General features: G+C 49.8%; 62 protein-coding genes (2 of these 62 running past the window's edge). 58 read left to right on the top strand and 4 right to left on the bottom strand.

The features are described 5' to 3' along the window. From I8U21_RS03290 to I8U21_RS03225, 14 genes are all read left to right on the top strand, one after another. A protein-coding gene (locus tag I8U21_RS03290) for a (Fe-S)-binding protein (RefSeq protein ID WP_181731271.1) crosses the window boundary here: on the top strand, positions 1–1500 show its 3' portion. 567 nt of this gene lie to the left of the window's left edge; only the last 1500 of its 2067 coding nucleotides appear in the window; the start codon falls outside the window, past its left edge; the stop codon is at positions 1498–1500. 91 nt (positions 1501–1591) lie between these two features. After that, positions 1592–2293 carry a response regulator transcription factor gene (locus tag I8U21_RS03285; RefSeq protein WP_181731272.1) on the top strand — a complete coding sequence of 234 codons (702 nt, stop codon included), beginning with the start codon at positions 1592–1594 and terminating at the stop codon, positions 2291–2293. Positions 2294–2368: 75 nt separating this feature from the next. Next, positions 2369–4342 (top strand): sensor histidine kinase, encoded by a 1974-nt coding sequence (locus I8U21_RS03280; protein ID WP_198053269.1) that lies wholly within the window; start codon positions 2369–2371, stop codon positions 4340–4342. 199 nt (positions 4343–4541) lie between these two features. Further along, the gene (locus I8U21_RS03275; protein ID WP_198053268.1) at positions 4542–5723 is read left to right on the top strand and encodes an acetyl-CoA C-acetyltransferase; all 1182 of its coding nucleotides are present in this window, start codon (positions 4542–4544) and stop codon (positions 5721–5723) included. Positions 5724–5738: 15 nt separating this feature from the next. After that, positions 5739–6602, top strand: coding sequence for a 3-hydroxybutyryl-CoA dehydrogenase (locus I8U21_RS03270; RefSeq protein WP_181731275.1), 864 nt, complete (start codon positions 5739–5741; stop codon positions 6600–6602). Positions 6603–6649: 47 nt separating this feature from the next. Next, positions 6650–7792 (top strand): acyl-CoA dehydrogenase, encoded by a 1143-nt coding sequence (locus tag I8U21_RS03265; protein WP_198053267.1) that lies wholly within the window; start codon positions 6650–6652, stop codon positions 7790–7792. Positions 7793–7821: 29 nt separating this feature from the next. Next, positions 7822–8964, top strand: a complete 1143-nt coding sequence (locus I8U21_RS03260; RefSeq protein WP_181731277.1) for an acyl-CoA dehydrogenase — start codon at positions 7822–7824, stop codon at positions 8962–8964. Positions 8965–8986: 22 nt separating this feature from the next. Beyond that, positions 8987–9970 carry a methylmalonyl Co-A mutase-associated GTPase MeaB gene (meaB, locus tag I8U21_RS03255; RefSeq protein WP_181731278.1) on the top strand — a complete coding sequence of 328 codons (984 nt, stop codon included), beginning with the start codon at positions 8987–8989 and terminating at the stop codon, positions 9968–9970. Then, positions 9933–10583, top strand: a complete 651-nt coding sequence (locus I8U21_RS03250) for a TetR/AcrR family transcriptional regulator (protein ID WP_309544765.1) — start codon at positions 9933–9935, stop codon at positions 10581–10583. Before meaB ends, I8U21_RS03250 begins: the two co-directional genes overlap by 38 nt. Beyond that, entirely contained in the window at positions 10570–13800 is a 3231-nt protein-coding gene (icmF, locus tag I8U21_RS03245; RefSeq protein ID WP_198053266.1) for a fused isobutyryl-CoA mutase/GTPase IcmF, read from the top strand. Before I8U21_RS03250 ends, icmF begins: the two co-directional genes overlap by 14 nt. A 162-nt stretch (positions 13801–13962) precedes the next feature. After that, positions 13963–14391: a DNA-directed RNA polymerase subunit delta gene (gene rpoE / locus I8U21_RS03240; RefSeq protein WP_370527017.1), complete on the top strand. Its 429-nt coding sequence runs from the start codon at positions 13963–13965 to the stop codon at positions 14389–14391. Positions 14392–14534: 143 nt separating this feature from the next. Beyond that, positions 14535–16154, top strand: coding sequence for a CTP synthase (locus I8U21_RS03235; RefSeq protein ID WP_181731281.1), 1620 nt, complete (start codon positions 14535–14537; stop codon positions 16152–16154). 117 nt (positions 16155–16271) lie between these two features. After that, complete coding sequence (locus I8U21_RS03230) at positions 16272–16577, top strand: cytochrome C oxidase subunit IV family protein (protein WP_181731282.1); 306 nt, start codon at positions 16272–16274, stop codon at positions 16575–16577. A gap of 182 nt (positions 16578–16759) precedes the next feature. Further along, positions 16760–17263, top strand: coding sequence for a GNAT family N-acetyltransferase (locus tag I8U21_RS03225; RefSeq protein WP_198053264.1), 504 nt, complete (start codon positions 16760–16762; stop codon positions 17261–17263). 38 nt (positions 17264–17301) lie between these two features. Here I8U21_RS03225 and I8U21_RS03220 read toward each other — a convergent pair whose 3' ends face one another. Both I8U21_RS03220 and I8U21_RS03215 read right to left on the bottom strand, forming a co-directional pair. Then, on the bottom strand, positions 17302–18228 hold the full coding sequence (locus I8U21_RS03220; RefSeq protein WP_198053263.1) for a ketopantoate reductase family protein: 927 nt from the start codon (positions 18226–18228) through the stop codon (positions 17302–17304). 88 nt (positions 18229–18316) lie between these two features. Beyond that, positions 18317–19222, bottom strand: coding sequence for a PIG-L deacetylase family protein (locus I8U21_RS03215; RefSeq protein WP_198053262.1), 906 nt, complete (start codon positions 19220–19222; stop codon positions 18317–18319). A gap of 257 nt (positions 19223–19479) precedes the next feature. Here I8U21_RS03215 and I8U21_RS03210 point away from each other — a divergent pair, with 257 nt between their 5' ends. The 10 genes from I8U21_RS03210 to I8U21_RS03165 all read left to right on the top strand — a co-directional run bounded on the left by I8U21_RS03210 (position 19480) and on the right by I8U21_RS03165 (position 27612). After that, a complete protein-coding gene (locus tag I8U21_RS03210; RefSeq protein WP_037995764.1) occupies positions 19480–19842 on the top strand; it encodes a response regulator in 363 nt (120 codons plus the stop codon). A 23-nt stretch (positions 19843–19865) separates the two neighbouring features. After that, complete coding sequence (gene kal, locus I8U21_RS03205; RefSeq protein ID WP_198053261.1) at positions 19866–20258, top strand: 3-aminobutyryl-CoA ammonia lyase; 393 nt, start codon at positions 19866–19868, stop codon at positions 20256–20258. Between the two features lie 14 nt (positions 20259–20272). After that, a complete protein-coding gene (gene kce / locus I8U21_RS03200) occupies positions 20273–21097 on the top strand; it encodes a 3-keto-5-aminohexanoate cleavage enzyme (protein WP_198053260.1) in 825 nt (274 codons plus the stop codon). A gap of 87 nt (positions 21098–21184) precedes the next feature. Beyond that, positions 21185–22039: a class II fructose-1,6-bisphosphate aldolase gene (locus I8U21_RS03195; RefSeq protein WP_198053259.1), complete on the top strand. Its 855-nt coding sequence runs from the start codon at positions 21185–21187 to the stop codon at positions 22037–22039. 34 nt (positions 22040–22073) lie between these two features. After that, entirely contained in the window at positions 22074–22721 is a 648-nt protein-coding gene (fsa, locus tag I8U21_RS03190; protein ID WP_181731289.1) for a fructose-6-phosphate aldolase, read from the top strand. Positions 22722–23043: 322 nt separating this feature from the next. Next, positions 23044–24006, top strand: coding sequence for a class II fructose-bisphosphatase (glpX, locus tag I8U21_RS03185; protein WP_198053258.1), 963 nt, complete (start codon positions 23044–23046; stop codon positions 24004–24006). A gap of 72 nt (positions 24007–24078) precedes the next feature. Continuing rightward, positions 24079–25350: a transcription termination factor Rho gene (gene rho, locus I8U21_RS03180; protein WP_198053257.1), complete on the top strand. Its 1272-nt coding sequence runs from the start codon at positions 24079–24081 to the stop codon at positions 25348–25350. Positions 25351–25442: 92 nt separating this feature from the next. Further along, complete coding sequence (locus tag I8U21_RS03175) at positions 25443–26429, top strand: M23 family metallopeptidase (RefSeq protein ID WP_181731292.1); 987 nt, start codon at positions 25443–25445, stop codon at positions 26427–26429. A gap of 187 nt (positions 26430–26616) precedes the next feature. Further along, the gene (gene rpmE / locus I8U21_RS03170) at positions 26617–26817 is read left to right on the top strand and encodes a 50S ribosomal protein L31 (protein ID WP_037995751.1); all 201 of its coding nucleotides are present in this window, start codon (positions 26617–26619) and stop codon (positions 26815–26817) included. Between the two features lie 180 nt (positions 26818–26997). After that, entirely contained in the window at positions 26998–27612 is a 615-nt protein-coding gene (locus I8U21_RS03165; RefSeq protein ID WP_181731293.1) for a thymidine kinase, read from the top strand. A 26-nt stretch (positions 27613–27638) separates the two neighbouring features. On the opposite strand, the gene I8U21_RS03160 is transcribed toward I8U21_RS03165, so the two are convergent. Beyond that, on the bottom strand, positions 27639–28664 hold the full coding sequence (locus I8U21_RS03160; RefSeq protein WP_198053256.1) for a CPBP family intramembrane glutamic endopeptidase: 1026 nt from the start codon (positions 28662–28664) through the stop codon (positions 27639–27641). Between the two features lie 196 nt (positions 28665–28860). On the opposite strand from I8U21_RS03160, the gene prfA reads away from it, so the two are divergent. From prfA to I8U21_RS03135, 5 genes are all read left to right on the top strand, one after another. Beyond that, complete coding sequence (gene prfA / locus I8U21_RS03155; RefSeq protein WP_181731295.1) at positions 28861–29940, top strand: peptide chain release factor 1; 1080 nt, start codon at positions 28861–28863, stop codon at positions 29938–29940. A 17-nt stretch (positions 29941–29957) separates the two neighbouring features. Next, complete coding sequence (prmC, locus tag I8U21_RS03150) at positions 29958–30845, top strand: peptide chain release factor N(5)-glutamine methyltransferase (RefSeq protein ID WP_181731296.1); 888 nt, start codon at positions 29958–29960, stop codon at positions 30843–30845. 68 nt (positions 30846–30913) lie between these two features. Further along, a complete protein-coding gene (gene spoIIR, locus I8U21_RS03145; RefSeq protein WP_198053255.1) occupies positions 30914–31582 on the top strand; it encodes a stage II sporulation protein R in 669 nt (222 codons plus the stop codon). Positions 31583–31655: 73 nt separating this feature from the next. Next, positions 31656–32129 carry a GNAT family N-acetyltransferase gene (locus I8U21_RS03140; protein WP_198053254.1) on the top strand — a complete coding sequence of 158 codons (474 nt, stop codon included), beginning with the start codon at positions 31656–31658 and terminating at the stop codon, positions 32127–32129. 48 nt (positions 32130–32177) lie between these two features. Then, positions 32178–33245, top strand: a complete 1068-nt coding sequence (locus tag I8U21_RS03135; RefSeq protein WP_181731299.1) for an L-threonylcarbamoyladenylate synthase — start codon at positions 32178–32180, stop codon at positions 33243–33245. A gap of 48 nt (positions 33246–33293) precedes the next feature. Here the strand turns inward: I8U21_RS03135 and I8U21_RS03130 are convergent, their stop codons facing one another. Next, entirely contained in the window at positions 33294–34442 is a 1149-nt protein-coding gene (locus I8U21_RS03130; RefSeq protein ID WP_181731300.1) for a metallophosphoesterase, read from the bottom strand. Positions 34443–34581: 139 nt separating this feature from the next. Here I8U21_RS03130 and I8U21_RS03125 point away from each other — a divergent pair, with 139 nt between their 5' ends. The 29 genes from I8U21_RS03125 to I8U21_RS02985 all read left to right on the top strand — a co-directional run. After that, positions 34582–35142, top strand: a complete 561-nt coding sequence (locus I8U21_RS03125) for a manganese efflux pump MntP (RefSeq protein WP_181731301.1) — start codon at positions 34582–34584, stop codon at positions 35140–35142. Between the two features lie 136 nt (positions 35143–35278). Then, a complete protein-coding gene (locus tag I8U21_RS03120; protein ID WP_232337503.1) occupies positions 35279–35923 on the top strand; it encodes a low molecular weight protein arginine phosphatase in 645 nt (214 codons plus the stop codon). A 62-nt stretch (positions 35924–35985) separates the two neighbouring features. Next, positions 35986–36429 carry a ribose 5-phosphate isomerase B gene (gene rpiB / locus I8U21_RS03115; RefSeq protein ID WP_198053252.1) on the top strand — a complete coding sequence of 148 codons (444 nt, stop codon included), beginning with the start codon at positions 35986–35988 and terminating at the stop codon, positions 36427–36429. After that, complete coding sequence (locus I8U21_RS03110; protein WP_198053251.1) at positions 36426–36968, top strand: TIGR01440 family protein; 543 nt, start codon at positions 36426–36428, stop codon at positions 36966–36968. Before rpiB ends, I8U21_RS03110 begins: the two co-directional genes overlap by 4 nt. 70 nt (positions 36969–37038) lie before the next feature. Further along, positions 37039–38280, top strand: coding sequence for a serine hydroxymethyltransferase (locus I8U21_RS03105; protein WP_198053250.1), 1242 nt, complete (start codon positions 37039–37041; stop codon positions 38278–38280). A 133-nt stretch (positions 38281–38413) separates the two neighbouring features. Next, a complete protein-coding gene (gene upp, locus I8U21_RS03100; protein WP_181731306.1) occupies positions 38414–39043 on the top strand; it encodes a uracil phosphoribosyltransferase in 630 nt (209 codons plus the stop codon). Positions 39044–39258: 215 nt separating this feature from the next. Beyond that, on the top strand, positions 39259–39468 hold the full coding sequence (locus I8U21_RS03095; RefSeq protein WP_198053249.1) for an AtpZ/AtpI family protein: 210 nt from the start codon (positions 39259–39261) through the stop codon (positions 39466–39468). A gap of 6 nt (positions 39469–39474) precedes the next feature. Continuing rightward, positions 39475–39855 (top strand): ATP synthase subunit I, encoded by a 381-nt coding sequence (locus I8U21_RS03090; protein ID WP_181731308.1) that lies wholly within the window; start codon positions 39475–39477, stop codon positions 39853–39855. 18 nt (positions 39856–39873) lie between these two features. Continuing rightward, positions 39874–40632: a F0F1 ATP synthase subunit A gene (gene atpB, locus I8U21_RS03085; protein WP_181731309.1), complete on the top strand. Its 759-nt coding sequence runs from the start codon at positions 39874–39876 to the stop codon at positions 40630–40632. 94 nt (positions 40633–40726) lie between these two features. Further along, the gene (gene atpE, locus I8U21_RS03080) at positions 40727–40951 is read left to right on the top strand and encodes a F0F1 ATP synthase subunit C (RefSeq protein ID WP_181731310.1); all 225 of its coding nucleotides are present in this window, start codon (positions 40727–40729) and stop codon (positions 40949–40951) included. A 98-nt stretch (positions 40952–41049) separates the two neighbouring features. Next, positions 41050–41538 (top strand): F0F1 ATP synthase subunit B, encoded by a 489-nt coding sequence (gene atpF / locus I8U21_RS03075; protein ID WP_370527016.1) that lies wholly within the window; start codon positions 41050–41052, stop codon positions 41536–41538. Continuing rightward, a complete protein-coding gene (locus tag I8U21_RS03070; RefSeq protein ID WP_198053248.1) occupies positions 41535–42077 on the top strand; it encodes a F0F1 ATP synthase subunit delta in 543 nt (180 codons plus the stop codon). Before atpF ends, I8U21_RS03070 begins: the two co-directional genes overlap by 4 nt. A 30-nt stretch (positions 42078–42107) precedes the next feature. Further along, entirely contained in the window at positions 42108–43625 is a 1518-nt protein-coding gene (atpA, locus tag I8U21_RS03065) for a F0F1 ATP synthase subunit alpha (RefSeq protein WP_198053247.1), read from the top strand. Positions 43626–43707: 82 nt separating this feature from the next. Then, positions 43708–44583, top strand: coding sequence for an ATP synthase F1 subunit gamma (gene atpG / locus I8U21_RS03060; protein ID WP_181731313.1), 876 nt, complete (start codon positions 43708–43710; stop codon positions 44581–44583). Positions 44584–44640: 57 nt separating this feature from the next. Further along, positions 44641–46047: a F0F1 ATP synthase subunit beta gene (gene atpD, locus I8U21_RS03055; RefSeq protein WP_181731314.1), complete on the top strand. Its 1407-nt coding sequence runs from the start codon at positions 44641–44643 to the stop codon at positions 46045–46047. Between the two features lie 132 nt (positions 46048–46179). Further along, entirely contained in the window at positions 46180–46437 is a 258-nt protein-coding gene (gene atpC, locus I8U21_RS03050; protein WP_198053246.1) for an ATP synthase F1 subunit epsilon, read from the top strand. A 288-nt stretch (positions 46438–46725) separates the two neighbouring features. Further along, a complete protein-coding gene (locus I8U21_RS03045) occupies positions 46726–47097 on the top strand; it encodes an NADH-quinone oxidoreductase subunit A (RefSeq protein ID WP_181731316.1) in 372 nt (123 codons plus the stop codon). After that, positions 47088–47606 carry a NuoB/complex I 20 kDa subunit family protein gene (locus I8U21_RS03040; protein ID WP_181731317.1) on the top strand — a complete coding sequence of 173 codons (519 nt, stop codon included), beginning with the start codon at positions 47088–47090 and terminating at the stop codon, positions 47604–47606. Before I8U21_RS03045 ends, I8U21_RS03040 begins: the two co-directional genes overlap by 10 nt. Beyond that, positions 47603–48295, top strand: coding sequence for an NADH-quinone oxidoreductase subunit C (locus I8U21_RS03035; protein WP_309544763.1), 693 nt, complete (start codon positions 47603–47605; stop codon positions 48293–48295). The genes I8U21_RS03040 and I8U21_RS03035 overlap by 4 nt, the downstream gene beginning before the upstream one ends. Positions 48296–48300: 5 nt before the next feature. Then, positions 48301–49401 carry an NADH-quinone oxidoreductase subunit D gene (locus I8U21_RS03030; protein WP_181731318.1) on the top strand — a complete coding sequence of 367 codons (1101 nt, stop codon included), beginning with the start codon at positions 48301–48303 and terminating at the stop codon, positions 49399–49401. Beyond that, positions 49401–50375 (top strand): NADH-quinone oxidoreductase subunit NuoH, encoded by a 975-nt coding sequence (gene nuoH, locus I8U21_RS03025; RefSeq protein WP_181731319.1) that lies wholly within the window; start codon positions 49401–49403, stop codon positions 50373–50375. The genes I8U21_RS03030 and nuoH overlap by 1 nt, the downstream gene beginning before the upstream one ends. A 25-nt stretch (positions 50376–50400) precedes the next feature. Further along, positions 50401–50844 (top strand): NADH-quinone oxidoreductase subunit NuoI, encoded by a 444-nt coding sequence (gene nuoI / locus I8U21_RS03020; protein WP_037996710.1) that lies wholly within the window; start codon positions 50401–50403, stop codon positions 50842–50844. After that, entirely contained in the window at positions 50844–51347 is a 504-nt protein-coding gene (locus I8U21_RS03015) for an NADH-quinone oxidoreductase subunit J (protein ID WP_198053245.1), read from the top strand. The genes nuoI and I8U21_RS03015 overlap by 1 nt, the downstream gene beginning before the upstream one ends. A gap of 1 nt (position 51348) precedes the next feature. Continuing rightward, positions 51349–51654 carry an NADH-quinone oxidoreductase subunit NuoK gene (gene nuoK / locus I8U21_RS03010; RefSeq protein WP_181731321.1) on the top strand — a complete coding sequence of 102 codons (306 nt, stop codon included), beginning with the start codon at positions 51349–51351 and terminating at the stop codon, positions 51652–51654. Between the two features lie 40 nt (positions 51655–51694). Next, the gene (gene nuoL, locus I8U21_RS03005) at positions 51695–53551 is read left to right on the top strand and encodes an NADH-quinone oxidoreductase subunit L (protein WP_181731322.1); all 1857 of its coding nucleotides are present in this window, start codon (positions 51695–51697) and stop codon (positions 53549–53551) included. Further along, positions 53548–55068, top strand: coding sequence for a complex I subunit 4 family protein (locus I8U21_RS03000; protein ID WP_198053244.1), 1521 nt, complete (start codon positions 53548–53550; stop codon positions 55066–55068). The genes nuoL and I8U21_RS03000 overlap by 4 nt, the downstream gene beginning before the upstream one ends. A gap of 4 nt (positions 55069–55072) precedes the next feature. Then, entirely contained in the window at positions 55073–56581 is a 1509-nt protein-coding gene (locus tag I8U21_RS02995) for an NADH-quinone oxidoreductase subunit N (protein WP_198053243.1), read from the top strand. Between the two features lie 147 nt (positions 56582–56728). Then, positions 56729–56971, top strand: a complete 243-nt coding sequence (locus I8U21_RS02990) for a DUF1146 family protein (protein WP_037996714.1) — start codon at positions 56729–56731, stop codon at positions 56969–56971. Between the two features lie 73 nt (positions 56972–57044). Next, a protein-coding gene (locus I8U21_RS02985) for a YwmB family TATA-box binding protein (protein ID WP_181731325.1) crosses the window boundary here: on the top strand, positions 57045–57671 show its 5' portion. Its footprint extends 102 nt past the window's final position; the window shows 627 of its 729 coding nt (coding positions 1–627); the start codon lies at positions 57045–57047; the stop codon falls past the right edge of the window.

Genomic DNA, 57671 nt, shown 5'->3' with positions numbered 1-57671 from the left:
GATTGGATGAGCGCGGAGGCCGCCAAGGTGCTGTTTTATGTGTTCTGGTGGATGCATGCCTTGGTCTTGCTGACTTTTTTGGTCTACGTCCCGCAATCAAAACATTTCCATTTGTTGGTGGCACCGGTGAATGTTTTCTTGAAACAAAAACAGAAACAGGCACCATCCAAGCTGTCATTAATCGACTTTGAAGATGAATCCGTCGAAGAATACGGAAAAGGAAAAATTGAAGACTTTACCCAAAACCAATTGATCGATTTGTATGCCTGTGTCGAGTGTGGGCGGTGCACCAACATGTGTCCGGCTGCCGGAACGGGAAAAATGTTGTCCCCCATGGATTTGATTGTCAAAATGAGGGACCATTTGACCGCCAAAGGGGCAGCCATTACATCCAAAAGCCCCTGGGTTCCGGAATTTGCTTTTGCCGGCGCGAATCAACAGGCTTTAAACACCGGGGAAGTCAATCTGATCGGGGATGTGATCACCGAGCAGGAACTGTGGGCTTGCACCACTTGCCGCAACTGTGAAGACCAATGCCCGGTGATGAATGAACATGTGGACAAAATCATTGACATGCGGCGTTACCTGGTGATGACGGAAGGGAAAATGAGCCCCGAAGTATCCCGGACTTTCTCAAACATTGAACGTCAGGGGAACCCCTGGGGAATCAGCCGGAAAGACCGGGCCAAATGGATTGAAAATTCGGATGTCCCCGTTCCGACCGTCAAAGAAGAAAAAGAATTCGAGTACCTCTTCTTTGTGGGGTCCATGGGGTCTTATGACAACCGCAGTCAGAAAATCAGCCGGGCTTTGGTGAAATTATTGACTCATGCTGGTGTGAAATTTGCCATTCTCGGGAATAAAGAGAAAAACTCAGGAGACACCCCCCGCCGGTTGGGAAATGAATTTTTGTTCCAACAATTGGCGATGGACAACATTGCTTTGTTCCAGAAACATAAGGTGAAAAAAATCATCACCATCGATCCTCATGCCTATAACGTCTTTAAAAAAGAATACCCCGATCTCGGGCTGGAAGCGGAAGTGTATCACCACACGGAAGTGTTGGCCGAACTCTTGAAACAAGGAAGGATCAAGCCGACCAAAGAAGTTAATGAACGTGTGACATACCATGATTCCTGCTATCTGGGAAGATATAACGGGGTGTTTGATCCCCCACGTTATATCCTGCAGCAAATCCCGGGCATTGAACTGGTGGAAATGAAACGAAACAGAGAAAACGGCATGTGCTGCGGAGCCGGCGGAGGATTGATGTGGCTGGAGGAAACCGAAGGGGTGCGCGTGAATGTCGCCCGCACCGAGCAGGCGCTTGAAGTGAACCCGACCGTGATCGGAAGCGCTTGCCCTTATTGCTTGACCATGTTGTCCGACGGAACCAAAGCCAAAGAAGTGGAAGACAAAGTGCAAACCATGGATGTTGCTGAAATTTTGGCTCTCTCCATTGAGGATGAGCCGGAAGAAGTGGCAGAAGGCGTCCATTGATCAACGAGGGGAAAGCGAATATGGGAAGAAAACTTCCTGTATTCGCTGTCTTCTTCTTTTGAGGAAAAAAAGACAGGAAAGTGAAGCACAAATGCCAAAGATTTTGATCGTGGAGGACGAAGTGGAATTGGCCGGTCTGGTTGCCGGGGAATTGCGCCGCGACAGTTATGACACGTTGGTGGCCCATACGGCCGGCGAAGGATTGGAGCTTTGGAAACAGGAGCAACCGGATCTGGTGATTTTGGATTGGGTGTTGCCGGATATGGAGGGAATCGAGGTCTGCAGAAAAATCCGGCAAAAATCGGTGGTGCCGATTTTGATGTTGACGGCCCGCGGCAGTGAGATGGAGAGGATTTGGGGACTGGATGTCGGTGCGGATGATTATATGACCAAACCTTTCAGCACCGGTGAATTGAGGGCCAGGGTTCGTGCCATGCTCCGCCGAATGGTTTTGATGGAACAGGAGAAGGGAAAACGTGAACAGACCTGTATCGATTACGGGTTTATCCGCATGAATGTGGAGACCCGTGAGGTTTTTTTGGAGGATTCGCTGCTGGAACTCACACCCAAGGAATATGAGTTGTTGCATTTGTTTTTGGCCCACCCGGGCCGGGTGTTCAGCCGGAAATTTTTATTGGAACAAATCTGGGATTTGACTTATGATGGATTTGACCGGACGGTGGATACGCATGTATCGCGTTTGCGAAGAAAATTGGCGCCTTATTCAAAACATATTCTGACGGTATGGGGAATGGGTTATAAGTTTGTGTTAAAGACAGAAAACGGCAAATAACGATTCATCACTGGAGTGAAAAGGTCTCTGCACAGCAGATGACCTTTTTTTAAAAGGGATTCGGGGGTCTCATCTATGCAGTTGAAAAGTTTTCAAAATGCAGGAATCAAGCGGGTGTTGATTGAAACCTTTGCCCCGTTTTTGCTTTTATATGTGCTGATGCTCCTCTGGCAGGTCCGTACTTTTTATGAGTTGGTCTGGATGTATATCTTGACGTTTGTTCCCGAGTTTTGGATGAGTGTCTGGCCGGCCTATCGTTTCAAAAAGGGAGAGAATGCCAAAGAAAGTCTGGCTTTGTGGGCAAAGTTTTTGATCCCTTACCTGACGGGGGTTTTTTGTTTTGAGTGGATCATGGAATGGCTGTTGAAACGGTTGCCCGTTTTCAAAGAATATCCTGTTCTTCTGCCGGACAATCAGGAAGTCTATACGGATTATGTCTGGATTTTGGCCATTGCACTTTTCATCTTGGTTGCCTTCCGCCTGATCTTTTTCCTCCTGGGCGCTATTTGGGAATGGGCATCCGGCCGGCTGGTGCGCCAAATCACCTTATCTCATGTCAATCTGTTTCTTTTTCTGGTGTTTTCCCTGGTTTCTTCTCTCGTTTTTTATACCGTCACCACCTATATCCCGAAAGTGGTCCGGGGCGAAAATGAAACGGTTCAAGTGGCCCGGTGGGCTTCCTACATGATGGAAAACCCCCGGCTTCAGTCGTCGTTGCCCGAGTGGATCCGGCAGGTGGAATCCACAGCATGGAATGAATGGATTTTCCGGTGGTCCCCCTATCAGGTTGAACGGTATTGGACCATTTACAACAGGAAAGGAGAGTTGGTGGCCGACAGCACTTATCCGTTTTTGAAAGAAGCCCTGATCTCTCAAGCGGCCCATCACGAAGAAAAAGCGTTTATCCGGGAGGTGCTGAAGACGCAAAAATTGATCAGCATCCCGTTAAAAAGCGGGAGCCGGTACATGACGGCCGCTCCGGTTTACGGACACGACGGGCGGATTTTGGGCGTGGTCAATCAGATGATCCGCTTTGACGATTTCTTTTACGTGGATGCAGTGGTGCTGACCATGTTCTTTTCATTTTTGTTATCCATTCCGCTGATCCTGTTGACGGTATTGCTCGCATTTGTCATTGCTCTTCCCTTTTCCTATCTTCATGCCCGCTTTGTCACCCGGCGGATCGTCCAGGTGGGGGAAGCGGCCAAAGCCTGGTCCCGGGGAGAGCTTGCCTTCCGGATTCGCGACGAACAAATCGATGAGTTGGGAATCTTGAACCGCCAGTTGAATCAGCTGGCCGGATCTTTGGAAGAAACGACGCATAAATTGCACAATGAAAAGAGACAAGTGGAGAGTTTATTAAAAAGCAAACAGGAGTTTGTCGCCAACGTTTCCCACGAGTTGAGGAATCCCCTTGCCATTATCCAGGGTTATGTGGAGCAACTGCACATGCAAGACCCGTGGAAGAAGACGAAAGAGGTGCGAATCCTGAAACGGGAAGTCACCCGGTTGCAAAAGATGATTGATGACCTTTTTGTCATTGCCACCGAAGATGAAAAAAAATCGCTTGCTTCTTTTTTGCAGCCGGAAAAAACGCAGGTGGACGGACTCATCAAACAAAGTCATGAAACGTTTTCCCGGATCGCATGGCAAAGCAAAAAAGTAAGTATTTTGTTGGAGATCGAGCCCGAATTGCCCCTGGTCCGGGTCGACCGGAAGAGGTTGTCGCAAATGCTGGACAATCTGATCCGCAATGCATTGCGCTTCACCCCGAGCGGGTCGATGATCAAATTATCGGCAAGGTCGGCGGGAAACCACTGTGTCATCGAAGTGCAGGATACGGGAATGGGGATTTCTGAGGATGAACTTCCGTATATTTTCGAGAGGTATTACCAGGGGAAAACCGGAGGACGGGAACACGGGGCTGGTCTGGGGCTTGCGCTGGTCAAAGAATGGGTGGAGGCCATGGGCGGAAAAATTGAAGTGGAAAGCAAGGCCAATCATGGCACGTTGTTTCGCCTCTGTTTTCCTGCGATCGATTCCGAATAACCGCACACAACGTGCGGATTTTTTTATAGAAAATTTTATTTATGCAGAATAAAGCATTTTATGGTAATAAATAAATTCGATTAACTATTGTTAAAAATAATAATTTCCGGTAAGCTAATGAATGAAGGCGTTTTCAACCATATGCCAGCTTATCGAACGAACGCTCGATAGAATATCTGTTTACCGGAGGTGAAGCGCTTTGTCCGAAACGGTGATTCTGGGTGGTGCACGAACTCCGATCGGGAAACTCGGAGGAGGATTAAAGGATAAAAAAGCGGTGGAATTGGGTGGCACGGCCATCCGGGCCGCTCTGGACAAAAGTGGTGTGCCGGATCAATCGGTGGACGAAGTGATCATGGGGATGGTTTTGCAGGGAGGAGCCGGACAAATTCCCTCCCGCCAGGCCGCATGGCTTGCAGGGTTGAGCTGGGAAGTGGGAACGGAGACGATTAACAAAGTCTGCGCATCCGGTCTTCGCAGTGTGACCCTGGCGGATCAGATTTTGCGGGCCGGTGATGCCGGATTGATGGTGGCCGGCGGCATGGAGAGCATGAGCAATGCGCCTTATGCTTTGCCCGGAGCGCGTTTCGGCCATCGGATGGGCGACGGGAAATTGGTGGATTTGATGGTACATGACGGTTTGTGGTGCGCGTTTCACGATGTTCACATGATCATCCATGGAAGCAATACGGCCAAAGAACAAGATATTTCGCGGGAAGAGCAGGATGAATGGGCTTTGAGAAGCCATGAACGGGCATTAAAAGCCATTCAATCGGGCCTCTTTGCGGAAGAGATCGTTCCGGTCACCGTCAAAACCAGAAAAAGTGAACAGGTCGTGGATCAGGATGAATCGGTCCGGCCGGACACCACATTGGAAAAATTGGCTGCTTTAAAACCCGCTTACCAACAAGACGGCACCATTACCGCCGGAAATGCCCCCGGAGTGAACGACGGTGCTTGTGCATTGGTGGTTTCCACCGCCAAAAAAGCGGAGGAGCTGGGTGTGAAACCATGGGCACGCATCTTGGGGCATGCGTCCGTGGCGATGGAAGCCAAAGACTTTCCCATCACACCGGCATATGCCGTAAGGAAACTGTTAAACAAGCACCAATTGTCGCCTCAGGACATCGATTTGTATGAAATCAACGAAGCATTTGCCGCAGTGGCCCTGGCCAATCAAAAGCTTTTGGGAATCGATGCGGAAAAACTGAATGTCAACGGTGGTGCCGTGGCATTGGGGCATCCCATCGGAGCCAGCGGTGCACGCATTCTTCTCACGCTGATCATGGAATTAAGACGTCGCGGCGGAGGATTGGGGGTTGCCGCCATTTGCAGCGGAGCAGCCCAAGGAGACGCCGTCTTGGTCCGGGTGGATGGATAGAAAGGGAGTGAAATGATGGAAATCAAACGGATAGCAGTGATCGGTGCCGGGCAGATGGGAAGCGGAATTGCCCAAGTGGCTGCCCAATCCGGTTTTTCCGTTTCTTTGCATGACGTGGCTGAAGAGCAGGTGAAAAAAGGACTGGCGCGGATTGAAGGCCTCTTGGAAAAAGGAGTGGCGAAAGGGAAGTGGACCAAGGAAGAAAAAGAGGCAGTGTTGTCACGGATCCAAACCACTGCCGACTTGCAGGAAGCGGTCAAGGATGCGGATCTGGTGATTGAAGCCGTGGTGGAAAACATGGAAGTCAAAACCGATTTGTTCCGCCAGTTGGACCAATACAGTCCGAAGCATGCGATTTTGGCCAGCAATACTTCTTCCCTGCCCATCACAGAAATTGCCGCAGCGACTTCCCGCCCCGAATCGGTCATTGGCATGCATTTTATGAACCCGGTTCCGGTGATGAAATTGGTGGAAGTGATCCGGGGATTGGCCACAGCGGATGAAGTGAATGAAACCGTGAGGAATTTGGCGGAAACGATGGGGAAAGTTCCGGTGGAAGTCAACGATTTTCCGGGCTTTGTGTCCAACCGCATCCTGATGCCGATGATTAATGAAGCCATTTATGCCGTGTATGAAGGCGTGGCTTCGCCCGAGGATGTGGACACCGTCATGAAACTGGGGATGAACCATCCGATGGGGCCGCTGACTTTGGCGGATTTTATCGGATTGGACACCTGCCTTTATATCATGGAAACCTTGTATGAAGGGTTTGGCGACAGCAAATACCGCCCGTGCCCTCTGTTGAGAAAATATGTGAAAGCCGGCTGGCTCGGAAAGAAAAGCGGCCGCGGTTTTTATCAATATGACAATGAAAAATAGAGAAAAAGCATCCTGAATTTTCATTTTCATGGAGTGGAGTGATCCTCATGCGGCTTTCTTTTACAGCTGAGCAAGAAATGATGCGCAAGATGGTGCGGGACTTTGCAGAAACGGAAATCACTCCGTTGGTCAACCGGATGGATGAAGAAGACCGGTTTCCGAGAGAAATTGTTAATAAAATGGCACAACTCGGTTTGATGGGAATTCCGATTCCCGAGGAGTGGGGAGGAGCAGGAGCGGATTTTATTTCTTACATCCTTGCACTGGAAGAGATCTCGAAAGTCAGTGCCACGGTGGGTGTGATTTTGTCGGTTCATACTTCCGTCGGCACGATGCCGATTTTGACATACGGAAATGAGGAACAGAAAAAGAAATATGTTCCCCGGCTGGCTTCCGGCGAGTATCTCGGGGCTTTTGCCCTGACCGAACCCCAGGCCGGCTCGGAGGCTTCCAATCTTCGGACCAGTGCCCGGAAAGCAGGAGACAAATATATTTTGAACGGAAACAAGATCTTCATCACCAACAGTGGGGAAGCGGATGTTTATGTCACGTTCGCCGTGACCGACCCCGGCAAGGGTTCCAAAGGGATTTCCGCCTTTATTGTGGAGAAAGACACCCCCGGCTTCCGTGTCGGGAAAAAGGAGAAAAAGATGGGCTTAAACGGCTCCAATACATGCGAGCTGATTTTTGAAGACGCGGAAGTACCGGCAGAAAACCTGCTGGGACGCGAAGGTCAGGGGTATGAAGTGGCGTTGTCCAACCTGGCGGGAGGACGGATCGGCATTGCCGCCCAGGCAATCGGAATTGCCCAAAGAGCGATGCAGGAAGCCCTTTCTTATGCCAAAGAGCGGAATCAATTCGGGAAACCGATTGCGAAAAAGCAAGCCATTCAATTTAAGCTGGCTGACATGGCCACGCAAATTGAGGCGGCCCGTCTCTTGATTTACCGGGCAGCGGAGAAAAGGCAAAAAGGAAAACCGTGCAAGAAAGAGGCATCCATGGCCAAGATGTTTGCATCGGATACGGCCATGAAGGTGACCACCGAAGCGGTCCAAATCTTCGGGGGATATGGTTATACGCGCGAGTATCCGGTCGAAAGATTATTTCGTGATGCGAAAATTACGCAAATTTATGAAGGCACCAATGAAATTCAACGGATTGTGGTCGCCGGCGAACTGTTAAACGGTTAGAAAACGATGATGGATGGGAGTGAAACCCGATGGAGTTTCAGTTGAGTGAAGAGCATGAAATGATGCGCAAGATGGTGCGTGATTTTGCATTAAAAGAAGTGGCCCCGTCTGCAGCCGAACGGGATGAACAAGAGCGTTTCGACCGTACCATTTTCGAAAAAATGGCAACGCTCGGCCTGACGGGCATTCCCTTCCCCGAAGAATACGGCGGGGGCGGAGCGGACTTTTTGAGTTATGTGATTGCCGTGGAAGAGTTATCCCGGGTTTGCGCGTCCACCGGAGTGACCTTGTCGGCGCACATCTCCTTGGCCAGCTGGCCGATCTTTAAGTTCGGTACCCCGGAACAAAAAGAACGGTTTTTGCGTCCGTTGGCCGAAGGAAAGAAGTTGGGGGCTTTCGGTTTGACCGAACCGGGTTCCGGTTCCGATGCGGCGGCCATGAAAACCACTGCCGTCCGCGATGGGGATGAGTATGTTTTAAATGGCAGCAAAATTTTTATCACCAACGGGGGAGAAGCTGAGATCTATGTCGTTTTTGCCTTGACGGATCCGTCGCTGAAACATAAGGGGACCACGGCATTCATTGTGGAAAAAGGGACTCCCGGCTTCTCCATCGGCAAAAAAGAAAAGAAATTGGGGATCCGGTCATCCCCAACCACGGAAATTTTGTTTGAAGACTGCCGGATTCCGGTGAGCCAGCGTTTGGGGGAAGAAGGGGAAGGATTTAAAATCGCCATGATGACGCTCGATGGCGGACGGAACGGGATCGCCGCCCAAGCGGTGGGAATTGCGCAGGGTGCTTTGGACGAGGCGCTTTTTTATGCCAAAGAGCGGCATCAATTCGGGAAACCGATCGCGAAAAAGCAAGCCATTCAATTTAAACTGGCCGATATGGCCACCCAGATCGAAGCGGCCCGCCTTTTGACCTACCAAGCCGCTTGGAGAGAATCCGAAGGTATTCCTTACGGAAAGGCATCGGCCATGGCCAAATTGTTTGCCGGGGATGTTGCCATGCAAGTCACGACGGAAGCCGTTCAAATCTTCGGTGGCTATGGGTACACCCGTGAATATCCGGTGGAGCGCATGATGCGCGACGCAAAAATCACACAAATTTATGAAGGGACGAATGAAATCCAACGTGTCGTGATCTCAAACCACTTGTTAAAAGAATAAACCGTCTCCGGGAGGGGGAGTGATGGAGAGCTGGATCCAAGCCATCAGGCAAAAAAACAAGCGGCAGATTGCCCGCCTGATCACACGGATTGAAAATCAAGATCCGGATGCGGACAAATGGATGGAAGCGATTTATCCCAACACCGGAAATGCATACATTGTCGGAATCACCGGTTCACCGGGGGCCGGCAAAAGCACATTGTTGGACGAAGCCATCTCTTTTTTGCGACGCCAAAACTTGACGGTCGGGGTCATCTCCATTGACCCCTCCAGCCCCTATACGGGCGGGGCCATTCTGGGGGACCGGGTGAGAATGACCCGCCATTCCCTGGATGAGGGGGTTTTTATCCGGAGCATGGGAAGCCGCGGGTCTTTGGGCGGCATTTCCAAATCCGCCGGAGACGCCGTCAAAATTTTGGATGCCGCCGGCTATGACCTGATTTTATTGGAGACGGTGGGAGTGGGGCAGGCCGAACTGGATGTGATGCATGTGACCGATACCGTGTGCCTGGTTCTCAATCCGACCGCCGGGGATGTCATTCAGGTGTTTAAAGCCGGAATCATGGAAATTGCCGATTTGTTTGTCATCAATAAAGCCGATTTGCCGGGAGCCGGACGCCTGGAATCCGAGATCAACGATTTGCTCGATTTGTCGAAGCAAAAGGCCGGTTGCTGGTACCCCCCCATTGTCCGGACGATTGCGACGCGGGGGGAAGGAATTGAGAAGTGGTGGGAAGCGATCGGACGGCATCGCCGCCATCTGGAAGAAAACGGGGAATTGAAAAGGAAGCGGAAGAAACAGTTGGAGCTGGAAACCCGCCAAATCATTGAAGAATGGGTCCGGCGCCGCTTGGAGAGGGCATGGAGGAGTCCGGATTGGAAAAAAGATTTGCAAAAGCTGGAATCCCGCGAGATCAGTCCGCGGAAGCTGGCTGAAAAATGGATCGGGACATTGGGGAGGGGAGCCTGTGAAGAAACATTCCAAACTGATTCCTTCGATGATTAAAAATGAGCGCTTGATCGAACAAAGGCGGGAGCAGATCATCGAAGGGGCGGTTCGGTTATTCGTGGAAAAAGGCTTTCACAAAACCACCACTCGCGAGATTGCCAGAGAATGCGGACTGTCGATCGGGACCATGTATGAATACATTCAAAGCAAAGAAGACGTTCTTTATCTGGTCTGTGAGCATATCCATTCCAAATTGGAGAGCCGGTTGCTGAAAGTCATGAACGAAGAAGATACCGGAATGGAATCTTTGCAAAAAAGCTTGAAACAATTGTTCCGCGTCATGGATGAGATGCGCTCCTTGGTTCTTTTGATTTATCAAGAAACCAAATCCTTGCCCAAAGACAAGATGAAATATGTATTGAAAAAAGAAGAAGACATCACCAATTTATTTTCCCGAATTTTAGAAAAAGGAATGGACGACGGAACCATCCGAATCGATCCTTCCTCCATCAAGTTGATGGCCCACAACATCATGGTGATCGGCCAAATGTGGACCTTTCGCCACTGGGCGTTGGGGCGCGAATATGATGTGGAAGAATACACAAAGCGGCAAATGGCTTTGTTGTTGGGAGAATTTACAGCAGGAGGCGATCGGGATGCAGGGGATTAAAACCAAGTATGCCATTCGGTTTGTGACCGCTGCGAGCTTGTTTGACGGACACGATGCTTCGATCAATTTATTCCGCCGCTTGTTGCAACAGGCCGGAGTGGAAGTGATTCATCTCGGTCACAATCGGTCCGTGGATGAGATTGTGGAGGCCGCCATTCAGGAAGATGTGCAGGGGATCGCGGTTTCTTCGTATCAAGGCGGGCACATGGAATTTTTTAAATATATGATCGATTTGCTCAGAAAACGCGGCGCCGGCCATATTCAAGTGTTCGGCGGCGGGGGAGGCGTGATCGTTCCGCGGGAAATCAAGGAACTGGAAGAGTATGGCGTCCGGAAAATCTTTTCCCCGCAAGACGGGAGAAAGATGGGATTGGAAGGCATGATCCAAACCATGGTGGAGGCGACGGATTTCCCCACGGTTCGCGACATTTCCCGGGAAATGAGTCATGCCAAGAAAGGGGATAAACAAGCGATTTCCCGCTTGATCACCTGGGTGGAGGATGATCCTGACCAGCGGGCAAGGCTGGGGGAACAGTTATCCAAAGAATTGCAGGGATTTGTTCCGGTCATCGGGATCACCGGGACGGGGGGAGCCGGGAAAAGTTCATTGACCGATGAATTGGTCCGGCGTTTTATCCATGACTTTGAAGACAAAAAAATTGCGATTTTGTCCGTCGACCCCTCCAAGCAAAAAACGGGAGGCGCGTTGTTGGGGGACCGGATCCGCATGAATTCCGTCCATCATCCCAGGGTTTACCTGCGAAGCTTGGCCACCCGGAAAACCCGGTCGGAATTAAGCGGCGGAATCAAAGAAGCGATTCAAATCTTGAAAGTGGCCGGATATGATCTGGTGATTGTCGAAACCAGCGGAATCGGGCAGGGAAATGCCGATGTGGTCGAAGTGAGCGACTTTTCCGTTTATGTGATGACATCGGAATTCGGTGCACCTTCCCAGCTGGAAAAAATTGAAATGCTGGATTATGCCGACATGGTGGCCATCAACAAATTTGACCGGAAAGGATCGCAAGATGCCCTCAGAGACGTGAAAAAACAATACCGCCGCAATCATCAGTTGTTTGATGCCGATGATGAGGAAATTCCGGTTTATGGCACGATGGCTTCCCGGTTTAATGACCCCGGAACCAACCGGTTTTACCAGGAAATGATCCGGAAATTGAATGAAAAGTTTGATCTCGGTTGGGAATCCAAAATAAAAGCACCGGTTTCGGAAATGGATATCCATCACATCATCCCTCCGGAAAGAAGCCATTATTTACGGGAAATTGCGGCAACCGTCCGGAAATACCACCAAGAGACGGAAGCGCAGGCCAAACTGGCCACAAAACTTTATCAATTAAATGGAAGTCTTCAGTGTATGAAGGAAGAAGCCGCCGCGGAAGACAGCCTGACTGAACGCTTTAAAGAAACCATTCAAAAAATTGAGGAACGCCTCACCCCGGAGAACCGGAAGTTGCTGGATGAATGGGAAGCGTTGGCCGATGCCTACCGGCAGGATCGATTCACCATCAAGGTGCGCAACAAGACAAAGGAGATTCCTCTTTATTCCAAAACGTTGGCCGGAAGCAAAATCCCCAAAGTGGCCTTGCCCCGGTTTGAGGATTGGGGAGAGCGTTTACGCTTTTTGCGCAAGGAAAACGTTCCGGGGAGATTCCCGTTTACGGCCGGTGTGTTCCCGTTTAAAAGAACGGATGAAGACCCGAAACGGCAGTTTGCGGGAGAAGGGACGCCTGAACGCACCAACCGGCGTTTTCACTACTTGTCAAAAAACGATCAGGCCAAGCGGTTGTCCACTGCTTTTGACAGTGTGACCCTTTACGGGGAAGATCCGGACGAACGCCCGGACATTTACGGAAAAGTGGGGGAATCCGGCGTCAGTGTCTGTACCTTGGAAGATATGAAAAGATTGTTTGAAGGCTTTGACCTTTGTGCTCCGAACACCAGTGTGTCCATGACGATCAACGGACCGGCCCCCATTCTTTTGGCCATGTATTTCAATACCGCGATTGAGCAACAGATGGAACAATTCCGCAAACGGGAAGGACGGGAGCCCACGGCTGAAGAGGCGGAGGAAATCAAGAATGAGACACTGAAAAAGGTGCGTGGAACCGTTCAAGCGGATATCCTGAAAGAAGACCAGGGACAAAACACCTGCATTTTCTCCACCGATTTTGCATTGAAAATGATGGGGGACATCCAGGAGTACTTTATTGAAAAAGGCATCCGAAATTATTATTCGGTCAGCATCAGCGGTTATCACATTGCCGAAGCCGGCGCCAATCCCATTACCCAGCTGGCTTTCACGCTCGCCAATGCCTTTACCTATGTGGAGTATTATTTGAGCCGCGGAATGAAAATTGATGAATTTGCCCCGAATCTTTCCTTCTTCTTCAGTAACGGATTGGATGCGGAGTATGCCGTGATCGGCCGGGTGGCGCGCCGGATTTGGGCCATTGTGATGAAGCATTTGTACGGAGCCAATGAGCGGAGCCAGAAATTAAAGTATCATATTCAAACCTCGGGCCGTTCCCTGCATGCGCAAGAAATGGACTTTAATGACATCCGGACGACGTTGCAGGCATTGATGGCCATTTATGACCAATGCAATTCGTTGCACACCAATGCTTATGATGAAGCGATCACCACACCGACCGAAGAATCGGTCCGCCGGGCCATGGCCATTCAGTTGATCATCATGAAGGAACTGGGGCTTGCCAAAAATGAAAATCCTTTGCAAGGCTCCTTCATCATTGATGAACTGACTGATTTGGTGGAAGAGGCCGTCCTCTGCGAATTTGAGCGGATCAGTGACCGCGGGGGCGTGCTGGGAACCATGGAAACCCAGTATCAACGGGGGAAAATTCAAGAGGAATCCTTGCTGTATGAAACGAAAAAACATTCCGGCGAGTTGCCGATCATCGGCGTGAATACCTTTGAAAACCCCAATCCCCCGGAAGATGTGGAAGTTCTGCTCAGCAGGGCCACCAAAGAGGAAAAGGACCTGCAAATCCGCCGACTTCGTGAGTTTCAGGAAAACCACCGGGAAGAGGCAAAAGTTGCGCTGGAGCGTTTGAAAAAAACGGCCCGCGAAAACGGAAACATTTTTGCTGAGCTGATGGAAACCGTAAAAGTGGCAAGCTTGGGCCAAATCACCCGTGCTTTGTATGAGGTGGGCGGCCAGTACCGCCGGAATATGTAAAGGTTTTCACGACTGGGATGGAGACGTTTGCCGCTCCATCCCTTTTTTGCGCCGGCAGGATTTGGATGTTTATGGTTGACTTCACCTGTTTTTTGGATAAAATAGTTGTACTAGAAACAGGATATACGGTCTTCACCTCTGGATGGAAGGATGTGTCCGAATTTGAGTGACAATCTCGCTGTGGAAAGAGTGCGAGAGACTGCCATGGTTGACTTGGCTTACGACCTTTTGAAAAAAAAGGGAGAAGCAATGCTGTACCGGGATATCATGGACGAAGTTTCGAGCATGAAAGGGTTTACAAAGGAAGAAACCGAGCATTACATCGCCCAGCTTTACACCGAAATCAACATTGACGGAAGGTTTGTCTGTGTCGGCCGCAATTTGTGGGGATTGAGGGAATGGTACCCGACGGACCAGGCGACGGATTCCGCGGTTGCAGCCAACGTCAAAGAAGACGACGAATATCATGACCTTGATGAAGACCTGTTTGATGAGGAAGAAGAAGAGTTGGGCGAGATCGAAGATACGGAAGATGAATTTGCAATGGATGAGGAAGATAATGGATTTGACGACGGGGATGAAGTGATTTAGTTGCTTGACAATCGTCATTTCCTGCGATAAATTATTTTTTGGGCTCGTTATGAACGGAAATAAAAGAGCGCCCCTTGATTGGGGGCGCTCTTTTCTATTTTGCGAAAAGAAAGGGCATCCTTGTTTATAGGAGGAAGATAAAAATGGCGAAATATATCTTTGTTACTGGTGGTGTGGTTTCTTCTCTGGGGAAAGGGATTACCGCATCTTCCCTGGGAAGATTGTTAAAAAACAGAGGACTGAAAATTACCATTCAAAAATTCGATCCTTATATCAACGTGGACCCGGGAACCATGAGTCCTTACCAGCACGGCGAGGTGTTCGTCACGGACGACGGGGCGGAAACGGACTTGGATTTGGGCCACTATGAGCGATTTATCGATATTAATTTGACGAAAAACAGCAATGTGACGACGGGGAAAATTTATTCATCCGTCATTAACAAAGAACGCCGCGGGGATTACTTGGGGGGAACGGTTCAGGTTATCCCTCACATTACCAATGAAATCAAAGACCGGGTCTTCCGTGCGGCCCGCGAGACGGGCGCCGACGTGGTAATCACGGAGATCGGCGGTACTGTCGGCGACATCGAAAGCTTGCCTTTTTTGGAAGCCATCCGTCAAATCAAAAGCGATGTCGGCCGGGAACATGTCATGTATATTCACTGCACCCTGGTGCCGATGATGCGGGCCAGCGGCGAATTGAAAACGAAACCGACCCAGCACAGTGTGAAGGAACTGCGCAGTCTCGGCATTCAACCTGATGTGATCGTTTGCCGGACCGAATATCCTCTCTCGGAAGAACTGAAAAATAAAATCGCCTTGTTCTGTGACATCGATCGTGAAGCGGTGATTGAAGTACGCGATGCCGAAACCCTTTATGAGGTCCCGCTGATGATCCAGGAGCAAGGACTGGATGAAATTGTGGTCAAGCGGTTGGGCTTGAAATGCGGACCGGCGGAAATGTCCGAATGGTTGGAGCTGGTCAACAAAGTGAAAAACCTGACCCATCAGACACGCATTGCCATCGTCGGAAAATACGTGGCTTTGCATGATGCTTACATGAGCGTGGTTGAAGCATTGCGTCATGCCGGCTTTGACCGGGATACGGAGATTGACATCAAATGGGTCAATTCGGAAGACGTGTCCGATTCCAATGTCCATGTTCTTCTCGGGGATGTGGACGGCATTCTGGTTCCGGGCGGATTTGGCGACCGCGGAATTGAAGGAAAAATCTCGGCCATCCGGTACGCAAGGGAACAGCGGATTCCTTTCCTCGGCATTTGTTTGGGCATGCAGATGGTTTGCGTGGAAGGCGCCCGGAACATCCTGAAACTGGAAGGGGCCCACAGCGCGGAATTTGATGCATCGACGCCGCATCCGATTATTGATTTATTGCCGGAACAAAAGACAATCGAAGAAAAAGGCGGCACCATGCGCCGTGGCTTGTATCCGTGCAAGTTGGTTCCCGACAGCCTCGCGCATCAGGCATACGGATCGGATTTGGTGTATGAACGCCATCGCCATCGTTATGAATTCAACAATGAATACCGGAAAGCGTTGGAGGAAGTGGGATACGTGTTCTCGGGAACTTCCCCGGACGGCAGACTGGTCGAGATTGTGGAGTACAAAGATCATCCGTGGTTTGTGGCTGCTCAGTTCCATCCGGAATTTGTATCACGTCCGACGCGGCCGCAACCGTTGTTCCGTGAATTTGTAAAAGCGGCGCTTCAAATGCATTTAAAACCGCAAGTGGAAGTTTGAGGCGAAAAACCCGGCTCTGAAACCAGCCGGGTTTTTTCTTGCACAGGGATTCGCAAACATTGATTATTTTCTGTATAATGAAAATAATCAGATCAAAAGTGCGGGGGTGCTTCCGGATTGAAGACACAACTGCAAAACGAAGTGAAGCCGGTCAGGCAGAAAAGTGATACCGCTTTCAAACATGTGGTTTCTTTTTTATTCATGATTGCCTTGACGGCCGTTTCGTTTCTGGCCGTGATCAATCAATGGTTCAGTTTGCAGGGAACGCTCTTTGTGATCGTTTTTTTGGCGGCCGTTCAAGTGATTTTGCAGCTTTATATTTTCATGCATCTCGATCAAAAAGGGTACGGGATGATGAGGATTTTCATCTTTTTTGGCCTGTTGTGCGGAACGGTTTGTGCCGTGGGGATTCTTCTCATGTAACGGGGAAGGCGTGTTCATCAAATGGTTAAAAAAGGATTGGATTCAGCGTTGTATTCGCTTTGCAGGCTGGTATAATTTTGTGATGTTTGGAGCTGTCATGTGATATGACAGCTCTTTTTATTTTCGGGGACTTTTATTATCGGTTTTTTTTGCGCAAATTAGAGACAACGGGAGGGACAGGAATGGAATTTGCAAAAGCCGCACCATCACAAACAGATAAAGTTTTCCAAGTGTACAAAGAAGCCACCAAAATCATGAATGCCAACAATATCTATCAGTGGTCTGAAAATTATCCGGGCCGGGAGGACATTGAAAAGGATATCCAAAGCGGAAATTTATATGTGCTCACAAGCGAAGGGGATATCGTTGCTTGCGTTGTGTTGGATCAACATCAGGAGCCGGAATATGAGCAAATTCCGTGGGAAGATTCATCCGGCCGGTTTTTGGTTGTTCACCGGCTTTGTGTGAACCCGAAGTACCAAGGAAAAGGAATTTCACGCACTTTGCTGGCCGAAATCGAACGATTTGCCAAAAAAGAAGGGTATGCCAGCATCCGGCTGGATACCCAGATGATCAATGAAAAAGCCATGTATTTGTATGAATCTTGCGGCTATGAAAAAAGAGGCAAATTTTATTTTCCCCGTCATGATGAGCCGTACATGGCTTTTGAAAAACGGGTGACTTAGGAACAAGCAGCAGGTTTCACGAGGTGGAACCTGCTTTTTTATTGACGGGATTTTTCAAGTTCTTGCTGATAAATCGACAACTTGCTGTAAACCGCTTTGATGAGCGGCAAACGGGCATCTTCGGGTGCCATTTTGAGCAAGACCCCGTGGAAATGGTCGGATTCCACCGGTTTTCCTTTTTCCATGTCCCTCAACATGGAAGATTTCATGCTTGGGGAAAGGGATTCCATGTTGTGAAGGATTTTTCCGGCCAGAGAGGTCGGGATTTCCGGTTCTTGATGACGGGCAACCGAGACAATCTCCTCCAGCAGCTGATGGTACATTTCTTTCCCGTAAGGTGCGGAAAGGATCGGACCGATGCTGCTGTTCATCAGGCAGGTCATTCCGCTCATGGCGCTGATGAAAATATATTTTTGCCACATTTCAATCCGGATTTTTTGGCTGTACCTCGCGTCAAAACCGGCACCGTCAAACAATGCCTGGATGTCAAGGATCCGTTGGGTCACATCTCCGTTTAATTCGCCGTAAACGATTTCATGTTGCGGGCTGTATTGTTCAATCTCCCCTTGGGCATTCAAAGTGGATTCAATAAAGCATAATCCGCCCAAAATTTTTTCCGCCCCGAATTCATTTTGTAACTGCTGAATGTGAACGATTCCGTTTAACAGGGGAAGAATGGTGGAGTTTTCCCCGACATACGGCTTTATATCATTGATCGTCTCCGTTAGGTGATAAGCTTTGACCGAGAGGATGATCAGATCAAAAGCGGGGGCCGGTTGCCCGGCGGTCAGGGTTTTTACTTTTAATTTGGCATTGCCGTTGACGCTTTTGATCATCAACCCGTTCTGCTCCAATTGTTCTTGTCTTTTCTTCCGCACCAAGAAGGTGACATCTTCTCCTTTTTCGACCAGCCTTCCTCCGAAGTATCCGCCTACCGCACCGGCACCAACCATCAAAACGCGCATCGTATTCCTCCTTTTACCAGACAAGGATCCTCTTGTACAGTTATTGTATCAAAGGTCCGGGTGAGGAACCCAGACCTTTGTCTGCCGATTAATAATGATATGTATTTTGGGCATTTTTCATTAATTGGAGAAACTGGCTTTTGACACTGTGATAGCCGATTTGGTACCATCCGTTTTTCGGATCCCACTTGCCGTATATTTGGACGGCACTTTTAATTTTCTTTAAATCCTGCGGAACCAACAGTTTCATTGTATATTCTTTTTGGGAAGGTTTGTATTTTGTGAATCGTGTTTTGTAAATGGAAAGAAAATATAATGTTTTTTCGCCCTGGACTTTGCCTTCTTCCTCAAATTCGCTCAAGACTTTACCCAGCATCCTGTGATCCGGATGGTAATCATCGATGCTCATTGTCCGGAATTGGGCGTCCGGAAAACGTTGCAAAAGCTCGTCCATGATGTCGCGAATCTCTTGTTCCTGTTCTTCAAACCGGTCGTTTTCAAGATCGTAAACATGGACGTGATCATCAGAAATCCCCAAAAGTTTGGCCGACTCTTTGAATTCCCGGACCCGGGCTTTTCCCACATCGTCCACGGTGAGATACAGATCCTGGTAGTGTTCTTTTTCCGGGTCATGATACCGCTTGTGCAGAGGGCAATAAACCGGCGTTTTAAAGAGGAAGGGCTCTTGGTCGGAGTCTTTGAAACCGTTGATCAAAAAGCGTGCGCGGGAGTGGCCGCCGGGACTCATCAATACCAGATGCACATCATAGCGCAGGCGGATGTGATTGACGATGTCGACGCCCATGGACAACAATTCATCATCGGCATGAGGGACCAAATACACCACTTGCGGCTGGTGTGACAGGTCGGATCCGTCCCCGCTTAACGCATGCAGTTCCTGATCCTCCAAGGCGGATACATGCTGAAAAATGAAAAAAGCGGAGAATATAAGAACGGCCAGCCCGGTGATGATGGGAAACCATTTCCGTTTCATGAATGTCTGCACCTACTTTGTCCATATAAAACTCTTTTGCGATGAATTTATTATACGATGAAAAGAGTCCCTCTTTTATAAGCTCATTTTAAAATTTCAAGGCATTTTCGGGGGAGGGGGGTGCCGCATTTTTCGCCAAGAAGCAGGAAATAAGTGAAGGAATCGATAAATATTAGTCATAAATCCCTTTTGATGTCCGAAGATGCAAAATGGAAGCGGGGTTTGCAGGGAACGGATCTGAGAGGAGGCAAGGTGATATGGATAAAAAAATACTTGTGGTGGATGATCAATACGGAATCCGGCTTTTGCTTCAGGAAGTGTTCTCCAAGGAAAATGTACATATTTTTCAGGCTTCCAACGGAAAACAGGCACTCGAAATCATACAAGCGGAAAAGCCGGACCTCATATTATTGGATATGAAGATGCCGGGGATGGATGGTTTGGAACTGTTAAGGCGTTTGCGGAAGTTTAACACCGAATCGAAGGTGATTATGATGACGGCTTACGGGGAACTGGATATGGTTGCCGAGGCCAGCCGTCTCGGGGCGCTCACCCATTTTACCAAGCCGTTTGACATTGAAGAGCTGCGCACGGAAGTGTTAAAGCAACTGGCATCATAATGAGAATAAAGGGGATCAGCAGGATGGAAGCAAAAATTCGCTTGCGGATGAGTCAGTCGGATGCACATTACGGGGGCAATCTGGTGGATGGGGCCCGGGTGATGGCTTTGTTCGGGGATGCCGCGACGGAATTGTTGATACGCCATGATGGAGACGAAGGGTTGTTTGTGGCTTATGATCAAGTCGAATTTTTGGCCCCTGTTCATGCCGGCGATTTTATCGAAGTGACCGGACGGATCGTCAAAGTGGGAAACACGAGACGGAAAATGACCTTTGAAGCGGTCAAAGTCATTGAAGGCGGCATTGATCCCGCTTGCCCGTCCCGTGCCCGGGTGCTCAGGGAGCCGGTGGTGGTTGCCAGAGCTTCCGGAACTTGTGTGGTTCCGAAAAAGAACCAGACCGGATCATCGGTTTGAAGGAGGGAGCCGGTTTGCAAAAGCTGATCATTACGGCGGCGTTGGTGGGGGCGGAAGTAATGAAAGAGGACACCCCCCATCTTCCGGTCACGGCGGATGAAATTGCCGCTCAAGCCGAAGAAGTGAGAGAGGCGGGCGCATCGATCGTCCATCTTCATGTCCGTGACGAAAACGGACATCCCAGCCAGGATCGTTCGCTTTATCAGGAAGCGATCGAAAAAATTCAAAAACGGACCGACCTCATTGTGCAAGTTTCCACGGGCGGGGCGGTGGGGATGTCCCCGGATGAGAGATTGCAACCCCTTTCCCTGCGTCCGGAGATGGCCACGTTGACAACGGGAACCGTCAATTTCGGACGGGAAGTGTTCATGAATTCTCCCGCGCAACTGATCCGGTTTGCGGAGGAATTTGAACGGTACGGGGTCCGGCCTGAATTTGAAATCTTTGATGTGGGAATGATAGCTAATGCCTTGAAGCTTGTGAAAGACGGGTATTTTACCGGTCATCTTCATTTTGATTTCGTGATGGGGGTACCCGGTGCGATTCCGGCCACGGCGGAAAACCTGCTCCATCTGATCCGCCAGTTGCCGGAAGGGGCGACCTGGACGGTGGCGGGAATCGGGCGGCACCAACTGCCCATGGCCGCACTCGGCGTGATTTTGGGAGGGCATGTCCGCGTCGGTTTGGAAGACAACATTTATTACCGGAAAGGGGAACTGGCAACCAATATCCGGCTGGTTGAGCGCGTGGTCCGGATTGCCGGGGAACTGGAACGGAAGGTGGCAACCCCGGATGAAGCCAGACAAATGTTGCATTTGACAAAGAGTCGGTTTTATTAAGGAAGTGCATCTCTTTCTACCCAATCCTCCGATCAAGTGTTATAATGTCAAAATGATGATTTTTTGAACTAAAGGAGGCTACATATCATGCCACTTGTGTCGATGAATGCCTTTTTGCCGCAAGCCAAAAAAGAAGGCTTTGCTGTCGGGCAATTTAATGTCAACAACCTGGAATTCGTGCAAGCCATTATCGAAGCCGGGAAAGAAGAACGTTCCCCGCTCATTTTCGGAGCCAGTGAAGGAGCCATCCGCTACATGGGTCTGAACAACGTGGTGGCATTGGCCAAAGCCGCCGCGGAAGAAGCCGATGTTCCCGTCGCCCTTCATCTGGACCACGGAAGCAGCTTTGAAGTGGTGATGAAATGTATCCGGGCCGGATTTTCTTCGGTGATGTTCGACGGTTCCCATTATCCGTTTGAAGAAAACATCCGCCTGACCAAAAAAGTGGTTGAAGCGGCCCATGCCGTGGGGGTATCCGTGGAAGGAGAATTGGGAACCATTGGTGGTGTGGAAGACGATTTGAACGTTTCCGAAGAAGATGCCGCATTGGCGGACCCGGATCAAGCCATCCGCTTTTGGGAAGAAACCAAAGTGGACGCCATGGCGATCGCGGTCGGAACGGCTCACGGCATGTATAAAGGAGAGCCGAAAATTCGTTACGACATCATTGAAAAAGTTGCCAGCCAAATTGAAGCTCCGATTGTTCTGCACGGCGGTTCGGGCGTGCCGGATGAATCCATTCAAAAAGCTGTTTCCCTGGGTGTCGGAAAAATCAATGTGAATACGGAAAACCAAGTTGCCATGGTGAAAGTGGTTCGTGAGTTGCTGGATAACAACCCGGATATGATCGATCCGCGCAAATACCTCGGTCCGGCCCGCGAAGCCATCAAAGAAACGGTCAAAGCCAAAATGCGTTTGTTTGGAAGCTCCGGCAAAGCGTAAGCGATTGAACAATTATGGTTAGAAGGTGGTTGCGATGAAATTTTTTTTAGATACGGCCATTGTTGATGAAATCCGCCAGGTCCATGAATGGGGACTGTTGTCCGGGGTAACCACCAATCCCAGCCTCATTGCCAAATCGGGCCGGGATTTTGAAGAAGTGCTCAAAGAAATCACGGAGATCGTGGATGGTTCGGTCAGTGCGGAGGTCCTCAGCCGGGACGCGCAAGGGATGATTGAAGAAGGAGAACGTCTCGCTTCGATTTCGGACCAGGTGACGATCAAAGTCCCGATGACCGTGGAAGGATTAAAAGCCGTCAATCATTTTGCCAAAAAAGGGATCGATACCAACGTCACCTTGATTTTTTCGGCCAACCAGGCCTTGATGGCCGCCCGGGCCGGAGCTACCTATGTCAGCCCCTTTATCGGCCGTCTGGATGATATCAGCCAGGACGGAATGCAATTGATCCGGCAAGTGGCTGAGATCTTCCGGATTCATGACATTTCCTCACAAATTATTGCGGCCAGCATCCGTCATCCGGTGCATGTGACGCAAGCGGCCCTGAACGGGGCGCATATTGCCACCTTGCCTTACAAGGTGTTGGAACAAATGGTTCGTCACCCATTGACGGATCAAGGAATTGAAAAGTTTGAGGCCGATTGGGAAAAAGTGAAACAATCTTGATCGCAAACGGGTTTGGCCGGGAAGGAAACTCCCGGCCGGACTCCCCTTTTAACCGGTAAATTCCTATTTTTGGGATTTTTCACTCTACTGTTTTTGTCATTCAATGATTTATAAATATCTTCGTCGTTCCCTCGCATTTTCTGTGCACAACCACTTTGTGTTCTCGTGAGTTTCTTCACCAAAACAGCGTTTCCTTCGTCGAGATATCAAAAAATTGATCCATCCCCGCACAATCGTGTAACATATATCATAAATATGTTACTCTGATTGAAAGTTTTATTGTCATTTTGATGTTTATTTTAAACAGGTGAGGGGATCGATCATGGAAAGAAGTTTAACGATGGAACTGGTGCGTGTGACTGAGGCGGCTGCCATTGCTTCCGCACGGTGGATGGGCTGCGGAAAGAAAGACGAAGCGGATGAAGCGGCTACGGAAGCGATGCGCAAAGTGTTTGACACAATTCCGATGCGCGGGACGGTTGTCATCGGCGAGGGAGAAATGGATGAAGCTCCGATGTTATACATTGGAGAAAAAGTGGGTATGGGTTATCTTCCGGAAGTGGATGTGGCGGTGGACCCGCTTGAGGGCACCAATATTGTCGCCAAAGGTTTGTGGAATGCGCTGTCGGTGGTGGCGATTTCCGACAGCGGCGGATTGTTGCATGCCCCCGACATGTATATGGATAAAATTGCCGTGGGGCCGCAAGCCGTTGGACAAGTTGATATTGATGCGCCGGTGGAGGATAATTTGAAGGCGGTTGCCAAAGCCACCGGCAAGGATGTCGAAGATTTGGTGGCGGTGGTGCTTGACCGCCCGCGACATGCGAAACTGATCGAGGATATCCGCAAAGCAGGGGCGCGGATCAAGTTGATTCCGGACGGGGATGTGGCTGCGGCGATTCATACCGGATTTCCCGACACCGGGGTGGATATTTTGTTCGGGGCCGGTGGTGCTCCGGAAGGGGTTTTGTCTGCCGTTGCCTTAAAATGCCTGGGTGGGGAAATCCAAGGCCGGCTGTTGCCGGAAAATGAGGAGCAGTATAACCGCTGTGTTCAAATGGGGATCAGTGATCCGGGCAAAGTCTTGCGAATGGAAGATCTGGTCAAGGGGGATGATGCGATTTTCGCAGCAACCGGGGTGACGGACGGTGAATTGTTGAAAGGCGTCCGTTACAAAGGAAACCTGGCCAAAACCCATTCGTTGGTGATGCGTGCGAAAACCGGAACCATCCGATTCATGGATGGAACGCACAAACTTGAGAAAAAACCAAATCTTATTTTATAATTTTCTCCTCTTCCTCTTTCTGATCCGGAAAGAGGAAGAGAATTTCAGTAGAATCGAGTGGTGATGCGACACATGGAGCTCACGTTAAGTGATTTGGAAAATCGCCGCTTGGTGGATTTGTATAAGCTGGCGAAAGAATATCAGATTCCGTATTATTCCCAGATGAAAAAGAAAGAATTGATTTTTGCGATTTTAAAAGCCAAGGCGGAAAAAGACGGCTATATGTTTATGGAGGGTGTGCTGGACATCCTTTCCGAGGGATACGGTTTTTTAAGGCCGATCAATTTTCTCCCGTCTTCCGAAGACATTTACATCTCCGCTTCACAAATCCGCCGCTTTGATTTGCGGTCCGGAGATCTGGTGTCCGGTAAAGTCCGGCCTCCGAAAGAAAATGAGCGTTATTTCGGATTGCTGCATGTCGAAGCAGTCAATGGTGAAGACCCCGACATTGCTGCGGAAAGGCTCCACTTTGCTGCGCTTACTCCTCTTTACCCGCAGAAACGTCTCTTTTTGGAAACCACCCCAGATCGGATTTCAACGCGGATGATGGATTTGATCGCTCCGGTCGGTTTGGGACAGCGCGGTTTGATCGTCGCTCAACCCAAAGCCGGCAAAACGATGCTGTTAAAAGAAATTGCCAACAGTATTACCACCAATCATCCGGACATCGAACTGTTTGTCCTGTTGATTGACGAGCGGCCCGAAGAAGTGACGGACATGCAGCGGTCCGTCGATGCGGAAGTGGTGAGTTCCACTTTTGATGAGTTGCCGGAAAACCATATCAAAGTGGCGGAACTGGTTTTGGAAAGAGCCCAACGTCTGGTGGAACACAAAAAAGATGTGGTCATCTTGCTGGATAGTATTACACGCCTGGCACGGGCCTATAACCTGGTGATTCCCCCGAGCGGACGGACTTTGTCAGGTGGAATCGATCCGGCTGCTTTGCACCGGCCGAAAAGATTTTTCGGTGCCGCGCGCAACGTGGAAGAAGGCGGCAGCTTGACCATTTTGGCGACGGCGCTGGTGGATACCGGGTCGCGGATGGATGATGTGATTTATGAAGAGTTCAAAGGAACGGGGAACATGGAACTTCATTTGGACCGCCGTCTGGCCGAACGCAGGATTTTCCCGGCCATTGATATCCGCCGTTCCGGAACGCGCCGTGAGGAATTGTTGCTCAGCAAGACCGAGCTGGAGAAGTTGTGGATGATTCGCAAGTCGTTGAATGATTCTTCTGATTATACAGAAGCCATGGTGAAACGGTTGAAAAACACCGAGTCGAATGAGGAATTCCTCGCTTCGATCGAGCTCAAGCCCCACCGCACCAAGACATCGGTATCTTGATGCCTGTTTGTTGTCATATGAAAGAAATTCCTCACATAAAGATAAAACCGGGTGAACTTCACCCCATCCATTATCTTCTGTGAGGTGCTAAAATGTCTTCAAAACGTGCCTTATTGGCTTCTTCCTTAGCCATCTGTTCGACATCGGCTTCATGGATGATGGGGACGGATAAGCATCCGGTTTATGCCCAGGAATTGGCCGGTGGAGCCGATACGGATCCGGAGAAGGAGCAGATCGCGCAGGAAGCAATGTACCAATTTTTAAGCCCCATTTCGCAGGTTGCCGAGGGGAATTTGGCTGCCACGGTGGAGACAAAGCCTCTCACTTATCGTGTGCAAAAGGGGGATACGCTGTCTCGGATCGGCCGGTTGTTCGGAATCCCTCATCAAGAGCTGGCGCGGTTCAACCGGTTGGAAAACCCGGATTTGTTACACATTGGTCAGGAGATCAAAATTCCTTTGACGAAAAAATGGGTTCGGTTGGAGTCCGGGGATACCTTGTCGGCTTTGGCCGAGACATACCATACATCCCGTGAACTGTTAATTTATTTGAATCCGAAACTGAAGGACGCCCCGCTCACGTATGCCGGGCAACTCATTGCCGTTCCCGAGAAATGGAGGGGAAGCATTCCTGGTTCATGGCCGAAAAAAGCGGATGCGGACAAAAAGAAAAAGAATACGATCCGGTTGGCGGACCGTGAAGGGGCTTATGTGTTCCGGTGGCCGGTCAATGGTCAGATCACCAGCAATTTCGGCTGGCGAAACGGCCGTCAGCATAAAGGAATTGATATTTGGAGCGCAAAGAAAGCAAAAGCTGAAATTTGCGCATCGTTAAGCGGAGTCGTGATCCAGGCGGGTTATTCCGGATCTTACGGAAATCTTGTGGTCATTGAACATGGCAGCGGATGGGTCACGTATTATGCTCATCTCAGCCAAATTTTGGTCAGCAAAGGCCAGAGGATTGAAACAGGAAACGTTTTGGGGATGATGGGGCAGACCGGTCGTGCCACGGGTTATCATTTGCATTTTGAGGTTCGCAAAAACGGGAAAGCGATAAATCCCTTGCGGGTTTTAAAATAATTTGCTCTCATATTGTTTTATTTTTATGGAAGGGCACACTCTCCTGAAACCGGAGAGTGTGCCTTTTTAAACAGCTGGTTTCGACGGGGTCCGGGCTTTTCTTGCTTTCTCATCATCAAACATGCTATAATACACCAGTGGTTTTAAATGTACGTATGGAAGCGGCATTAGGAAAGAGGTGAGACGAATGAAACAAGGAATTCATCCGGAATACAAATTGACCAAAGTCACCTGTGCGTGTGGAAATACATTTGAAACCGGATCGACCGTTGAAAACTTGAGGGTGGATATTTGCTCTGAATGTCATCCGTTTTTCACCGGGAAACAAAAAATGGTCAGTGCAGGTGGGCGCATCGATCGCTTCAAAAAGAAATACAACCTCAAATAATATCCTGGCAAGTCAGGCAAGCAGAAAATCGGGCTTGCCTTTTTATTTTTCATTCAGCAAACTCGAGACAGGGTATGTTAAAATAAAGAGAGTTTGCTTGGGCATCCAGACGGGCTGGGTGCTTTTTCTTTGTGTAAAAATGGATTGAGCATCAATTTTTCGGGAGTTGGAGGAACAACAATGAGAGATATTCATCCATTAAGTGGTGATCACAGCGGCTGGATTGAAGTGATTTGCGGCGGAATGTTTTCCGGAAAAAGTGAAGAGTTGATCCGCCGTATCCGCCGTGCCAAAATTGCCAAGCAGAAAGTGGCTGCCTTTAAACCGGCCATCGATGACCGCTACCATCAAGAAGCGATCGCATCGCACAACGGGTTGATGGCGGATGCCCGTCCGGTGAAAAGTGCAGGCGAGATTCCCGGTTTGCTGGAAGAAAATGTGGATGTGGTGGCCATTGACGAAATTCAGTTTTTTGAACCGGAGATCGTCGATATTTGCCAGCAATTGGCCGATCAGGGAAAACGGGTGATTTGTGCCGGATTGGATCAGGATTTTCGGGGAAAGCCGTTTGGCCCGACTCCGGTGTTGTTGGCTGTGGCGGAATATGTGACAAAATTGCAAGCCATTTGCGTGAAATGCGGTGGACCGGCCAGCCGCACCCAAAGGCTGATCGATGGCCGTCCGGCTGCCATTGATGATCCGGTGATTCAAGTCGGGGCCAAAGAACAATACGAAGCCCGTTGCCGGCACTGCCATGAGGTGTTGAGACAGAAAGAAGGCATGTTTGAAATATAAAAAAACCCGCCGTTTGAAAACGGGGGTTAACCGCCCAACAGGCTCACGGAGATGTTATACGTCGCATGAATGATCATACATACGGTGGTGTTATAACGGATCCGTGCCCAACCCAGCACCAAGGCAAGCAACAGAACAACAAGGGAATTAAAACTGAATCCGTAGTTTGCGTGGACCAATGTGAACAACAGACTGGTGTAGACGAAGCCGAACCGCGGGAGCAATGCCCCCCGGAAAATCATTTCTTCTCCAAGAGCTGCTGCCAGTCCGATTGTTAAAATGCCGGGAACGGATGAGAGTAACGGTCCGAGCATTTTGTCCGTCAACTCATTGGCTTGCACGTTCTCGGACCAATTCAGGGTTTCTGCCACCGATTGCGCGATGATCGGGGCCAAAAGCATGATTAGTCCGATGCTGATGCCGATTGCCGCCTGCTTGAGGGTGATTTTTTTCACTCCCAAGCGGTCCAGGGATTCCTTGAACGATCGTCTGGACAGCCATCCCACCCCAACCAGTCCCAAAATGGCGAACAGGATGTCTTGCGACCAGATGGAGGATAGCGTTCCGGCTTCATCTCCGGGAACCGTCTGTTCATTGATCGATTCCAACCCGAAGCTCTGAGTGACAAAAAACTGGATAAAAACCAGCATGGAAAGGGATAAGGCGACGGCATGGACCCTGCGCCCGGGGTGAATGCGGAGAAAACGGGTACAAAACCGGCGTACGGGCGGCAACAAAAAAGACATGGCGATCAAGGACGGGATCCAAAGAGACATGCCGACGTTTTTGACCGTGTTCACTGAATACGGATCGGCCGCAAAGTTTTGTGTCCATGGCAGGAAAGCATGACTGTAGAAAAAAAGCAAAAGACCGATGATGAAACCGGCAAGATAACCGGTCCATACGATCAAGTAACACAGAAAACCCAGAATGTTTCCCTTTATATTGGAATCGGAGTATGTATGCTCGGAGTGGTTGATCAGCCAAAATAAAACAATCAAAGGACCAATAAACAACAGATTATTGATGATGTTAAAGATGACTTCGTTCATGATCGCTCCCCTTTATATTTTTTAACCGGTCTTCTGCTTTTTTATCATACCATTCTTTCCAATCCATTTCCTTCGCTTTCTTCCAAGGCTTGTGGTAAAATCAATTGATGCCAATTCTTGATCAATCATCATACTTATATCTCAGAGTCAGCCGGTATGCATGGCAAAATGATCCGATTTTACGGGAGTGAGCACAGTGTTAGATCGTCTTGAGGCGATACATCAACGTTATGAAGAGTTAAGCCGCCTGCTTTGTGACCCGGAAGTGATCAATGACACCAAAAAGTTGCGTGAATACTCCAAGGAGCAGGCCGGGTTGGAAGAAAAAAATCAAGCCTATATCGAATATAAAGAGACGATTGAGCAGTTGAACGATGCGAAATCGATGTTGGAAGATAAACTGGACGAAGAAATGCGTGAATTGGTGAAAGCCGAGATCGACGAACTGAGCCGCCGGAAACAAGAGCTGGAGGAGCGGATCAAAGTCCTGTTGTTGCCCAAAGACCCGAATGACGAGAAGAGCGTGATCGTGGAAGTGCGCGGAGCGGCAGGAGGGGAAGAAGCCGCATTGTTTGCCGCGGATTTGTACCGCATGTATACCCGTTTTGCAGAAAGACAAGGTTGGAAAGTGGAAGTCCTCGAGGCAAACACCACCGGACTCGGCGGATTTAAAGAAGTGGTCTTCTCCGTGGATGGCAACGGGGCTTACAGCAAATTGAAGTATGAGAACGGGGCACACCGGGTGCAACGGGTGCCGGAGACAGAGTCCGGCGGACGGATTCACACGTCGACGGCCACGGTTGCCGTTTTGCCGGAGGCCGAGGAAGTGGAAGTGGAAATTCATGATAAAGACATTCGCATCGACACCTTTTGCTCCAGCGGACCCGGAGGGCAAAGCGTTAACACGACCCAGTCTGCCGTCCGCATCACCCATCTTCCGACGGGGATTGTTGTTTCCTGTCAGGATGAAAAATCACAAAACAGCAACAAAGAGAAAGCGATGAGGGTGCTTCGTGCCCGCTTGTTTGACTTGAAGCAGAAAGAAGAAATGGAAAAAATGGCAAACGCCCGAAGAATGGCCGTGGGCTCCGGAGACCGGAGCGAACGGATCCGGACTTACAACTTTCCGCAAAGCCGGGTGACGGATCATCGCATCGGACTGACGTTGCACAAGTTGGATCTGATCCTGAACGGTGAACTGGATGAGATTATCGATGCACTCATTTTGCATGAGCAAACCGAGTTGTTGAAGGAGCAGGAAACAAAGACTTCCTGATTCAAAGGGTGAGTTTGATGAAAAATGGAACGATCCGGGAAGCCTGGCAAAAGGCTTCTTCTTTTTTACAGCAAAGCGGAACCGATTCTCCGCAGTTTGAAGCGGAATACATGATGCGCCGGCTTCTCGGAGTGGAACGGGCCGCGTTTTTTGCGAAAATGGCCGATCCTTGGCCAAAATGTCTGGAACCCAAACTCCGGGAATGGCTGAAACGCCGGGGCGAGGGGGAACCGTTGCAATACATCGTGGGGGATCAGGAGTTTTTCGGGCGGGTTTTTGAGGTGAAGCCCGGGGTGTTGATTCCCAGGCCGGAAACCGAATTGCTGGTGGAAGCCGTATTGCAGGAAGGGGAAAAGTGGTTTGCCGGCCGTCCGGTGCATGTGGTCGATGTCGGGACGGGAAGCGGGGCGATTGCTGTCACCTTGGCACTGGAACAACCCCGTTGGCAGGTCACCGCGATTGACATTTCGGAACAAGCATTGTCCGTTGCCAGGCAAAATGCCCGGAAATTCGGGGTGGAGAAGCGGATCCGGTGGGTTTTGGGAAGTTTTTTGGAGCCGCTTGAAAAGGAGCATCCCCCCATCGACATTTTGGTCTCCAATCCGCCGTATATACGCTCCGGGGAAATAAAACGCCTTGACAAAACCGTTTCTTGTTATGAGCCCCGCCTTGCATTGGACGGGGGAGCGGACGGGCTTGAACCGTACCGCCGGATCACCCGGCAACTTTCCGGTTGGCCTGAAAAACCGCGGCTGGTTGCTTTTGAAATCGGCGCCGACCAAGGCGAAGAGGTTTGCGGGTTGGTCCGGCAAATGCCGCACATCACCCGCGCGGAAGTGAGAAAAGATCTGGCGGGAAGGGACCGGATGGTTTTGGGATGGTTCCATTTGGAGAATCAATTCTGAAAAAAATAAGATTAAGTTTTCTCCTCTCTGTCCATACTGTGGGTAGGGATAAAGAGGAGGAATGGGCAATGCGTAAATGGACTTATTTCATTCTTGTCATCATCGTGCTTTCCGGAGGAATCTTTTTTTACCAATGGGCCCGGGAGGATGCGACCCAAACGCAAACGGCGTCCTCTTTGAACCGGATCCCGGATCAGGCCATCCGGCTCAGGATTTTGGCCAACAGCGACCGGCCGGAAGATCAGTGGTTAAAACGAAAAGTCCGCGACGAAGTGATCCGCGAAATGAATACATGGGTAACTCAGCCCCGCACGATTGAAGAAGCGAGAAAACTGGTGAAAGAGCACTTGCCCCGTTTTGAGGAAATTGCGCGGAAAACGGTCAGGGAACAGGGGTATGATTACGCGGTCCGGGTGGATTATGGAATGGTTCCGTTTCCGACCAAATTATACGGAGACCAGGTTTATCCCGCCGGGGATTATGAGGCGCTTCGCATCCAGATCGGAAGCGGCGAAGGGGAGAATTGGTGGTGCGTGTTGTTTCCTCCCCTCTGTTTTGTGGATATGAGCAACGGGGATGCCGTCAAGGCCAAGTCGCCCGAATCGTTCTCCACTTCCATGACATCGGCGCAACCGGTGTATGCTTCGGAAGCGAAAGCACAAAAAGAAGAGCAGGACAAGAAGCCCGAAGTGCGGTTTTTTCTCTTGGATCAGGCAAAGAAGTGGATGGATGACTGACTCTTTGGTTCTATGAAACCTTTTTCTTTCATACCGCTAATATCAAAGAGTTTCAGCGGAATGGGGGAAAGGTATGTTTGTCATCCGTCAAGCGGAGAAAAAAGATTTGTTTCAGATTCGCAAATTGCTCAAAGAAGTCGGATTAAATGACCAGGGAATCGAGGAGCACCTGGATCACTTTTTTATCGCCGAACTTCCCGCCGGAGGGAAAGGGGATGTTTCCCAAATGGTGGGCATCGTCGGCATGGAAGTGTATCCTCCGTACGGGTTGATCCGGTCTTTTGTTTTGGAGCGGGCTCCCTGGAACAGCAAAGTGGGAGTCCATATGATTCAAGTCATTCTTTCTTATGCCGAACAGATGGGGTTGTCCCGGATTTATTTGCTGGCCGGTCAATCCACTCATTTTTTCTCCCGGCTTGGTTTTGTCAAGACCGGGGAAGAACATTTGCCGGAAGAGTTGCATCAATCCGCCCATTTGAAACAGTCGATCCACCGGGGGCAACCGATGGTTTACACTTGTGAGAATCCGACTTCGTTGCCGCATTGAGAAAATGTGTTATCATAGGTGGATAAAACGTGGAAAAGAAGGGAGCCAATGTTGAAAAAGACAGAACGGTTTCAACTGGATAGCGGGATGGAGGAAACACAGCTGATTCATTCGGAAGCCATCAAACGGGCGGCGGCTTATCTGCGTCAAGGGAAACTGGTCGCTTTTCCCACGGAAACCGTCTATGGTTTGGGAGCGATTGCCACATCCCGGGACAGTGTTGCAAAGATTTATGAAGCCAAAGGAAGGCCTTCGGACAATCCGTTAATTATTCATATCGGAAAAAAGGAGCAACTGGCCCAATGGGTTCGCCGGTTTCCGGAGAATGCGCAAAAGCTGGCGGAAAAATTTTGGCCAGGCCCTCTGACGATGGTACTGCCTCACCGTGATAACCTGGCGGAAAACGTGACGGCAGGGCTTTCGACGGTGGCGGTCCGGATGCCGGATCATCCGGTTGCGCTGGCCTTGTTAAACGAGGTGGGCATTCCGGTGGCGGCCCCCAGCGCCAATCGTTCCGGGAAGCCCAGTCCCACGACGGCCGAGCATGTTTTAAATGATCTCGACGGAAGAATTGACGGGATCCTGGACGGAGGTCCGACCGGCATCGGAGTGGAATCCACCGTGGTCGACGTCAGCGGGGAAATCCCCTTGTTGCTCCGGCCGGGCGGAATCACTTTGGAACAGTTGCAAGAAACACTGGGGGAAGTCCGTGTGGATCCCGGATTAACCGACGCGAGTCAAACGCCCCGTTCACCCGGCATGAAATACCGGCATTATGCCCCGCAGGGAGAAATGTGGCTGGTCAAAGGGAATCCGGAGGCGGTAATCTCGTACATACAACAACAAGTCCAAGAGGCCGTCAAAAACGGAAAACGGGTCGGGGTGCTCACCACGGAAGAAAACCAAGGAAAGTATCAACAGGCGGATTGTGTGATTGCAGTCGGATCCCGTCGCCATCCGGCCAGCGTTGCCCGCCGGTTGTATGGTGCATTGCGCCGTTTTGACGAACAGAAGGTGGATGTGATTTTTGCGGAAGCTTTTCCGGAACAAGGGTTGTTTGCTTCCGTGATGAATCGCATGAAAAAAGCGGCCTCCGGCAACATGGTGGAAGTGTGAGGCAAATCAAAAAAACAGCTGCGGAAACTTGCAGCTGTTTTTGTCTGTTTATGTAAAATTCATTGTGATTTCCACGACTTCCGGCCGGTTTCCGATCCGAAGAGGCGGTCCCCAAGTGCCGAACCCGCAGGAGACGACGGAATAAAAACTGCCTTTTTGCAAAAGTCCCCAGTCATTCTCATAGATCATGGCGGTGATCCAGTTTCCGGGGAAAATCTGTCCGTGGTGGGTGTGCCCGGAAAGCATCAGGTCAATGCCGTTTTTTTGTGCCTGTTGCAGTTCGATCGGCTGGTGATCCAGAAGAATCAAGGGGTGGGAATAATCGGTGCCTTTCATCAAAGATGCCAGTTCTTTACGTCCCGGTTCCCGGATCAAATTGGGATCATCCCGGCCGATCAGGGTGAAGCGGTTTGGGATCACAACCTTTTCGTCTTTTAAAACCTTGATGCCGGCTTTTTGCAACGCCTGCATCAGTTGGCTTCCCCGTTCGGCGAGATCGCGGTCATGGTTTCCGGGAACGGCATAGACGCCATACGGTGCCTTGATTTTTCCCAACGCGGCGGCCAATTTCCGGTCTTCCCCCGGCGTCAGCGGCCCGTTGGTGATGTCACCGGCCAACACAACCAAATCCGGTTTGATTTGATGAATCATCTGTTGCAGGGTTTTCAGTCTGTCCGTATCGATGACGGGACCGTAATGGATGTCGGATACCATGGCGATCCGGAGTTGTTTCATTCCGCCGGCATCCTTGTTGACGTTGACGTTGTATTTTTTGATCACCGGATGCTGTGCATTCCAACTGCCGTAAGCAACGGGAACCGTTGCGAGGAGAAAAACTGCCGCAGCCAGGGAATAAGGAGTGAGATGATGATTTTTAAAGGCCGGAGGAATGAATTTGGCCAGGCGGTCGATGAAGCGGATCACATCGAGCATCAGGATCAGAAAGAACAAATATAAAACGATGATCATGGAGTGTCCTCCCCAGATGCCCAACCAGGAACCGATGCGCTCAGGCAAAATGTTTTTTCCCAGTTCGGACAGCGGGAAAGGGACGATCAGTGCCAACAGTGCCGCGACAAAAAGGACTTTGCTTACGGGGGAATCTTTACGGATCAAATATTTCCAACCTTTGCGGCCGATGTAATAACTGATCAGGCCGTACAGTGTCAAAAAAATCAAAATAACCAGACCCCACATATGGCTCTCTCCTCTTGTTTGATTGAAATGGTCTGTAGATGATTTTACTACAGATTCCGGCGGCCATGGCAAGCTTGGTTCTTTTTTTCGGGATCCGGCATATGATGGAATGTGACAAGCAGGCTCAGGGGGGGAATCAATGGAGCTTACACTCATTCAATGGGGTCAAGTGATGACTTTATCCATGATTGCGGTGGCACTCGGCATGGATGCTTTTTCCATGGGAATCGGGCTGGGATTGAAGCGGATTCCCGGTTCGCAAATGACGTTGATCAGTCTGTCCGTCGGCTTTTTTCATATCATCATGCCTCTTTTGGGAATGGGAATCGGGCATTTTTTGAGTACGTTGTTAAAAGATATTGCCGTCATGCTGGGAGGCATCATGCTTTGCCTGTTGGGGTTGAATATGCTGTACCAGGTTGTTAAAGGGGATGATTCAGAGGAACTTCAAGTCCAATCGTTCTGGCAAACATTGATTCTTTCATTGAGTGTAAGCATGGATTCCCTTTCGGCCGGATTGAGTCTCGGTTTTTTTTCGACAGACATGGTGCTCGCGGTTTTGTTGTTTGGTTTTGCAGGACTCATCATGGCGGGAACGGGACTGATGCTCGGACGGATTTTCGGGGGATGGATCGGTCGCTACGGGGAAGTGATCGGAGGGTTTATTCTGCTGTTTTTGGGAGGAAAATTTCTGTTTTGACCGCTGGTGCCGGAACAGAGAAGATGTGGAAGCCGCCGGGGATTTAGTGGTATGTTTTTAAAAGAAAGGGGGAAAGGGTATATCATCCATCTGTTCAACGGATACTGAAGAACAGGTGAAATTTGAGGTGAACATCATGAAAAGGGTGTTGTTTGTTTGCACGGGGAATACCTGCCGGAGTCCCATGGCAGAAAATTTGTTCCGGGAAACGGCCAGGCAAAGGAACATCCCGGTAGAGGTGAAGTCTGCCGGAATCGCCGCCATCGACGGGGCCAGACCGTCCATGCAGGCGGTGGAAGTGTTAAAAGAAAAAGGCATCAACTGCAATCATCGTTCCCGTTTATTAAATCAGCAACTCGTCGAATGGTCTGATTTGATTCTGGCAATGACGGAAGCGCATAAACAATTCATCGCTCAAAACTTCTTGCAAAGCAGGGAAAAAATATACACTTTGAAAGAATATGCTTTGTGGGGAGAGGAGTCAGAACAAATCCACAAAAAGCTGGATCAATTGTATCTCGAAGCGGAAAGCATCCGGGCAAAAATTCAGGCGCAGTATGCCGTCAAAGCGGACGAGCCTTGGCCGGACGAAGCAAAGGCCGCCCTGGAAAAAGCCCTGAAGCCGCTGAAGGAAAAAGAACAACAATTTCTGGAAGAGTTGAACGGGACATGGGATATTGAAGATCCGGTCGGCGGCAGTGTGGAGCGATACCGGGAATGCGCCTCGGAATTGAAAAAATACATTAACCGGATTTTAGACCGGTGGGAGCAGGAATCATGACCCGGCCGGATGATGGATTAATGACAGGATACGAAGATGGATCCAAGGAGGGAGATGAAAGAATGAAGCTGATCATCGGATCCGATCACGGTGGCAGAAATTTGAAAGAAGAGATTAAAGGACTGCTTGAGGAATTAAACATTGCTTATGAGGACGCGGGTTGTGATTGTGACACATCGGTGGATTATCCCGATTATGCCAAACCGGTGGCCAAACGAGTGGCCGAAGGGGAGTTTGACCGGGGAATTTTAATTTGCGGAACCGGCATCGGTATGTCGATTGCCGCCAATAAAATCAAAGGAATCCGCTGTGCGGTCGTCAGCGATGAATACTCGGCGCGGATGAGCCGTGAACACAACAATGCCAATGTCCTGGCATTGGGGGAACGGGTGGTGGGGCCCGACTTGGCCAAATCCATCGTCCGTACCTGGCTGAAGGCCGAATTTCAGGGAGACCGTCATCAGCGCCGCCTGGAAAAGATCGAGCAATTGGAAAACGAGGGATGATGATGAAAGAGGAAGTGAAAAGGGCCTTACGTGATTTATTGGCGGCAATGCCCTTGGATGCCGGACATGTTTTGGTTGTGGGCGCGAGCACCAGCGAAGTGGCCGGAAAACGGATCGGCTCCGGCGGCAGTGAGGACATTGCGCGCGAATTGTATGAGGGAATTTCGGAAATCCAAAAGCAAGCCGGCTTTCATCTGGCGTTTCAATGTTGCGAGCATTTGAACCGGGCATTGGTGGTCGAACGAAAAACCGCCGAACGTTTTGGTTGGCCGGAAGTGACGGTGGTTCCCGTGAACAATGCCGGCGGAGCCATGGCTGCTTATGCGTACAGACATATGGAGCAACCGGTGGTGGTCGAACAGATTCAGGCCGATGCGGGCATTGATATCGGGGACACATTGATCGGGATGCATTTAAAACCCGTGGCCGTTCCCGTGCGCTCCCGGCAAAAAACGATCGGACAAGCCCATGTCACGTTGGCCAAAACCCGCCCCAAACTGATCGGGGGAGAGCGGGCCGTTTATGCGTTGGAAAAGTAATCCGAGTCCAAAAAAGAGAACTTGTTTGATAAAATAGAGAAAATTAACGAACAGGACAAGGAGGCAAATCATGAAGCAATTAATCACCAGTGATCCGCAAGTGGCTGAAGCCATCCGACAGGAACTGGGGCGTCAACGGAATAAAATCGAGTTGATTGCTTCGGAAAACTTCGTATCCCCGGCTGTGATGGAAGCGATGGGGACGGTCTTGACGAACAAGTATGCGGAAGGCTATCCGGGAAAAAGATATTACGGAGGCTGTGAATATGTGGATGTGGTGGAAGACCTGGCAAGGGACCGTGCCAAGGAATTGTTTGGTGCAGAACACGCCAATGTTCAGCCTCACTCCGGAGCCCAAGCGAATATGGCTGTCTATTTTGCTGTTTTGGAGCCGGGAGACACGGTATTGGGCATGAATCTTGCCCACGGGGGCCATTTGACCCATGGAAGCCCGGTGAATTTTTCCGGAAAAATGTACAATTTTGTCGCTTATGGGGTGGATCGTGAATCCCACCGGATCGATTATGAAGAGGTTCGCAAAGTTGCATTGGAACATAAGCCGAAGCTGATTGTGGCGGGAGCCAGCGCCTATCCCCGGATCATCGATTTCAAGCGGTTCCGGGAAATCGCCGATGAAGTCGGCGCTTATCTGATGGTGGACATGGCTCACATTGCCGGACTGGTGGCGACGGGACTTCATCCCAATCCGGTTCCTTATGCCGATTTTGTCACCACCACCACACATAAAACGTTGCGCGGACCGCGGGGCGGCATGATCTTGTGCAAAGAAAAACATGCAAAGCAAATTGACAAATCCGTCTTCCCGGGGGTTCAAGGCGGACCGTTGATGCATGTGATCGCGGCCAAAGCCGTGGCACTCGGGGAAGCTTTGACCGATGAATTTAAAACCTACACCCAAAACATTGTGGACAATGCCAAAAAGTTGGCGGAATCTTTGAAAGAGGAAGGGTTTAACCTGATTTCAGACGGAACGGATAACCATCTGATCCTGATGGATGTCCGCAATTTCAACCTGACCGGTAAAAAAGCGGAACACCTGCTGGATGAAGTGGGGATCACGACCAATAAAAACGCGATTCCTTTTGATCCGGAAAAACCGTTTGTCACCAGCGGAGTCCGGATTGGCACGGCCGCTGTGACCAGCCGCGGCATGGACGGAAAAGCCATGGAGGAAATCGCGCAAATCATCGGATTGACACTGAAAAATCCGGAAGACGAAAATGCACGGGAGGAAGCCAAAAAACGGGTGGCCCGTCTGACGGAAACATACCCCTTGTATCCACAACTTTAATGGATTCCTGAGCCCGATCCGCGAGGGTCGGGTTTTTGGCAATAAGAAACATATATAAAAAAGTTGTGTACACAGGGTGAATTATGGTTATAATCAGTTGGATAAAAACAGATAAGGAAGAGGTGAAGCAAAAGTGGGTCGTGTACATGTTTTAAATCACCCGCTCATTCAACATAAGCTGACGTATATCCGGGACAAAAACACCGGCACGAAAGAGTTTCGGGAACTGGTGGATGAAGTTGCCGCTTTGATGGCTTATGAAATTACGAGAGACATGCCTTTGCGTGAAGTGGAAGTGGAAACACCGCTGGCCAAGGCCAAATGTCAAGTGTTGGCCGGAAAAAAACTGGGCCTCGTTCCGATTTTGCGCGCAGGACTCGGCATGGTGGACGGAATTTTGAAATTGATCCCTGCCGCAAAGGTGGGTCATTTGGGAATGTACCGGGATCCGGAAACCCTGGAAGCGGTGAAATATTATTCCAAAATGCCTCCGGATATCGGAGAACGGGAATTGATCGTGATCGATCCCATGCTGGCAACGGGCGGGTCGGCCGCAGCGGGAATTTCCGTGCTGAAAGAAATGGGGGCCAAACAAATCAAATTGATGTGTTTGATTGCTGCTCAAGCCGGCATTGACCGCGTGCAAAAAGAACACGATGATGTGGATATTTATGTTGCGGCAGTCGATCCGGTTCTGAACGAAAAAAGTTATATCATTCCGGGACTGGGAGATGCAGGAGATCGACTCTTCGGTACAAAATAATTTTTAGAAAAAGCCCGGTGTTTCAAGCGGAGTTTTTTTAATTGCGACAATTTGTTCATAAGTGATTTTGAGAAAACGTTGACAAAAGATAGAACGCTTCGTTACTATAGGCAGGGGGAAGGATGGAAAACTGAGAAAACTTCACTCTTGTCAATCCGGCTCCCTACAAGCGAAACTTCCCCTTTGAAAATGCTAGATGTTACGGGGGTTTTAAATTGAACGGGAATATGTGGCGGCTGTTTGCCGTGATCGGTTCCATGGGAATGGAAATCGTTCTTTTGACCTTGGGGGGAGCTTGGTTGGGGAAAAAACTGGATACGGTTTGGGGAACCCGGCCGTATCTTTTGATGGCTGGAGTGTTGTTGGGATTGGGAGTGGGTTTTTTCAGTGCCATTTACACCCTGAAAGCATTGTTAAAGGAATGAATCCTCATGGATACCGTGAAGACCATTCGGAAGCGAGTGGTATCCCTCACAACCGGACTCCTCACTTTGTTATTGATCATTTGGTTTATGACTCCGCACCAACGTATTGTTGCTGGCGTTTTCCTGGGTTTATGTGTAAGTTTGTACAATGTTTTAAATTTGTTGTGGAAAATGAAACCGGTAAAGGAAAGTGCCGTTTACTTAAAACCAGGAAGATATCGGGGAGTTGGAATCATTCATCGTTATCTCATGGTTGCCCTCGCTATCATAATTGCTGTGAAATTTCCGGAATGGATTGATCCCAGAGCAATTGTCGCAGGGTTACCAGTTTGCTATATATTCCTTTATTGCACTCAGTTTATCCAAGTGATTCGCTCTTCATCTTAAAGAGAAAGGAGTGAGGGAATGGAACTTACACCGAAGCTGCGGTTTGAAGTGGCCGGCATTCCGGTTCAATTTGACGTCACGGTCATGTTTACAACCACGGTCGCATGCATCTTGGTTTTTGTGATCGCCATGCTTGCTGCCCGTCGCCTTTCGCTTGTCCCGACCGGCATGCAAAACGTGGTGGAAATGGTGATCGAATTCACTCAGGGAATTGTCCGCTCCAACTTGTCGGGCAAAACGGCTGAACGATTCTACGGCTTTGCATTCACCCTTTTTCTGTTCATCTTTATTGCCAACCAGATGGGAGTCATGTTCAATGTCGTCGCCGAGTCGCATATATCGATTCCGTGGTTGAAAATATGGGCGGCCGATTCAGCCGGGGAAGGGGAACATTATGCGTATGCCCTGTGGAAATCGCCCACCGCGGACATCAATGTGACCATGGCCATGGCTTTTGCCATCACACTGGCAGCTCATTTCCTGGCCTTCAGAAAATCTCCCAAGCATTATCTGGCCCACTACTTCCAACCTTTCTGGCCGATGGTTTTGATGCATGCGATTGAGGAAGTGTCCAAACCCTTGACGCACGGCATGCGTTTATGGGCCAATATTTTTGCCGGTGAAGTGTTGATCCTTGTGATGGTGAAAGGCAGCTGGTTCCTGACCGGGGCCCCGTTGATTGTATGGCTGGGCTATTCCTTGTTCGTCGGAACGATTCAGGCCTATGTCTTCACCGTGTTGGCCATGGTTTACATGGCGCAAAAAATTGAAGCGTGACAATCAGAATGCAGTCTGAAGTCAATCTTGTCTGATCCGCATAAGGACAATCAAAAAAATTTTGAAACGAAAACAAATCAGAGGAGGAAATATCATGGATGTAAACATTTTGGCTGGTGCTTTGTTGCTCGCATTTGCAGCGATTGCCGGAGGATTTGGAAACGCAATGGTATACAGCCGTTATTTGGAAGGATCTGCCCGTCAGCCGGAAATGGAAGGGAAACTTTTCACCCGGGCGTTTATCGGAATTGCGTTGGTTGAGGCATTGCCGGTTATTGCCGTGGCATTTGGAGTCATGTTGTTCTTCGGTGTAATTTAATGGATCGATCCGTTTGATGGAGGCGGGGATGCAGTTGATAGTCCCCGTCTGGTCGTATTGAGGAAGAAGAAACACGATCCCGAAGGGAGTGAGTTGGATTGCTGACCATCGAAATCGGTACGATGCTGTTTCAGCTGATCGCATTTATTATTTTAATGCTTCTTGTGTCCAAGTTTGCCCTTCGTCCGATGCTGCAGGTGATGAAACAACGCACGGATCACATCGAAGGCCAGATCAAGGAAGCGGAAGAACGCAGAAAAGAAGCGGAAAAACTGCTGGAAGAACAACGGCAGGAACTGAAAAAAGCCCGTCAGGAAGCCAAAGAGATCATTGAACGTGCCAAAGCGCAAAAAGACCGCGAAGCGGAAGCGATCATCAAGCAAGCACAGGAACGGGCAGGGCGCATTCTGGAAGAGGCGACGAACGAAATTCAGCGCGAAAAAGAAAAAGCGTTGGCCAGCTTGCGTGATGAAGTCGGCGGGCTTTCCGTTCAGTTGGCGTCCAAATTATTGGAAAAAGAGTTGGACAAAAACCGGCATTCCGATTTGGTTTCCAGCTATCTTGACGAGGTAGGAAGATTGCAATGAGTAAGACAGTAGCGAGACGTTACGCCAAAGCGCTGTTTGAAGTTGCCTCTGAACAAAAGCAGATCGACGCCATTGAGAAAGATTTGAAGCGAATCACCGATACATTCGAAGCTTTCCCGGAATTGACGGAATGGCTCAGCCATCCTTCTATCGGGGACGGGCAAAAAAAGGAACTGCTCACCAAAATCTTTGATCAGTTGAACGCATATACCAAGAATCTGATGTATCTGTTGGTGGATCGCCGGCGGGAAAACGTTCTTTTTGATCTGTATGAAGAATACAAAAAGCTGGCAAATGAATCCAGAGGAATTGTCGAAGCGGTTGTCACGACGGCATTCAAATTGACCGAAGAGGATAAAAAACAGGTCAAAGCAACCTTTGAGCCAATGATCGGGAAAACCATGGAACTGGTCGAAAGAGTGGATTCCGATATCCTGGGCGGCGTTGTTGTGCAAATCGGCGACCGTTTGTACGACGGAAGTTTGCGAACCAGGCTGAATCGTTTCCAAGAACAGCTGAAACAAAATCAAGTTGGATAGATTACAGACGGAAAGATTGGGGTGACATATATGAGCATTAAACCGGAAGAGATCAGCTCCCTGATTAAAGAGCAGATCGAGAATTACCGTTCCGAAGTGGAAGTGACGGATGTCGGCACCGTCATTCAAGTAGGTGACGGGATCGCACAAGTTCATGGCCTTTCCAACGCAATGGCAGGTGAGCTGGTTGAGTTTAAAAACGGCGTCATGGGAATGGTTTTGAACTTGGAAGAACATCATGTGGGGGTTATTATTTTAGGACCTTATCAGGATATTCGTGAAGGGGACCAGGTCAAACGCACCGGCCGCTTGATGGAAGTACCGGTGGGGAAAGCGCTTCTTGGCCGTGTCGTGAATCCGCTGGGTCAGCCGCTTGATGGAAAAGGCCCCATTGAAACCACCGAATTCCGCCCCGTCGAATCTCCTGCACCGGGTGTCATTGACCGGAAATCCGTCCATGAACCTCTGCAAACAGGAATCAAAGCGATCGACTCCATGATCCCGATCGGACGCGGGCAGCGTGAGTTGATCATCGGGGACCGTCAAACCGGGAAAACCACGATTGCCATTGACACCATCATCAACCAAAAAGATGAAGACATGATCTGTGTTTATGTGGCCATCGGGCAAAAACAATCGACCGTTGCACAGGTTGTTGAAAAGCTTCGCCGCTACGGTGCGATGGATTACACCATTGTGGTGGTTGCCAGCGCTTCGGATCCGGCACCGCTTTTGTATCTCGCTCCTTATGCCGGTTGTGCAATGGGTGAATACTTCATGTACAAAGGCGGCCATGTTCTCTGCGTTTATGACGACTTGACCAAACAAGCCGCTGCTTACCGCGAGCTTTCGCTCTTGCTCCGTCGTCCGCCAGGCCGTGAAGCTTATCCGGGGGACGTGTTCTATTTGCACTCCCGTTTGCTCGAGCGGGCGGCAAAATTGTCCGACGAACGCGGCGGCGGTTCCTTGACGGCACTTCCGTTTATTGAAACCCAAGCCGGGGACGTGTCCGCATACATTCCGACCAACGTGATCTCCATCACCGACGGGCAAATTTTCCTCGAATCCGATTTGTTCCACTCCGGGATCCGTCCGGCGATCAGTGTGGGGACATCGGTATCCCGTGTCGGTGGTGCGGCGCAAACCAAAGTCATCAAAAAACTGACCGGAACATTGCGTTTGGACTTGTCCCAATACTATGAGCTGGCAGCTTTTGCCCAATTTGGTTCGGATTTGGACAAAGCCACCAAAGCGAAACTGGAACGGGGGAAACGCACCGAGGAAATTTTGAAACAGGAGGAACACCATCCGCTTCCGGTTGAGAAACAAGCGGTTTCCTTGTATCTGGTTACCCGGGGACACTTGGATGATATTCCGGTGGAAGATGTGCGCCGTTTCGAGAAAGAGTTTCACAGCTATCTGGAAACCAACGAAGAAGACATCTTGAAATCGATCCGGGAGAAAAAAGTGCTTGAAGACGAGACCGAAGAGAAACTGAAAAAAGCGATCGAAACCTTTAAAAAAGGATTTGCGGTTACCGAGAAATAAGCCGTTTCAGATAAAGTAGACAAGAGTCGCTGGCCGTCAGCGGCTCTTACGGGGAGACTGGCAGCGGAAAGGCGGTGAAAACATGGGTCAATCGATGCGTGAGATCAAAAGGCGCATTCGTTCGACGGAAAAAATGAGACAAATCACCAAAGCGATGAAGATGGTTGCAGCCGCGAACTTGCGCCGTGCACAGGAAAGAGCGGAAAAAGCGCGTCCTTATGCGGAAAAAATGCGTGAAGTGATCGTAAGCATTGCCCAAGGCACGACGAGTGCAAAACATCCCATGCTGGTATCGCGCCCCGTACGTAAATCAGGCTATCTTGTGATTACGTCGGATCGCGGCCTTGCGGGAGGTTACAACAGCAACCTGTTGCGGATGTTGCTTCAGACTTTGCATGAACGGCATCAAAGCAAAGATGAGTACGTGTTGTTTGTCATTGGTCGGAAAGGCCGGGACTTCTTGAAAAAACGCAATTATCCAGTCATTGATGAGATTACGGGACTTTCTGATTCACCTTCTTATGATGAAGTGCAAGAAATTGCGAAAAAAGCCGTTCGTTTTTATGCAGAAGAGAAATATGACGAGCTGTACATCGTTTACAACGAGTTTGTCAACCCGGTTGTTCAGCGGCCTTTGGACAAACGGTTATTGCCGCTTGCGAGCGAGGATTTGAGCGGGCAGGAACTGGGTCCGAAAACATCTTACGAATATGAACCATCACAGGAAGAAGTGTTATCCGTCTTGCTCCCCCGGTATGCGGAATCGTTAATTTACAGCGCCTTACTCGATGCGAAAGCAAGTGAATTTGCTTCCAAAATGACAGCGATGAGCAATGCAACGGATAATGCGACGGAGCTGATTGATCAATTGACGTTACAGTTGAACCGTGCGCGTCAGGCTGCAATTACTCAGGAAATCGCTGAAATTGTCGGCGGTGCATCTGCGCTAAACGGCTGAGCATGATCTTTTCACAAGCGAAGAAACCAGTGCATGGCAGTTTAAGGAGGGAATTCGATGAGTTCTGGACGTGTGCTTCAGGTTATGGGGCCGGTTGTGGACGTTGAATTTGAACGCGGACATCTGCCCGAGATTAACAACGCGATTAAAGTCAAGCGGGTGGACGGAAGCGAGCTTGTTTTGGAAACGGCTTTACATTTGGGAGATAACACGGTGCGTACCGTAGCCATGGCTTCCACCGACGGTCTGGTCAGGGGGATGGAAGCGATCGATACGGGGAGACCGATCTCCGTACCCGTCGGCCGTCCGACATTGGGACGGGTGTTTAACGTTTTGGGAGAACCGATTGATGAAGCCGGAGAAGTGAAAGGAGCCGAAAAACACTCCATTCACCGTCCGGCACCGAGCTTTGAAGAACAATCGACTGAGCAGGAAATGCTGGAAACGGGAATCAAAGTGGTTGACTTGCTCTGCCCTTATGCCAAAGGTGGAAAAATCGGACTCTTTGGCGGTGCGGGAGTGGGAAAAACCGTTTTGATTCAAGAGTTGATCAACAACATCGCACAAGAGCACGGCGGATTGTCGGTGTTTGCGGGGGTTGGTGAACGTACCCGCGAAGGGAACGACCTTTATCATGAGATGAAAGACACCGGGGTCATTGACAAAACCGTTATGGTGTTCGGACAAATGAACGAGCCACCGGGAGCGCGGATGCGTGTGGCTTTGACCGGTTTGACCATGGCGGAGTATTTCCGTGATCAAGAAGGTCAGGACGTACTGTTATTCATTGATAACATTTTCCGCTTCACCCAAGCCGGATCCGAGGTGTCCGCACTTTTGGGCCGGATGCCGTCTGCGGTGGGTTACCAGCCGACATTGGCAACGGAAATGGGTCAATTGCAAGAACGGATCACCTCCACGAAAAAAGGTTCCGTCACCTCCATTCAGGCCATTTACGTGCCGGCTGACGACTACACCGACCCGGCTCCGGCGACCACCTTTGCCCACTTGGATGCGACCACCAACCTGGAACGTCGTTTGTCTCAAAAAGGGATTTACCCGGCGGTGGATCCGCTCGCATCCACTTCCCGCATCCTGACCCCGGAAGTGGTGGGAGAAGAACACTATCGGGTTGCCCGTGGCGTGCAGGAACTCCTGCAACGTTACCAAGAGTTGCAAGACATCATTGCCATCTTGGGTATGGATGAATTGTCCGAGGAAGACAAAATCGTGGTGGCCCGTGCACGGAAAGTGGAGAAGTTCTTGTCGCAAAACTTCCACGTTGCCGAGCAGTTTACCGGTAACCCGGGTGTATACGTGCCGGTGAAAGAAACGGTTCGCAGCTTCAAAGAAGTGCTGGAAGGAAAATATGACGACTTGCCGGAAGACGCTTTCTACATGGTGGGCGGCATTGACGAAGCCATTGAAAAAGCGAAAAAACTGGGTTATACCCGCATGGTGTAGATCCCGGCATTTTTCCGGCGGATTTCCGGTGCCAACCGGATTACCGATGGATGGATACACGGCTCACTCCGCAGGACAAGGAGGTGAAGCCCTGCCAAATCCCGTGGTTGTTCCCGGGATCAGCAGGTCATGATGGGGAATAAAGTGCAGTTGGATATTGTAACACCTGAGCGGATTGTTTATTCCAAGCACATTGATATGGTGGTGACAAAGGCGGCCGATGGGGAGATTGGTGTGATGGCCCAGCATGTTCCGTTTGTGAGCCCGATTATCGGGGATATCGTTCGGGTGAAAAATGACGGATCGGAAGAGACGTTTAAAATCAGCGGCGGGTTCATTGAAGTGCGCCCCGATAAAGTCACCATTCTCGCTGAATCCGCAGAGGTATAAAAACGGATCTCCAAAAAGACACCTTTACCGAAGGTGTCTTTTTTATTTTAAGGTTTGTGAAAAATATTTCCCGCATTTGGTGAACCATCTCAGATAAGCGCTATTTTTCTCAAGGACACGATCCTTCTCACAATTGGGAAAGTAGTGTATAATCAAACAATAGAGGAGGGGATTGCCAACTTTTTAGCACTGCTTTAAAAAAGTATATTACTACTGAAAAATTAGTATTCCATTCAAAGAATGTAAGCGTTTTATTTTTGTATAGATCAAGATGAAGGAGGGGTTTGTTTGTCTGCCGTCAGTCACGGGTTCATTGCCATCTTTTTTATTCTCGGCATTGTTTTGCACATTGTGGCGCTTTCCATCGGAAAACTGCTTCGTCCCCATCAGCCTGCCCCTGATAAGGCCATTTCTTATGAAAGCGGTGTGGATCCGACCGGGGACAGTTGGATTCAGTTTAATGTCCGCTATTATTTGTTCGCGCTCTTGTTTGTCATCTTTGATGTGGAGGCGGTTTTTTTATACCCTTGGGCAGCCGGTTACGATGTTTTGCGCTCTGAGGTGGGGCTGTTCATTCTGGTGGAAATGGTTTTGTTTGTTTTCTTTCTGATCCTGGGTTTGCTTTATGCCTGGAAAAAGAAGGTGTTAGAATGGGAGTAAATTTTGAAAGATTCGCTCCGGTTGAAGAGCAGGAATTAAAGCGGAATGTGGTGACGACGAATTTGGAACAAATCAAAGCCTGGGCGCGCAGCAGTTCTTTATGGCCCCTCACTTTCGGGTTGGCATGTTGTGCGATTGAAATGATGGGCACGGGGGCCCCGCATTATGATCTCGACCGGTTTGGCGTCATTTTTCGTGCATCCCCGCGTCAGTCGGATGTCATGATTGTCGCAGGAACCGTGACCAAAAAAATGGCGCCTTTGTTGCGCAGATTATACGATCAGATGCCGGAACCCAAGTGGGTGATCGCCATGGGTTCTTGTGCCACCGCCGGCGGACCGTATGTGAAATCGTATTCCGTTGTCAAAGGCGTTGATCAAATTGTGCCGGTCGATGTCTACATTCCGGGATGTCCTCCCAATCCGGCAGCCCTGATTTACGGGATCAACAAATTGCAGGAAAAAATCCGTTATGAAGCCAAATACGGGAAGAAGGTGACGAACCGGTGAGTTCTCATGAAGAAGATCGAAAAAAATCTGAAGAAAAAGAAAAAGGGATGGAAAAGAAAAACGCATCAGACGCCGGGCCGGATTCAAATGCTTTAGAACCGGAAAAACCGGCTCCCCAATCCCCGAAGCCGAAAGAAAAAGCCGTTCCCCGACGGGCAAGGCCTGCTTCTAAACCAGCCGGCAAAGAGGAGAAAAAACCGGAAGAGCCCTCACCGCTTGAACCGGTTTTAAAACGTTTTAAGCAGGAAATCGTGGAAAAAGCAGGGGAAGACGCCGTGGTTGAAGATTATATCAACCGGGCCAGCGGACATGTTCCCACGTTTGTCATCGCCAGAGAAAAATGGCTTGAGGTGGCCCGGCTTTTGAAAGAGGATCCCTTGTTTTCCTTTGATTATTTGCGCAATCTGTCGGCTGTGGATTACCAAAAAGAAATTGAAGTGGTTTACCAGTTTTACTCTTTCAAAAAGAAACACCAGATTGCCATTCGCGTCAAAACAGACCGGGATGAGGCCAAAGTGCCGAGTGTGGCTCATTTATGGAAAGCAGCCGACTGGAATGAACGGGAAGCTTATGACCTGATGGGGGTTGTTTTTGAAGGGCACCCGAATCTGAAGAGGATTTTGTTGCCGGATGAATGGGTGGGGCATCCGCTCCGGAAAGATTACGAACCACTGGATAAGGAGGTTTAATCCTTGTGCTTAGAACGGAAGAAATGTTGCTGAATGTCGGACCTCAACATCCCAGCACTCATGGCGTGCTCCGTTTGGTCGTGAAAATAGACGGGGAAATCATTGTGGATGCCGAGCCGGTGATTGGATATCTCCACCGTGGAACTGAAAAACTGGCGGAGGATCTGAATTATACGCAAATCATTCCCTATACGGACCGGATGGACTATCTGTCCGCCATGACCAACAATTATTCCATCGTCCATGCCACCGAAAAGCTGATGCAACTGGAAGTTCCGGAAAAGGCTCAATTTTTGCGGGTCATTGTGATGGAGTTGAACCGGATTGCCAGCCATTTGGTTTGGATGGGAACGTATTTGTTGGATATCGGTGCTTTAAGCCCTTTTTTATATGCATTTCGCGACCGGGAAAAGATTTTGGATCTGTTTAATGAGTTGTGTGGTGCCCGGATCACGTTCAACTATATGCGCGTGGGCGGTGTCAAATGGGATGCGCCTCCGGGTTGGATTGACAAGGTCGGGCAATTCGTGGAGAACATGAAACGGCAAATGAAAGAATACCATGATCTCATCACCGGAAATGAAATCTTTATTCAGCGGACCAAAGGAATCGGGGTGGTTTCGCCGTCACTGGCCATTGAATACGGATTGTCGGGTGCCAATTTACGGGTGACCGGCGTGGATTGGGATTTGAGGAAGAACCAGCCGTATGCGATTTATGAACGGTTTGAATTTGATGTGCCGGTCGGGAAAACCGGAGATTTGTATGAAAAATATTTGTGCCGGATGAGGGAAATTGATGAATCGCTGAAAATCGTTGAACAAGCGGTTGCTCAGTTTCCTGAAAGCGGTCCGGTCATGGGGAAAGTTCCCCGGGTTCTCCGGGTTCCGGAAGGAGAGATTTATTGCGGTATCGAATCTCCACGGGGAGAGCTGGGCTGCCACATTGTCAGCAACGGGAAAGACAAACCGTGGCGGTTAAAGTTCAGGCGTCCGTCTTTTTATAATTTACAGATACTCCCGACTTTATTAAAAGGGGAGAATATATCCAATTTGGTGGCGATTTTGGGCGGAATCGACATTGTGCTCGGGGAGGTGGATTGTTGATGAATCCGTGGATGATCATCGGACCGGTTTTGCTTTTGCTGATCGTGCTCGGGTTTGTGACGTATGCCATTTTGTTTGAGCGGAAAGTGCTGGGCTGGATGCAAAACCGGATCGGCCCGAACCGGGTGGGCCCCCGGGGGATGTTTCAAACCGTGGCGGATGTTTTGAAGCTGCTCATCAAAGAAGATGTCATTCCCGAAAAAGCGGATGCCGGATTGTTTAAACTGGCGCCGGCAATTGCCTTTGTTCCCGCTTTTGCCGTGGTTGCGGTGATTCCTTTCACCCCTTCCATTCAGTTTTCTGACTTTGCAGTCGGTTTGCTGTATTACATGGCGGTTTCCAGCATTACCATCATCGGAATCATGGTGGGAGGCTGGTCTTCCAACAACAAATATGCATTGATCGGCGGGATGCGTTCGGCAGCGCAAATGATCAGTTATGAAATTCCGCTGGTGATGTCTGTCGTCGGGATCGCTTTGTCAGTCGGTTCTTTAAACCTTGCCGAGATTGTGGAGGCCCAAAAAGAGGTTTGGTTTATTTTCCCGCAATTTATCGGTTTTGTGGTCTTTTTGATCGCATCGGTTTCGGAATTGAACCGGACGCCGTTTGACCTGCCGGAAGCCGAATCGGAACTGGTGGCCGGTTACCACGTGGAATATACGGGTTTCCGGTTTGCATTTTTTATGCTGGCGGAGTATACCTACATTTTTGCCATGGCATCCCTGACGACCGTGCTTTATCTGGGCGGATGGAATGCACCGTTCGGCCTCACGTGGGTTCCGCCGGTCATTTGGTTTATATTGAAATTTTTGCTGGTCGTGTTTTTCCTGTTCTGGTTGAGAGCCACCATGCCGAGGATTCGTGTGGACCAACTGATGCAATTTGCATGGAAGGTGTTGTTGCCGGTGGCTCTTTTCAATATTTTGCTGACTTGTCTTTTAAAAGAAGTGCCGGTGATCGGGACTTATTATTAACGGAAACGGATTGGAGGGGAAAATGGTGCTTGGCTTGATCAAAGGGTTGGGGGTCACCCTCAAAAACATGACAAAGCCGAAGGTCACTTACCGTTATCCGGATGAGCCGCTCGAGATGCCCGACCGCTTTCGCGGAATACAGCATTTCGATCCGGAAAAATGCATTGTCTGCAACCAATGTGTCCGCATCTGCCCGACCGATTGCATTTCATTGACGGGGAAAAAGCATCCGGAAAAGAAAGGGAAAGTGATTGACACTTACGATATCAACTTTGAAATTTGCATCTTGTGCGATTTATGCACGGAAGTCTGCCCGACGGAAGCCATTGTCATGACCAATAACTATGAGCTCGCCGTTTACGGAAGGGATGAATTGTTTAAAGATTTGGAGTGGCTCAACCAAAATAACACAAAGATTCGAAAAGAAAACAGCACCAATCTCATCAAAAAACCGGGAGGAAAAAAATAATGCCCGTAAACGCTGAATTCATTGCATTTTTTATCCTTTCCGTCATGGCGATTGGCGGGGCCGTGTTCATGATCAACTTCACAAGGGTCATCCATATGGCTTTGGCGCTCGCATTCACTTTCTTCAGTATCGCAGGCATTTATTTGCTCTTAAACGCCGAGTTCTTGGCGGTGATCCAGGTGCTCATTTATACCGGGGCCATTTCGATTCTCATGTTGTTCGGGATCATGTTGACCAAACACCAGGATGAAGAGAAAAGTTCGGTCGCACCGTGGCATGCCGTGCTCGGTTTTATCGCTGTCGCCGCCTTTTTTGGCGTCATGATGTGGATCATATACCGGGTACCGGTGTGGAGCGAACCGCATAACGGGGAAGGATGGAACGTCGTCCGGCTGGGAGAGCGGGTCTTCACCGAATACGTGATCCCGTTTGAACTGGCTTCGATTTTACTCTTGGTGGCACTGGTCGGGGCAGTCATTCTGGCAAAAAGGGAGGAGAAATGAGATGGTCATCACTTCTTACCTTGCTTTGTCGGCCATCTTGTTCAGTATCGGTTTGTATGGCGTGCTGACGAAGAAAAACGCCGTGATGGTTCTGTTCTGCATTGAGTTGATGTTTAACGCCGCAAATATCAACTTTGTGGCATTTTCCAAATTCGGGCTGTTTCCCAATCTGACGGGCCAAATCTTCACGCTGTTTACGATTACGGTGGCAGCGGCGGAAGCGGCCGTGGGGATTGCCATTCTGATTGCCTTGTACCGGCAGGTGTCCACGGCGGAAGCCGACCGTTATCATTCGCTGAGAGGTTAGCGGAAGCGATCAAACTTCTAAAAAGAAGGAAGGGTCAGAAATGGAAGCAAACATGGCTCTGTTGATTCCTCTTTTTCCATTCATTGCATTTCTTTTGCTTCTGTCCGGCCGTGGATTCATCCAAAGGAAATTTGCGGCCGCAACAGGAGTGACGGCAACGTTTCTTTCTTTGTTGCTGTCCGTTTATGTTTGGTTGTCCGGGGAAACCGTCACATGGAACATTCCCTGGTTGAATCTGGGGGACGTTGCGGTTTCTTTCAGCATCCATCTGGGTTCCCTGCAAATCTTGATGCTTCTGATCATCAGCATCGTCAGTTTTCTGGTTCATCTGTATTCTTACGGTTATATGGAACGGGATGACCGGATCCGGGTGTTTTATGCTTATTTGGCTTTGTTCACTTTTTCCATGTTTGGTCTGGTCATGTCGGCCAATCTGTTGTGGATCTATATCTTTTGGGAATTGGTCGGGGTTTGTTCCTTCTTGTTGATCGGGTTTTGGTATTTCAAACCGGAAGCCAGGGAAGCGGCACGCAAGGCATTTGTCGTCACAAGAATCGGGGATGTCGGTTTCTTCATTGCCATTGTCCTGATGTTTTGGCATGTGGGAAGCTTTGAAGTTTCCGATTTGAAAACGGCTGTGGTTTCCGGGCAAATGTCCCCCGGCTTGATCACTTTGTTGGCGGTTCTCATCTTTATCGGAGCGGTTGGAAAATCCGGGCAGTTCCCGTTACATACCTGGTTGCCGGACGCCATGGAAGGTCCGACGCCGGTCAGTGCCCTGATCCATGCCGCCACCATGGTAGCTGCCGGGGTTTATCTCGTTGCCAATCTGTTTTTCCTCTTTCAGTCATCCCCTTCTGCCATGGATGTGGTGGCTTATATCGGGGGATTCACTGCGATTTTTGCCGCGACCATCGGATTGATGCAGCATGACATCAAACGGGTGCTTGCTTATTCCACGGTGAGCCAGCTTGGCTTCATGATGTTGGCCCTGGGTTCGGCCGGATATGTTGCCGGGGTTTTCCATCTCTTTACCCACGCCTTTTTCAAAGCGTTGTTGTTTTTGGGAGCCGGGGCGGTCATTGTCTTGCTCGCCCATGAACAGGATTTGCGGAAAATGGGAGGGCTCTGGAAAACCCACCGCCAACTCGGTGTCTGGTTCTTGGCCGGTTGTTTATCCATTGCGGGGATTCCGCCTTTCTCCGGATTTTTCTCCAAGGATGAGATTTTGTTTTCCGTTTACCAGGATGGAAGGACGGGGCTTTTTGTCACCGGGTTGATTGCCTCCTTCTTCACGGCTCTTTATATGTTCCGCCTTTTCTTTCTGGTGTTTGCCGGGGAACCGCGGGGACCCAAGGCTGACCGGCCGGTGCCGGCCGTGATGATGATTCCGGTGGCCGTGCTGGGGATTTTCTCGATTGGAAGCGGATGGGTCGGTTTGCTTTCCGGCGGGGGATTTGAACACTGGCTGGCCGCCGGTAACGGATCCGTTCCCGATGCCGCATCGGCTCCGGTGTGGTTGGCGGTCGTGACGGTGGCGGTTTCCCTGGCCGGGATCGGATTGGCCTGGCTGTTTTACGGAAAAGGAAAGTTCAGTGCCCGTCAGGCGGCACAAACCGTTCCCTGGCTCCATCGCCTGGTTTTGAACAAATATTATGTGGATGAATTGTATCAATATTTGTTTGTATGGACGACCAAAGGCATCGGATGGTTTTTGTCCGGATGGGACCGGTTTGTGATCGGAGGGATTGTCCGGTTTGTCGGTTGGGTCGTCCAATTGACCGGGCGTTTGGGCTCCAGGATCCAAAACGGGCAGGCACAGACTTATGTGCTGGTGAGTGTGATTGGGTTTGTCCTTTTGATGGTAGGAATGACAGCGGGGAGGTTATTTAAATGAGTCGGTTTGATTGGATGCCTTCACTGATCACGTTTCTCCCGCTTTTAGGGGTTTTGGTTCTCATTTTTCTTCCCCGTGAGAAAGTGCGCTGGCACCGGATTTGCGGGATTTTGTCCACACTTCCGCCGCTTTTGTTGTCCTTGTTGATGTATGCGCAATTTGATCAGGGGTTGAAAGGGTTCCAGTGGGTGAAATCGGTTGTCTGGTTTCAAATCCCCCTCTTACAGGGAGAACCGTGGACCTTTCATTACAGTATGGGAGTGGACGGATTATCGCTTCCTTTCATTGTTTTGACCACCCTGATCAGTGCCGTGGCTGCCGCGGCATCCGGGTTCATCAGGGAGGAGACCAAAGGGTTTTACCAGCTGTTTTTGCTCTTGGAGACAGGGATGATCGGGGTTTTTGCCGCATCCAATCTGTTTCTCTTTTTCATCTTCTTTGAAGTCACATTGATTGCCGCTTATTTTCTGATCGGAAAGTGGGGGTTTTTGGGCCGGGAGAAAGCAGCCAACCAGTTTTTGTTGTTTAACGGTCTGGGATCCGGATTCCTTCTGTTTGCCATGGTGGCTTTGCTGCTTCTCTTTGGCACGTTGGACTATTCGGCGTTGCAAGACCGGATGGATCAGGTGATGGGGCAATTTTCACTGCTGCCCCCGGCTTTGAAAACGATGCTGTGGGGAACGTTTGCGGCCCTTGTGATCGCATTTTGCATTAAGTTGCCCGTGTTTCCTTTCCACAGCTGGATGTTAAAAACGCACGTGGAAGCTCCCATCCCGGTGGTGATGATTCATGCCGGGGTCCTGCTGAAGATGGGGGCTTACGGTTTGATCCGGTTCGGGCTGGGATTGTTCCCGGTGCAAATGAAGGAAATTTCCGTCTATCTGGCCGTGTTTGGCTTGGTGAACATTTTGTACGGAGCTTATATTGCCATTGTGCAAAAAGAGTTGAAGCATGTGCTGGCTTATTCCAGTGTCAGCCATATGGGAATCATTTTGTTCGGACTGGCCGCTTTAAATACGGCCGGATTAAACGGAGCGGTTTTTCAGGCGGTGTCCCACGGTATCATCTCGGCACTGCTTTTCTTCCTCGTCGGCAGCATTTATGAGCGTGCCAAAACGACGGAATTGGACGATCTGGGCGGACTGGCCAAATCGGCACCGGTACTTTCGGGAATTTTCCTGACCGGTGGATTGGCGCTTTTGGGATTGCCTGGGCTTTCCGGTTTTATCAGCGAGTTTTTTGCTTATCTCGGCGTGTTCCAAAACCATCCGGTGATTGGAGCGGTCGGGGCACTCGGGTTGATTTTCACCGTGGTTTATGCATTGCGTGCCGTGTTAAAAACGACCTTCGGGCCGTTGCCGGAACGTTTTCAGGCGGTTGGTGATCTTTATTGGCGCGAAACCTTTCCGATGTTGGTGATGGTGATGGTGATTGTCCTGATCGGTGTTTATCCGGCCGTTTTGAGTGCACCGATGCAAGAAACGTTAGATCTTATTGTATCTCGGATCGGAGGGTAGGGGCATGATGCAAACATTGCTGGATTTTGACCTGAGGGTGATGGCCCCCGAGCTGACGATCGTCGTTGCCGCCGCTCTGTTGATGATTTTGGATTTGTTGTTGAAAGAAACGGTGTCAAAGAGATGGATGGGCATCTTCGGGCTCATTGCCATCTTGGCGGCAGGCGTTTTCGTCGGTATGGGTTGGGGGCATGAACCGTATCAGATTTTGGGGGATTCGTACCGGATTGATCATTTGAGCTTGACGCTCAAAGCCATTTTGCTTGCCGGAACGGCTTTGGTTTTCTTGTTTTCCTTCCGGAAGGACGAAGAGTTGAAAGCGGAAAGCGAATATTATTCTTTGCTTCTTACCGCATTGCTCGGTGCCATGATTATGGTGTCGTCGGCGGAATTGATCACGTTGTTTGTCGGCTTGGAGCTTTTGAGCCTCTCATCCTACATATTGACCGGGATTCGGAAAAAACGGACCGATGCGACCGAAGCGGCGTGGAAATATGTTGTTTTGGGAGGGGTTTCCTCCGCTTTTATCCTGTACGGGATGTCCTTCCTCTACGGATTGACCGGAAGCACCCATTTGTTTGAGATACGGGACCGTGTGGCGGAAGTGGCGGCAACTGATTACCAGCTGTTCCTCTTTTTATCGTTCTTTTTGATGATGGTCGGGTTTGGTTTTAAAATTTCATCTGTGCCTTTCCACACTTGGGTTCCCGATGTTTATCAGGGTGCATCCACCCCGGTGGCGGTGTTTCTGGCTGTGGTGTCCAAAGCCGCAGCGTTTGCCCTGGTACTCCGGATATTGCTCGGAGCCTATATTCCCCTGGTGTCAAACGGTGTCTGGAATGAAGTGATTTCCTGGACATTGATGATCATGGCAGCGGCTTCCATGATTGTGGGAAACACGGTGGCATTACGCCAAACCAATGCCAAGCGGCTGATGGCTTACTCCAGCATCGCCAATGCCGGCTATCTGCTGGTTCCTCCCGCCACGATGGGATTTGTGGGATATGATTTGTTCCCGAGTCTGGTGTATTACCTCATCGCCTATCTGTTCATGACGGCCGGGGCCTTTGTGGTGATTGAAGTTGTGGGAAAAGAGGTGGGAACCTATGATTTGAAAGCTTTTTCCGGATTGTACCAGCGTTCGCCGGGGCTGGCGGTGATCATGACCCTGTTTCTTTTGTCTCTTGCCGGCCTTCCCGTGACGGCGGGGTTTGTGGGGAAATTTTACATTTTGATGAGCGCGGTGGCCGGTTCCCATCATTGGCTGGCGCTCATCATGATCATCACAACGGTGATTTCTTATTACTATTATTTTCGCATTGCCCGGCACATCTATTTTAGAAAAGCCGGGGAGGTTGGAAAGCTGAACGTCCCTTGGGCGGTGATGGCTGTGATCGGGATCGGATGTTTGGGCACCCTTTTGTTGGGATTGATGCCGGACTACTTCTTTCAAGCCTTGGGAGATCTGGATTGGATGTCCGCGTTCTCCCAAGCCGCCAATTCTTCCCCTTAGAGTCTCTTTTCATCCGGTGAAAGCATACCCTTCGTCAGGAGGGGTATGCTTGTTTTGTTCATGCATTTGCAAAAATATCTTTTGCGCATTCGCCATTTTTTTTGTACCATGGTAGCATGTGAACATATGCCTGAGGGAGTGCATATTATGGATGGGACGACGCAGCTGGCCTTGTCGGGGCTGGTGAACATATTCCTCTCGATCCTCAGCATTGCCTTTGTCTGGTGGATTTTGCTGGGCATGCGCATCGAGCAACTGTTTAAAAAGAATCACACGGCTCAGATCAGAGCCTTGATGATCGTCTTGTCGATCATTCTCGGGCATCAACTGGCGTCCTTTTTTATTGATTATCTCAGTTGGTCCAGGCTGATCAGCCAGCTGATTCACTGACCGGTTCCACGTATATCCTTTCCCCTGAATGTGAAGAATGGGAATAATAAGAATTCGGGGAGAGGGATGGAAAATGTGGGGGATTGTGAAAAAAGTGATTCTCTTTTGTGTCTTTTTGCCTTTTTTATTCATTGGATCACAGGAACAATCCCGGCCTGAAGGGCAATTGATCCAAGCGTTCAAGAAAGTCGGCGTGGAGCCGGAGCGATATGTGCTGCATTATGGAAACCGGCTGCACCGGGCAATGAGCCGGCAAGAGATCGAAGAGTGGACACAAGCATTGAGTCGTTCATTCAATATCGGACCTGCAGAACGCAATGATGAGTTTGACGGAATAAAATTTTCGGCGGAAGGGATCATTGAACAAAACATTTTGGTGAAAATGGTTGTGATCAATGATGAACCGTCTGAAGCACTCAACCATCCATATTTGTCCATTCAATTGGAAGGAAAAGGAAGTGACCGGGAAAACTGGCAAGCCGCCCGCGATCATGTGACGCGTGTGTTGTTAAATCATGGCATTACTCCATCTTATCATTATTCTGTTCAGGGAAGCAGGCCGGTGCAAAACGAACAGGAGGAACATTTACTTGCGGAGATTTTCCGGTTGTTGAAAGCGGAAGAGGTGGAAGCGATGCACACGGATCATACCATCAGCATCTCCGCACTTTCTCCGTTGTTGCCGGCAGGCATCAAGACC

The sequence above is a fragment of the Thermoactinomyces sp. CICC 23799 genome (assembly GCF_016055145.1).
In the GTDB taxonomy this organism is placed as follows: Bacteria; Bacillota; Bacilli; order Thermoactinomycetales; family Thermoactinomycetaceae; genus Thermoactinomyces; species Thermoactinomyces intermedius.
Note: the sequence above shows the minus strand (reverse complement) of the source record. Positions and strands in the feature narration are given on the sequence as shown.

What these genes read in the sequence shown, in the direction of transcription:
- I8U21_RS03285 (WP_181731272.1), top strand. Translation starts at nt 1,592, where the DNA reads ATGCCAAAGATTTTGATCGTGGAGGACGAAGTGGAATTGGCCGGTCTG.
- I8U21_RS03280 (WP_198053269.1), top strand. Translation starts at nt 2,369, where the DNA reads ATGCAGTTGAAAAGTTTTCAAAATGCAGGAATCAAGCGGGTGTTGATT.
- I8U21_RS03270 (WP_181731275.1), top strand. Translation starts at nt 5,739, where the DNA reads ATGGAAATCAAACGGATAGCAGTGATCGGTGCCGGGCAGATGGGAAGC.
- I8U21_RS03265 (WP_198053267.1), top strand. Translation starts at nt 6,650, where the DNA reads ATGCGGCTTTCTTTTACAGCTGAGCAAGAAATGATGCGCAAGATGGTG.
- I8U21_RS03260 (WP_181731277.1), top strand. Translation starts at nt 7,822, where the DNA reads ATGGAGTTTCAGTTGAGTGAAGAGCATGAAATGATGCGCAAGATGGTG.
- meaB (WP_181731278.1), top strand. Translation starts at nt 8,987, where the DNA reads ATGGAGAGCTGGATCCAAGCCATCAGGCAAAAAAACAAGCGGCAGATT.
- icmF (WP_198053266.1), top strand. Translation starts at nt 10,570, where the DNA reads ATGCAGGGGATTAAAACCAAGTATGCCATTCGGTTTGTGACCGCTGCG.
- I8U21_RS03235 (WP_181731281.1), top strand. Translation starts at nt 14,535, where the DNA reads ATGGCGAAATATATCTTTGTTACTGGTGGTGTGGTTTCTTCTCTGGGG.
- I8U21_RS03225 (WP_198053264.1), top strand. Translation starts at nt 16,760, where the DNA reads ATGGAATTTGCAAAAGCCGCACCATCACAAACAGATAAAGTTTTCCAA.
- I8U21_RS03220 (WP_198053263.1), bottom strand. Translation starts at nt 18,228, where the DNA reads ATGCGCGTTTTGATGGTTGGTGCCGGTGCGGTAGGCGGATACTTCGGA.
- I8U21_RS03215 (WP_198053262.1), bottom strand. Translation starts at nt 19,222, where the DNA reads ATGAAACGGAAATGGTTTCCCATCATCACCGGGCTGGCCGTTCTTATA.
- I8U21_RS03210 (WP_037995764.1), top strand. Translation starts at nt 19,480, where the DNA reads ATGGATAAAAAAATACTTGTGGTGGATGATCAATACGGAATCCGGCTT.
- kal (WP_198053261.1), top strand. Translation starts at nt 19,866, where the DNA reads ATGGAAGCAAAAATTCGCTTGCGGATGAGTCAGTCGGATGCACATTAC.
- I8U21_RS03195 (WP_198053259.1), top strand. Translation starts at nt 21,185, where the DNA reads ATGCCACTTGTGTCGATGAATGCCTTTTTGCCGCAAGCCAAAAAAGAA.
- fsa (WP_181731289.1), top strand. Translation starts at nt 22,074, where the DNA reads ATGAAATTTTTTTTAGATACGGCCATTGTTGATGAAATCCGCCAGGTC.
- glpX (WP_198053258.1), top strand. Translation starts at nt 23,044, where the DNA reads ATGGAAAGAAGTTTAACGATGGAACTGGTGCGTGTGACTGAGGCGGCT.
- rho (WP_198053257.1), top strand. Translation starts at nt 24,079, where the DNA reads ATGGAGCTCACGTTAAGTGATTTGGAAAATCGCCGCTTGGTGGATTTG.
- I8U21_RS03175 (WP_181731292.1), top strand. Translation starts at nt 25,443, where the DNA reads ATGTCTTCAAAACGTGCCTTATTGGCTTCTTCCTTAGCCATCTGTTCG.
- rpmE (WP_037995751.1), top strand. Translation starts at nt 26,617, where the DNA reads ATGAAACAAGGAATTCATCCGGAATACAAATTGACCAAAGTCACCTGT.
- I8U21_RS03165 (WP_181731293.1), top strand. Translation starts at nt 26,998, where the DNA reads ATGAGAGATATTCATCCATTAAGTGGTGATCACAGCGGCTGGATTGAA.
- I8U21_RS03160 (WP_198053256.1), bottom strand. Translation starts at nt 28,664, where the DNA reads ATGAACGAAGTCATCTTTAACATCATCAATAATCTGTTGTTTATTGGT.
- prmC (WP_181731296.1), top strand. Translation starts at nt 29,958, where the DNA reads ATGAAAAATGGAACGATCCGGGAAGCCTGGCAAAAGGCTTCTTCTTTT.
- spoIIR (WP_198053255.1), top strand. Translation starts at nt 30,914, where the DNA reads ATGCGTAAATGGACTTATTTCATTCTTGTCATCATCGTGCTTTCCGGA.
- I8U21_RS03140 (WP_198053254.1), top strand. Translation starts at nt 31,656, where the DNA reads ATGTTTGTCATCCGTCAAGCGGAGAAAAAAGATTTGTTTCAGATTCGC.
- I8U21_RS03135 (WP_181731299.1), top strand. Translation starts at nt 32,178, where the DNA reads ATGTTGAAAAAGACAGAACGGTTTCAACTGGATAGCGGGATGGAGGAA.
- I8U21_RS03130 (WP_181731300.1), bottom strand. Translation starts at nt 34,442, where the DNA reads ATGTGGGGTCTGGTTATTTTGATTTTTTTGACACTGTACGGCCTGATC.
- I8U21_RS03125 (WP_181731301.1), top strand. Translation starts at nt 34,582, where the DNA reads ATGGAGCTTACACTCATTCAATGGGGTCAAGTGATGACTTTATCCATG.
- I8U21_RS03120 (WP_232337503.1), top strand. Translation starts at nt 35,279, where the DNA reads ATGAAAAGGGTGTTGTTTGTTTGCACGGGGAATACCTGCCGGAGTCCC.
- rpiB (WP_198053252.1), top strand. Translation starts at nt 35,986, where the DNA reads ATGAAGCTGATCATCGGATCCGATCACGGTGGCAGAAATTTGAAAGAA.
- I8U21_RS03110 (WP_198053251.1), top strand. Translation starts at nt 36,426, where the DNA reads ATGATGATGAAAGAGGAAGTGAAAAGGGCCTTACGTGATTTATTGGCG.
- I8U21_RS03105 (WP_198053250.1), top strand. Translation starts at nt 37,039, where the DNA reads ATGAAGCAATTAATCACCAGTGATCCGCAAGTGGCTGAAGCCATCCGA.
- I8U21_RS03090 (WP_181731308.1), top strand. Translation starts at nt 39,475, where the DNA reads ATGGATACCGTGAAGACCATTCGGAAGCGAGTGGTATCCCTCACAACC.
- atpB (WP_181731309.1), top strand. Translation starts at nt 39,874, where the DNA reads ATGGAACTTACACCGAAGCTGCGGTTTGAAGTGGCCGGCATTCCGGTT.
- atpE (WP_181731310.1), top strand. Translation starts at nt 40,727, where the DNA reads ATGGATGTAAACATTTTGGCTGGTGCTTTGTTGCTCGCATTTGCAGCG.
- I8U21_RS03070 (WP_198053248.1), top strand. Translation starts at nt 41,535, where the DNA reads ATGAGTAAGACAGTAGCGAGACGTTACGCCAAAGCGCTGTTTGAAGTT.
- atpA (WP_198053247.1), top strand. Translation starts at nt 42,108, where the DNA reads ATGAGCATTAAACCGGAAGAGATCAGCTCCCTGATTAAAGAGCAGATC.
- atpG (WP_181731313.1), top strand. Translation starts at nt 43,708, where the DNA reads ATGGGTCAATCGATGCGTGAGATCAAAAGGCGCATTCGTTCGACGGAA.
- atpD (WP_181731314.1), top strand. Translation starts at nt 44,641, where the DNA reads ATGAGTTCTGGACGTGTGCTTCAGGTTATGGGGCCGGTTGTGGACGTT.
- atpC (WP_198053246.1), top strand. Translation starts at nt 46,180, where the DNA reads ATGGGGAATAAAGTGCAGTTGGATATTGTAACACCTGAGCGGATTGTT.
- I8U21_RS03040 (WP_181731317.1), top strand. Translation starts at nt 47,088, where the DNA reads ATGGGAGTAAATTTTGAAAGATTCGCTCCGGTTGAAGAGCAGGAATTA.
- nuoH (WP_181731319.1), top strand. Translation starts at nt 49,401, where the DNA reads ATGAATCCGTGGATGATCATCGGACCGGTTTTGCTTTTGCTGATCGTG.
- I8U21_RS03015 (WP_198053245.1), top strand. Translation starts at nt 50,844, where the DNA reads ATGCCCGTAAACGCTGAATTCATTGCATTTTTTATCCTTTCCGTCATG.
- nuoK (WP_181731321.1), top strand. Translation starts at nt 51,349, where the DNA reads ATGGTCATCACTTCTTACCTTGCTTTGTCGGCCATCTTGTTCAGTATC.
- nuoL (WP_181731322.1), top strand. Translation starts at nt 51,695, where the DNA reads ATGGAAGCAAACATGGCTCTGTTGATTCCTCTTTTTCCATTCATTGCA.
- I8U21_RS03000 (WP_198053244.1), top strand. Translation starts at nt 53,548, where the DNA reads ATGAGTCGGTTTGATTGGATGCCTTCACTGATCACGTTTCTCCCGCTT.
- I8U21_RS02995 (WP_198053243.1), top strand. Translation starts at nt 55,073, where the DNA reads ATGATGCAAACATTGCTGGATTTTGACCTGAGGGTGATGGCCCCCGAG.
- I8U21_RS02990 (WP_037996714.1), top strand. Translation starts at nt 56,729, where the DNA reads ATGGATGGGACGACGCAGCTGGCCTTGTCGGGGCTGGTGAACATATTC.